The sequence below is a fragment of the Mycobacterium sp. 1274756.6 genome (assembly GCF_001668625.1).
Lineage (GTDB): Bacteria > Actinomycetota > Actinomycetes > Mycobacteriales > Mycobacteriaceae > Mycobacterium.
Map to the genome: position 1 here is coordinate 1 of NZ_LZLJ01000092.1, position 52655 is coordinate 52655.

45 protein-coding genes and 3 tRNA genes are annotated in these 52655 nt (G+C 69.6%); 25 read left to right on the forward strand and 23 right to left on the reverse strand.

Annotated elements, in window-relative coordinates:
* On the forward strand, positions 1 to 716 hold a 716-nt coding region (locus A5643_RS14460; RefSeq protein WP_066856934.1), incomplete at its 5' end, for a TIGR03084 family metal-binding protein.
* Between the two features lie 13 nt (positions 717 to 729).
* Here A5643_RS14460 and A5643_RS14465 read toward each other — a convergent pair.
* Both A5643_RS14465 and A5643_RS14470 read right to left on the reverse strand, forming a co-directional pair.
* A complete protein-coding gene (locus A5643_RS14465) occupies positions 730 to 1239 on the reverse strand; it encodes a pullulanase (protein ID WP_066856937.1) in 510 nt (169 codons plus the stop codon).
* A gap of 24 nt (positions 1240 to 1263) precedes the next feature.
* Positions 1264 to 2703 (reverse strand): CCA tRNA nucleotidyltransferase, encoded by a 1440-nt coding sequence (locus A5643_RS14470; RefSeq protein WP_066856940.1) that lies wholly within the window; start codon positions 2701 to 2703, stop codon positions 1264 to 1266.
* Between the two features lies 1 nt (position 2704).
* On the opposite strand from A5643_RS14470, the gene A5643_RS14475 reads away from it, so the two are divergent.
* From A5643_RS14475 to A5643_RS14505, 7 genes are all read left to right on the forward strand, one after another.
* Positions 2705 to 3550 carry an NUDIX hydrolase gene (locus A5643_RS14475; protein ID WP_502686242.1) on the forward strand — a complete coding sequence of 282 codons (846 nt, stop codon included), beginning with the start codon at positions 2705 to 2707 and terminating at the stop codon, positions 3548 to 3550.
* A 14-nt stretch (positions 3551 to 3564) separates the two neighbouring features.
* Positions 3565 to 5898 carry a DUF6049 family protein gene (locus A5643_RS14480; RefSeq protein ID WP_066856947.1) on the forward strand — a complete coding sequence of 778 codons (2334 nt, stop codon included), beginning with the start codon at positions 3565 to 3567 and terminating at the stop codon, positions 5896 to 5898.
* Between the two features lie 65 nt (positions 5899 to 5963).
* Positions 5964 to 9323: a murein biosynthesis integral membrane protein MurJ gene (gene murJ / locus A5643_RS14485; protein ID WP_156628824.1), complete on the forward strand. Its 3360-nt coding sequence runs from the start codon at positions 5964 to 5966 to the stop codon at positions 9321 to 9323.
* A 62-nt stretch (positions 9324 to 9385) separates the two neighbouring features.
* Entirely contained in the window at positions 9386 to 9967 is a 582-nt protein-coding gene (gene sigM / locus A5643_RS14490) for an RNA polymerase sigma factor SigM (RefSeq protein ID WP_066856953.1), read from the forward strand.
* Between the two features lie 52 nt (positions 9968 to 10019).
* Positions 10020 to 11003 (forward strand): thioredoxin-disulfide reductase, encoded by a 984-nt coding sequence (gene trxB / locus A5643_RS14495; RefSeq protein WP_066856956.1) that lies wholly within the window; start codon positions 10020 to 10022, stop codon positions 11001 to 11003.
* Positions 11000 to 11341, forward strand: coding sequence for a thioredoxin (gene trxA, locus A5643_RS14500; RefSeq protein ID WP_066856961.1), 342 nt, complete (start codon positions 11000 to 11002; stop codon positions 11339 to 11341). Before trxB ends, trxA begins: the two co-directional genes overlap by 4 nt.
* A 140-nt stretch (positions 11342 to 11481) precedes the next feature.
* Positions 11482 to 12696 carry an N-acetylmuramoyl-L-alanine amidase gene (locus tag A5643_RS14505; protein ID WP_066856964.1) on the forward strand — a complete coding sequence of 405 codons (1215 nt, stop codon included), beginning with the start codon at positions 11482 to 11484 and terminating at the stop codon, positions 12694 to 12696.
* Between the two features lie 7 nt (positions 12697 to 12703).
* On the opposite strand, the gene A5643_RS14510 is transcribed toward A5643_RS14505, so the two are convergent.
* The 9 genes from A5643_RS14510 to rpmH all read right to left on the reverse strand — a co-directional run bounded on the left by A5643_RS14510 (position 12704) and on the right by rpmH (position 18811).
* Positions 12704 to 13414 (reverse strand): acetyltransferase, encoded by a 711-nt coding sequence (locus tag A5643_RS14510; RefSeq protein ID WP_066856967.1) that lies wholly within the window; start codon positions 13412 to 13414, stop codon positions 12704 to 12706.
* Between the two features lie 219 nt (positions 13415 to 13633).
* The gene (locus A5643_RS14515) at positions 13634 to 14632 is read right to left on the reverse strand and encodes a ParB/RepB/Spo0J family partition protein (protein ID WP_066856971.1); all 999 of its coding nucleotides are present in this window, start codon (positions 14630 to 14632) and stop codon (positions 13634 to 13636) included.
* Positions 14629 to 15624, reverse strand: a complete 996-nt coding sequence (locus A5643_RS14520; protein WP_082948972.1) for a ParA family protein — start codon at positions 15622 to 15624, stop codon at positions 14629 to 14631. Before A5643_RS14520 ends, A5643_RS14515 begins: the two co-directional genes overlap by 4 nt.
* Positions 15621 to 16316, reverse strand: a complete 696-nt coding sequence (rsmG, locus tag A5643_RS14525; protein WP_066856978.1) for a 16S rRNA (guanine(527)-N(7))-methyltransferase RsmG — start codon at positions 16314 to 16316, stop codon at positions 15621 to 15623. Before rsmG ends, A5643_RS14520 begins: the two co-directional genes overlap by 4 nt.
* A gap of 43 nt (positions 16317 to 16359) precedes the next feature.
* Complete coding sequence (locus tag A5643_RS14530; RefSeq protein WP_066857065.1) at positions 16360 to 16887, reverse strand: Jag family protein; 528 nt, start codon at positions 16885 to 16887, stop codon at positions 16360 to 16362.
* 49 nt (positions 16888 to 16936) lie between these two features.
* Positions 16937 to 18043 carry a membrane protein insertase YidC gene (gene yidC / locus A5643_RS14535; RefSeq protein WP_066856981.1) on the reverse strand — a complete coding sequence of 369 codons (1107 nt, stop codon included), beginning with the start codon at positions 18041 to 18043 and terminating at the stop codon, positions 16937 to 16939.
* Entirely contained in the window at positions 17979 to 18245 is a 267-nt protein-coding gene (gene yidD, locus A5643_RS14540) for a membrane protein insertion efficiency factor YidD (RefSeq protein WP_231995590.1), read from the reverse strand. Before yidD ends, yidC begins: the two co-directional genes overlap by 65 nt.
* A 65-nt stretch (positions 18246 to 18310) precedes the next feature.
* On the reverse strand, positions 18311 to 18664 hold the full coding sequence (gene rnpA, locus A5643_RS14545; protein WP_066857000.1) for a ribonuclease P protein component: 354 nt from the start codon (positions 18662 to 18664) through the stop codon (positions 18311 to 18313).
* A 3-nt stretch (positions 18665 to 18667) separates the two neighbouring features.
* Positions 18668 to 18811 (reverse strand): 50S ribosomal protein L34, encoded by a 144-nt coding sequence (gene rpmH / locus A5643_RS17880; RefSeq protein WP_068111553.1) that lies wholly within the window; start codon positions 18809 to 18811, stop codon positions 18668 to 18670.
* Between the two features lie 562 nt (positions 18812 to 19373).
* Between rpmH and dnaA the strand changes: the two genes are divergently transcribed.
* The 9 genes from dnaA (at position 19374) to A5643_RS14590 (ending at position 31503) form a co-directional block, all read left to right on the forward strand.
* A complete protein-coding gene (dnaA, locus tag A5643_RS14550) occupies positions 19374 to 20837 on the forward strand; it encodes a chromosomal replication initiator protein DnaA (protein WP_066857068.1) in 1464 nt (487 codons plus the stop codon).
* A gap of 469 nt (positions 20838 to 21306) precedes the next feature.
* The gene (dnaN, locus tag A5643_RS14555; protein WP_066857003.1) at positions 21307 to 22506 is read left to right on the forward strand and encodes a DNA polymerase III subunit beta; all 1200 of its coding nucleotides are present in this window, start codon (positions 21307 to 21309) and stop codon (positions 22504 to 22506) included.
* A gap of 15 nt (positions 22507 to 22521) precedes the next feature.
* Complete coding sequence (recF, locus tag A5643_RS14560) at positions 22522 to 23682, forward strand: DNA replication/repair protein RecF (RefSeq protein ID WP_066857006.1); 1161 nt, start codon at positions 22522 to 22524, stop codon at positions 23680 to 23682.
* On the forward strand, positions 23679 to 24230 hold the full coding sequence (locus A5643_RS14565; protein WP_066857009.1) for a DUF721 family protein: 552 nt from the start codon (positions 23679 to 23681) through the stop codon (positions 24228 to 24230). Before recF ends, A5643_RS14565 begins: the two co-directional genes overlap by 4 nt.
* 227 nt (positions 24231 to 24457) lie before the next feature.
* Entirely contained in the window at positions 24458 to 26485 is a 2028-nt protein-coding gene (gene gyrB / locus A5643_RS14570; RefSeq protein WP_066857012.1) for a DNA topoisomerase (ATP-hydrolyzing) subunit B, read from the forward strand.
* 46 nt (positions 26486 to 26531) lie between these two features.
* Positions 26532 to 30278, forward strand: coding sequence for an intein-containing DNA gyrase subunit A (gyrA, locus tag A5643_RS14575; RefSeq protein ID WP_066857015.1), 3747 nt, complete (start codon positions 26532 to 26534; stop codon positions 30276 to 30278).
* Positions 30279 to 30301: 23 nt separating this feature from the next.
* Complete coding sequence (locus tag A5643_RS14580) at positions 30302 to 31126, forward strand: DUF3566 domain-containing protein (protein ID WP_066857018.1); 825 nt, start codon at positions 30302 to 30304, stop codon at positions 31124 to 31126.
* A 74-nt stretch (positions 31127 to 31200) separates the two neighbouring features.
* A tRNA-Ile gene (locus tag A5643_RS14585) sits at positions 31201 to 31274 on the forward strand.
* A 156-nt stretch (positions 31275 to 31430) separates the two neighbouring features.
* A tRNA-Ala gene (locus tag A5643_RS14590) sits at positions 31431 to 31503 on the forward strand.
* A 27-nt stretch (positions 31504 to 31530) separates the two neighbouring features.
* Here the strand turns inward: A5643_RS14590 and cwsA are convergent.
* Positions 31531 to 31959, reverse strand: a complete 429-nt coding sequence (gene cwsA / locus A5643_RS14595) for a cell wall synthesis protein CwsA (protein WP_066857020.1) — start codon at positions 31957 to 31959, stop codon at positions 31531 to 31533.
* A gap of 143 nt (positions 31960 to 32102) precedes the next feature.
* Here cwsA and A5643_RS14600 point away from each other — a divergent pair, with 143 nt between their 5' ends.
* Positions 32103 to 32633, forward strand: a complete 531-nt coding sequence (locus A5643_RS14600) for a peptidylprolyl isomerase (protein ID WP_066857023.1) — start codon at positions 32103 to 32105, stop codon at positions 32631 to 32633.
* 29 nt (positions 32634 to 32662) lie between these two features.
* Here the strand turns inward: A5643_RS14600 and A5643_RS14605 are convergent, their stop codons facing one another.
* Both A5643_RS14605 and crgA read right to left on the reverse strand, forming a co-directional pair.
* A complete protein-coding gene (locus tag A5643_RS14605) occupies positions 32663 to 33088 on the reverse strand; it encodes a PH domain-containing protein (protein WP_066857026.1) in 426 nt (141 codons plus the stop codon).
* A gap of 118 nt (positions 33089 to 33206) precedes the next feature.
* Complete coding sequence (gene crgA, locus A5643_RS14610; RefSeq protein ID WP_066857028.1) at positions 33207 to 33488, reverse strand: cell division protein CrgA; 282 nt, start codon at positions 33486 to 33488, stop codon at positions 33207 to 33209.
* A gap of 93 nt (positions 33489 to 33581) precedes the next feature.
* On the opposite strand from crgA, the gene A5643_RS14615 reads away from it, so the two are divergent.
* Positions 33582 to 34334 carry a DUF881 domain-containing protein gene (locus A5643_RS14615; RefSeq protein WP_066857031.1) on the forward strand — a complete coding sequence of 251 codons (753 nt, stop codon included), beginning with the start codon at positions 33582 to 33584 and terminating at the stop codon, positions 34332 to 34334.
* A 43-nt stretch (positions 34335 to 34377) separates the two neighbouring features.
* Positions 34378 to 35031, forward strand: a complete 654-nt coding sequence (locus tag A5643_RS14620) for an aminodeoxychorismate/anthranilate synthase component II (RefSeq protein WP_066857034.1) — start codon at positions 34378 to 34380, stop codon at positions 35029 to 35031.
* 16 nt (positions 35032 to 35047) lie between these two features.
* On the opposite strand, the gene pknB is transcribed toward A5643_RS14620, so the two are convergent.
* The 7 genes from pknB to A5643_RS14655 all read right to left on the reverse strand — a co-directional run bounded on the left by pknB (position 35048) and on the right by A5643_RS14655 (position 44799).
* Positions 35048 to 36928, reverse strand: a complete 1881-nt coding sequence (pknB, locus tag A5643_RS14625) for a Stk1 family PASTA domain-containing Ser/Thr kinase (RefSeq protein WP_066857036.1) — start codon at positions 36926 to 36928, stop codon at positions 35048 to 35050.
* A complete protein-coding gene (locus tag A5643_RS14630; protein WP_082948973.1) occupies positions 36925 to 38223 on the reverse strand; it encodes a protein kinase domain-containing protein in 1299 nt (432 codons plus the stop codon). The genes pknB and A5643_RS14630 overlap by 4 nt, the downstream gene beginning before the upstream one ends.
* Positions 38220 to 39695 (reverse strand): D,D-transpeptidase PbpA, encoded by a 1476-nt coding sequence (gene pbpA / locus A5643_RS14635; RefSeq protein ID WP_066857039.1) that lies wholly within the window; start codon positions 39693 to 39695, stop codon positions 38220 to 38222. Before pbpA ends, A5643_RS14630 begins: the two co-directional genes overlap by 4 nt.
* Positions 39692 to 41101 (reverse strand): FtsW/RodA/SpoVE family cell cycle protein, encoded by a 1410-nt coding sequence (locus tag A5643_RS14640; RefSeq protein WP_066857042.1) that lies wholly within the window; start codon positions 41099 to 41101, stop codon positions 39692 to 39694. Before A5643_RS14640 ends, pbpA begins: the two co-directional genes overlap by 4 nt.
* Positions 41098 to 42588, reverse strand: a complete 1491-nt coding sequence (locus A5643_RS14645) for a PP2C family protein-serine/threonine phosphatase (protein WP_066857045.1) — start codon at positions 42586 to 42588, stop codon at positions 41098 to 41100. The genes A5643_RS14640 and A5643_RS14645 overlap by 4 nt, the downstream gene beginning before the upstream one ends.
* Positions 42585 to 43052 (reverse strand): FHA domain-containing protein FhaB/FipA, encoded by a 468-nt coding sequence (locus A5643_RS14650; protein WP_066857048.1) that lies wholly within the window; start codon positions 43050 to 43052, stop codon positions 42585 to 42587. The genes A5643_RS14645 and A5643_RS14650 overlap by 4 nt, the downstream gene beginning before the upstream one ends.
* A 124-nt stretch (positions 43053 to 43176) precedes the next feature.
* Positions 43177 to 44799 (reverse strand): FhaA domain-containing protein, encoded by a 1623-nt coding sequence (locus A5643_RS14655; protein WP_066857051.1) that lies wholly within the window; start codon positions 44797 to 44799, stop codon positions 43177 to 43179.
* Between the two features lie 236 nt (positions 44800 to 45035).
* Here A5643_RS14655 and A5643_RS14660 point away from each other — a divergent pair.
* The 3 genes from A5643_RS14660 (at position 45036) to A5643_RS18295 (ending at position 47386) form a co-directional block, all read left to right on the forward strand.
* Positions 45036 to 45121, forward strand: a tRNA-Leu gene (locus tag A5643_RS14660).
* Positions 45122 to 45230: 109 nt separating this feature from the next.
* Positions 45231 to 46283, forward strand: a complete 1053-nt coding sequence (locus tag A5643_RS17885; RefSeq protein ID WP_082948974.1) for a restriction endonuclease — start codon at positions 45231 to 45233, stop codon at positions 46281 to 46283.
* A gap of 404 nt (positions 46284 to 46687) precedes the next feature.
* Complete coding sequence (locus tag A5643_RS18295) at positions 46688 to 47386, forward strand: hypothetical protein (protein ID WP_156628822.1); 699 nt, start codon at positions 46688 to 46690, stop codon at positions 47384 to 47386.
* A 247-nt stretch (positions 47387 to 47633) separates the two neighbouring features.
* Here the strand turns inward: A5643_RS18295 and A5643_RS14670 are convergent, their stop codons facing one another.
* On the reverse strand, positions 47634 to 48818 hold the full coding sequence (locus A5643_RS14670) for a serine hydrolase domain-containing protein (protein WP_066857056.1): 1185 nt from the start codon (positions 48816 to 48818) through the stop codon (positions 47634 to 47636).
* A 46-nt stretch (positions 48819 to 48864) separates the two neighbouring features.
* Positions 48865 to 50349: a biotin carboxylase gene (locus A5643_RS14675; RefSeq protein WP_066857059.1), complete on the reverse strand. Its 1485-nt coding sequence runs from the start codon at positions 50347 to 50349 to the stop codon at positions 48865 to 48867.
* A 519-nt stretch (positions 50350 to 50868) separates the two neighbouring features.
* Between A5643_RS14675 and kasB the strand changes: the two genes are divergently transcribed.
* A complete protein-coding gene (gene kasB / locus A5643_RS14680) occupies positions 50869 to 52122 on the forward strand; it encodes a 3-oxoacyl-ACP synthase KasB (RefSeq protein WP_066857062.1) in 1254 nt (417 codons plus the stop codon).
* 177 nt (positions 52123 to 52299) lie between these two features.
* On the forward strand, positions 52300 to 52655 hold a 356-nt coding region (locus A5643_RS14685), incomplete at its 3' end, for a DUF222 domain-containing protein (RefSeq protein WP_156628823.1).

Here is a 52655-nt window from a genome sequence, read left to right on the forward strand (position 1 = left end):
GTGTCGAAGAGCCGGTCGTCGAGAGCAGGGGGGCGACCCCCCCCCCCGCCCCGGGCTGGAGCATCGCCCACCAGATCGCCCACCTGCTCTGGACCGACCGGCTCTCGCTGCTGTCGATCACCGACGAGGACGCCTTCGGCGCCGCCCTGCGCGTCGCCGCCGCCAACCCCACCGGCTTCGTCGACGACGGCGCCGAGGAACTGGCGGCGTTGGCGGTCCCGGACCTGCTCGCCGACTGGCGGCGTACCCGCGGCCGGCTGCACGAGGCGCTGGCGGCGGTCCCCGAACACCGGAAACTGCCCTGGTTCGGGCCGCCGATGAGCGCCGCGTCGATGGCGACCGCGCGGTTGATGGAGACCTGGGCGCACGGGTTGGATGTCGCCGACACGCTCGGGGTGACCCGCCCGGCCACCGCGCGGCTGCGCTCGATCGCCCACCTCGGGGTGCGCACCCGCGACTACGCGTTCGGCGTCAACGGCCTCACCGCGCCGGCCGAGCCGTTCCGCGTCGAGCTGCGCGCCCCCGACGGCGAGCAGTGGGCGTGGGGTCCGGCCGACGCCGCCCAGCGGGTCACCGGGTCGGCGGAGGACTTCTGCTGCCTGGTCACCCAGCGCCGCGCGCTGGCTGACCTCGACCTCACCGCCGACGGCGCGGATGCGCAGCGCTGGCTGCAGATCGCCCAGGCCTTCGCCGGGCCGCCCGGCGCGGGCCGCTGACCGGACCGGCCGGTCAGCCCAGCCCGCTGGCGGTGTCCGCGCGGCCGTCGCCGTCGCTGTCGGTGAGCCTGGTGTCCCACCGGCCGTCCCCGTCGGTGTCGAGGTAGGCCTCGGCGTAGCCGCCGGCGCCGTCGCCGAGCAGCACCCGGTCGGCCAGCCCGTCCCCGTCGGTGTCGAAGAGCCGGTCGTCGGTCTCGCCGTCCCCGTCGAAATCGACCAGCGCCGGTCCGCTGTGCTCGACGCCGTCGAGGTCCTGCCAGCGCAGCCCGCCGGCCGGCACCGCCCAGATCCCCGCCCCGTCGTCGGTGAACGAGCTCTCCGCCACCCCGTCGTTGTCGAGGTCGAGCAGCGCGTGGTCGACGATGCCGTCGGCATCGAGGTCCACCAGCGCGTCGTCGGGCAGCCCGTCCCCGTCGAGATCCAGCGCGATGCCGTCGGGTTCGCCGTCGCCGTCGAGATCGACATCGGGGGCCGCCGCCCAGATCGAGGCCGTGCCGTCACCGTCACCCAAACAGAACTCCATGCCGGTGAGACGGCGTGCGGGCCGTTACCGGTTCCCGGTCGCCGCCCACCAGGCGCGCAGCTCGGCGATCGCCTCCTCGCGGGACAGCGGGCCGCGCTCCAGCCGCAGCTCCTTGAGGTGCCGCCAGGCCTGCCCGACCACCGGCCCGGCCGGGATGTCGAGGATCTGCATGATCTCGTTGCCGTCCAGGTCGGGGCGGACCCGCTGCAGGTCCTCGCGGGCCGCCAGCTCGGCGATCCGGGCCTCCAGGTCGTCGTAGTTGGCCTGCAGCCGCGCCGCCCGGCGCTTGTTGCGGGTGGTGCAGTCGGCGCGCACCAGCTTGTGCAGCCGGGGCAGCAGCGGCCCGGCGTCGGTGACATAGCGGCGCACCGCCGAGTCGGTCCACTTGCCGCCGCCGTAGCCGTGGAACCGCAGGTGCAGGTAGACCAGCTGGGAGACGTCGTCGACCATCTGCTTGGAGTACTTCAGCGCCCGCATCCGCTTGCGCGTCATCTTGGCGCCGACCACCTCGTGGTGGTGGAAGCTGACCCCGCCGTCGGGCTCGTGGCGGCGGGTGGCGGGTTTGCCGATGTCGTGCAGCAGCGCCGCCCACCGCAACACCAGGTCGGGTCCGTCGTCCTCCAGCGCGATGGCCTGCCGCAGCACCGTCAGCGAATGCTGGTAGACGTCCTTGTGCTGGTGGTGCTCGTCGATGGCCATCTGCATCCCGCCGATCTCGGGCAGCACCACCTCGCCCATCCCGGTCTGCACCATCAGGTCGATCCCGGCGACCGGATCCGCGCCGATCATGAGTTTGTCCAACTCCGCGGCCACCCGCTCGGCGGTGATCCGGGCGAGTTGCGGCGCCATCTCGACGATCGCGGCGTGCACCCGGGGGGCGACCCGCAGACCCAGCTGGGAGACGAACCGCGCCGCGCGCAGCATCCGCAGCGGGTCGTCGCCGAAGGAGACCTCCGGTTCCGCCGGGGTGTCGAGCACCCCGGCGCGCAACGCGGTGAAACCGTCCAGCGGGTCGAGGAACTCCCCCGGCCCGTCGGCGGTGATGCGCACCGCCATCGCGTTGACGGTGAAATCCCGGCGCACCAGATCCCCGTCCAGCGCGTCGCCGAAGCGCACCTCCGGGTTGCGGGACACCTGGTCGTAGCTGTCGGCGCGGAACGTGGTGATCTCCAGCCGGTGCTCGCCCTTGCCGACGCCGACGGTGCCGAACTCGATCCCGGTGTCCCACAGCGCGTCCGCCCAGCCCCGCAGCAGCTGCTGCACCTGCTCGGGCCGGGCGTCGGTGGTGAAATCCAGGTCCGGGCTGAGCCGGCCCAGCACCGCGTCGCGCACCGACCCGCCCACCAGGTACAGCTGATGGCCGCGGTCGCTGAACCGGGCACCCAGCTCCCGCAACAGGCCGGCGTGCCGGTTGAGCGCGACGGCGGCAGCCAGCAGCGCGCTGTCCTGAGTAGCGTCGGGCACGCTGACCGAGCCTAGTCATCGCGGCGCGGCGGTGACGAGGCGCACAGCCCGGCGGCACCGGGGCCGCGCGTCCCCGGGGGCCGCCACCTCGACAGCTAATATCGCTGGGGTGTCGGAGGGCGAACAGGCGAAGCCACGGCGGCGCCGTAATCGGCGGCGCCGTCGACGCGCCGCCGACCCCACCGACACCCCCGCCGGCGCCAACCCGGGCGGCGGTGCCCGGGACGCCGCCGGCAGCAAGCCGCGCCCGCGCCGTCGCCCCGACCGGCTGCGCACCGTGCACGAGACCTCGGCGGGCGGTCTGGTCGTCGACGGCCTCGACGGGCCGCGGGAGGCCCAGCAGGCCGCGCTGATCGGACGGCTCGACCGGCGCGGCCGGATGTTGTGGTCGCTGCCCAAGGGTCACATCGAGGTCGGCGAGACCGCCGAGCAGACCGCCATCCGGGAGGTGGCCGAGGAGACCGGCATCCACGGGCGGGTGCTGGCCTCCCTCGGGCGCATCGACTACTGGTTCGTCACCGAGGGCCGCCGGGTGCACAAGACCGTGCACCACTACTTGCTGCGCTTCTCCGGCGGGGAGCTCTGCGACGCCGACGTCGAGGTCGCCGAGGTCGCCTGGGTGCCGCTGCCGGAGCTGCGGGCCCGGCTGGCCTACGCCGACGAACGCCGGCTGGCCGACGTCGCCGACGAGCTGATCGTGACGCTGCAGACCGACGGGCCCGACGCGCTGCCGCCGCTGCCGCCGTCGGCCCCGCGCCGGCGCCCCCAGACCCACTCCCACGCCCGCAGCCACCGCCCCGACAACCGCACCCCGGGCCGGAAGAACGGTCGCGGTCGCGGCCCGTGAGGTGGCCCACTCGGGTGCGCCGCCTCGTCGCCGCCGCCCTCGCGTCCGGACTCGCCGCCCTGCTTGTCGCGCCGGGCGCCGTACCGCCCGCCGCCGCCGACGCCCCCGACGCCGCGCCGTTCATCCGGGTGAGCATCGACTCGGTGACCCCCGCGGTGCTCACCGGCGCCAGCGACCCGCAGCTGACGGTGACCGGCCGCATCAAGAACATCGGCGACCGGCCGGTGCGCGACGTGACGATCCGCCTCGAGCAGGCCGCCGCGGTCGACACCGCCACCGAACTGCGCACCCCGCTGCGCGGCCAACACGACCAGTTCCAGCCGATCGGCGAGTTCCGTGACGTGGCCGCGACCCTGCCCCGCCGCGCCGAGGTCGGCTTCACGCTGTCCGCGCCGCTGGACTCCGAGTCCGCCTCGGCGCTGCAGATCGCCGAGCCCGGCGTCTACCCGGTGCTGGTCAACGTCAACGCCACCCCCGACTACGGCGTCCCGGCCCGCCTCGACGACGCCCGGTTCCTGCTGCCCGTGCTGGAGTTGCCGGCCGATGCGGCCGGCTCACGCCCCGGCGACGGCCCCGCCGCCACCACCGGGGAGGCCGCGCCGATGCCGGTGACCATGCTGTGGCCGCTGGCCGACCGGCCGCGGCTGGCCCCCGGCTTCCCCGGCGGCACCACCCCGATCCGGCTGACCGACGACGACCTGGCCGCCTCGCTGGCCGCCGGCGGGCGCCTCGATGTCCTGCTGTCGACCGTCGAGTTCGCCACCAGCCCCGGCGCCGACCCCGACGGGCTGCTCGGCCGGTCCCTGTGCCTGGCCGTCGACCCCGATCTGCTGGTCACGGTCAACGCCATGACCCGCGACTATCTGGTGACCGAGACTGCCGATCCCGGCGGGCCCGCCCACCCGGGGCTCGGGCAGGCCGCCGCCGCGGGCTGGCTGAGCCGGCTGCGCAGCCTCGCCGCCCGGCTGTGCGTGACCGCGCTGCCCTACGCGCAGGCCGATCTCACCGCGCTGCAGCGGGTCGGCGACACCGGGATGGCCACCATCGCCACCAGTGGCGCCAGCCAAGTCGTCGACCAGATGCTGGGCGTCTCCTCGGTGCGCGGAGCCACCCCGCTCGGCGACGGCCCGCTGACCCAGCGCGCCGTGGACCTGCTCTCCGGGCAGGCCGACACGGTGGCGATCACCCCCGCCCCGGCCGTCCCCGGCGACGACGGCGCCGACGGCGCCGCCGACCTCACCCCGCGGCGGCTGTCCCCGCGGGTGGTGACCGCCCCGTTCGACCCGGCGGTCGGCGCCGCTCTGGCCGCGGTCGGCACCCGGCCGACCTCACCGCTGTACCTCGACAGCCGGGCCCTGCGGAAGCTCAAGCAGAACCTGCAGCACGATTCGGCGGTCGCCCGCCGCCAGGACGCGCTGGGCGCGATCCTGTGGCGCGCCCTGCAGCCCGACGCCGAACCGCGCGGCGAGATCCTGCTGCCGCCGGCCACCTGGGCGCTGGAACCCGACGACGCCCACGCGCTGCTGTCCACCCTGGGCACGGCGCTGCGCGCGGGCGTCGCGGTGCCCCGCCCGCTGTCCGAGCTGATCGCCCACAACCACGACACCGCGGCGCTGCCCGAGCCGGGCTACCCGCCGCGCGCCGACCGCGCCGACCGCGGCCGCATCGACGACACCGTCACCACCGAGATCGCCGACCAGACCCGGCCACTGTGGGGCCTGACCGCCGCGCTGACCACCGATCCGCGCACCGGGCTGACCGGCGCCGCCTACACCGCGCCGCTGCGCGAGGACATGCTGCGCGCGCTCAGCCAGGCCGAGCCGCCCGCCGAACGCAACAACCTGGCCCGCGACCGGCTGGCGGCGGTCGGCGTCACCGTCGCCAACCTGCTCGGCGGGGTCACCGTGGTCAACCCGGGCGGCTCCTACACGCTGGCCACCGAGCACAGCCCGCTGCCGCTGGCGCTGCGCAACGACCTGGCGGTGCCGATCCGGGTGCGGCTGCACCTAGAGACCCCGCCCGGCATGACGGTCACCGACCCCGGCGAGATCGAGCTGCCGCCCGGCTACCTGCCGCTGCGGGTGCCCATCGAGGTGCGGCTCAACCAGCGGGTGGCGGTCGATGCGGCGCTGAGCACCCCCGACGGCATGCCGCTCGGGGCGACGGTCCGGCTGTCGGTGCACGCCAACGCCTACGGCAAGGTGCTGTTCGCGATCACCCTGTCGGCCGCCGCGGTGCTGATCGTGCTGGCCGGGCGCCGACTGTGGCACCGGTTCCGCGGCCAACCCGACCCGGCGGATCTGCCCGAGCCGCGCTCGGGCGAGGAGCTCCCGGGACGGGACCCGTGAGCAGCCCCAAACCGGCGCCGCGGCCCGAACTCTCCGACGCCGCGGTGGTGTCCCGGTCCTGGGGGATGGCGCTGGCGACCCTGGTCAGCCGGATCACCGGGTTCATCCGCATCGTGCTGCTGGCGGCGATCCTCGGCGCGGCGCTCTCCAGCGCGTTCTCGGTGGCCAACCAGCTGCCCAACCTGATCGCGGCGCTGGTGCTGGAGGCGACGTTCACCGCGATCTTCGTGCCGGTGCTGGCCCGCGCCGAACGCGACGACCCCGACGGCGGGGCCGCCTTCGTGCGGCGGCTGGTCACCCTGGCCACCAGCCTGCTGCTGGTGACCACCGTGGTGTCGGTCGCGGCGGCCCCGCTGCTGGTGCGGCTGATGCTGGGCGGCGACCCGCAGGTCAACGAGCCGTTGACCACCGCGTTCGCCTACCTGCTGCTGCCGCAGGTGATCTTCTACGGCCTGTCGTCGGTGTTCATGGCGATCCTGAACAACCGCAACATCTTCGGCCCGCCGGCGTGGGCGCCGGTGGTCAACAACGTGATCGCCATCGCCACGCTGGTCCTGTACCTGCTGATGCCCGGCGAACTGTCGGTGGACCCGGTGCGGATGGGCAACGCCAAACTGCTGGTGCTGGGCGTCGGCACCACGCTGGGGGTGGTGGCGCAGGCGGCGGTGCTGCTGGTGGCGATCGGGCGCGAGCGGATCAGCCTGCGCCCGCTGTGGGGCATCGACGACCGGCTCAAACGGTTCGGCGCGATGGCCGCGGCGATGGTGCTCTACGTGCTGATCAGCCAGATCGGGCTCGTCGTGGGCAACCAGATCGCGTCGACCGCGGCGGCGTCCGGGCCGGCCATCTACACCTACACCTGGCTGGTGCTGATGCTGCCGTTCGGGATGATCGGGGTGACGGTGCTGACCGTGGTGATGCCCCGGCTGAGCCGCAACGCCGCCGCCGACGACACCCCCGCGGTGCTCGACGACCTGTCGCTGGCCACCCGGCTGACCATGCTCACCCTGATTCCGATCGTGGCGGTGATGACCGTCGGCGGCCCGGCGATCGGCAGCGCCCTGTTCGCCTACGGCAACTTCGGTTCCGTCGACGCCGGGTACCTGGGCGCGGCGATCTCGCTGTCGGCGTTCACCCTGATCCCCTACGCCCTGGTGCTGCTGCAGCTGCGGGTGTTCTACGCCCGCGAGCAGCCGTGGACACCGATCGCCATCATCGTCATCATCACCACGGTCAAGATCATCGGCTCGCTGATCGCCCCGCACGTCACCGACAACCCCGACATGGTGGCCGGGTTCCTGGGCCTGGCCAACGGGCTGGGCTTCCTCGCCGGCGCCGTCGCCGGGCACATCCTGCTGCGCCGGCGGCTGCGGCCGCCCGACGGGCACCTCGTCGCGCTGCCGGTGGTTCGCACGGTGCTGGTGACGATCGCGGCGTCGCTGCTGGCCGGCACCCTCGCCCACGCGGTCGACCGGCTGGCCGGCCTGCAGCGCTGGACCGAGCACGGCGGCCTGGGCTCGCTGGCGCGGCTGGTCGTGTTGACCATGATCGTGCTGCCGCTGGTCGCCCTGATCCTGGTGCAGGCGCGGGTTCCCGACGCACTGGCCGCCGTCGACGCCGTGCGACGCCGATTCGGCCGCCCCGCTCCGGCCCCGGCGGGCGCCGCGTTTCGGCCCGACCGGTCCGCCCGACAGCCCGCGTTCGCGTACCCTGAACACACCAATTCGCCAACGCCGGGCATTCGACGGGTGCCTCCCGGCGAGCGCGCCGGGGCCGGAACACCGAAAGGACCGGAGGTGACCGAGAGTTCCTCGACGGCATCGGGCGGCGCTACGGAGGCCGGCGGCGGTTCCACCGCCGACTCCTTCCAGCCCGACGTGGCCGCACAGCGCCGCACCGGCAGCGGCGACGCCCCGAGCTTCGACCGGTCCGCCCGCCCGGCAACCGACCCGGACGACGACCAGCAGCTGGTTCCCGGCACCAGCGTGATCGGCGGCCGCTACCGGCTGCTGGTGTTCCACGGCGGCCCGCCCGGGCTGCAGTTCTGGCAGGCGCTGGACACCGCCCTGGACCGGCAGGTGGCGTTGACCTTCGTCGACCCGGAGAACACCCTCACCGACGAGCAGCGCGAGACGATCCTGTCCCGCACGCTGCGGTTGAGCCGCATCGAGCATCCCGGCATCGCGCGCATCCTCGATGTCGCCCACACCAGTGTCGGCGGGCTGGTGGTCGCCGAATGGATCCGCGGCGGATCGCTGCGCGAGGTCGCCGAGACCGCCCCCTCCCCCATCGGCGCCACCCGGGCGGTGCAGTCGCTGGCCGGCGCGGCGGAGGCCGCCCACCGGGCCGGCGTGGCCCTGTCGATCGACCATCCCAGCCGGGTGCGGGTCAGCATCGACGGCCAGGTGGCGCTGGCCTTCCCGGCGACCATGCCCGACGCCTCCCCCGATTCCGACATCGGCGGCATCGGTGCGGTGCTCTACGCCCTGCTCGTCAACCGGTGGCCGCTGACCGAATCCGGCACCGCGAGCGGGCTGCCCCCCGCCGAGCGGGACCGCTCGGGTCAGCCGCTCGAGCCGGCCTCGGTCAACCCCGACATCCCGTTCCAGATCTCGACGGCCGCCTTGCACTCGGTACGCCAAACCGGCCGGATCCGCAGCGCCGCCACCCTGCTCAACCTGTTGAAGCAGGCCGCGGTGGTCGCCGATCACACCGACCTGCTGGCCCCGGTCGACGTGGAACCGCCGGCCCCGGCCCCCGACGAGGACGCCCTCGCCCAGCGACGCCGGATGGTCATGATCGGCGCCGGGGTCGGGGTCGCGATCATCGCGGTCTTCCTGCTGGTGCTGGCCTCAGTGCTCAACCGGATGTTCGGCGACGTCAGCGGCGGGCTGGACAAGGACCGGCTGGGGCTGAACACCCCCTCGGCGGCCTCGGAGTCCGGCGCCGAGGACCGGCCCACCGCGCCGGCGGGCAGCGTCGTCAAACCGGTCAGCGCGACGGTCTTCTCCCCCGACGGCGGTGCCGATAATCCCGGCGACGCCGGCCTGGCCATCGACGGTGATCGCACGACGGCGTGGAAGACCGACATCTACACCGACCCGACCCCGTTCCCCGGTTTCAAGAGCGGGGTGGGGCTGCTGCTGCAGCTGCCCGAGGCCACCGAGATCGGTTCGGTGACGATCGCGGTGTCGAGCACCGGCACCGAGATCGAGTTGCGGTCGGCCTCCTCGTCGTCGCCGGCCAAGCTCGACGACACCACCGAGCTGACCCCGGCGAAGAAGATGAAGCCCGGCGAGAACACCATCGAGGTCGACTCTTCGGAGACGACTTCCACACTGCTGGTGTGGATTTCGAAGCTGGGCACCACCAACGGCGAGAGCCGGGCCGACATCTCCGAGATCACCGTCCGGGCCGCCTCCTGACCCCTGTGGGTAACCGCCCGAGGTGAAGTGCCCGGCTGGCAGCGGCTGGATACTGTCCGCGCGTGGACTCTGGGGAAGACGGTCGGTACGACCGCAGCGACGCCGAACTGCTGGCCGATCATGTGGGTGGGGACCGGGAGGCCTTCGCCGAGTTGGTGCGGCGCCATCACGGCCGGCTGCACCGGCTGGCGCGGCGCTGCAGCCGCTCCCCCGAGGACGCCGCCGACGCCCTGCAGGATGCGCTGCTGGCGGTGCACCGGGCGGCCGGGTCGTTCCGCTCCGACGCCGCGGTGAGCAGCTGGTTGTACCGCATCGTGGTCAACGCCTGCCGCGACCGGCTGCGCAACACCTGCGCCCACGAGACCCGGCCCCTCGAGGACACCGCGGTGGTGGCCGACCGCACCGCGCAGGTGGCCACCGCGATCACGGTGCACCGGGCGCTGCGGCGGCTGCCGACCGATCAGCGGGCGGCGGTGATCGCGGTGCACCTGCAGGACCGGTCGGTGGCCGAGACCGCCCGCGCGCTCGGGGTCGCCGAGGGCACCGTGAAGAGCCGCTGCGCGCGGGCCCGGGTGCGGCTGGCGGCGCTGCTGACCGACCCGGTGGGGCCCGCCCGTACCGTGGGCGGGAACAGCCGGGATTAGGCTGGCGTTGGTAGCTCCTGTGGCAGCCCACGGCTCTAGCGGAAAGGCGCGTATGACCCCGTCCACCCCCGAGAACAGCCCGGTCCACGACGTCATCGTCGTCGGCTCGGGTCCCGCCGGCTACACCGCGGCGCTCTACACCGCCCGGGCCCAGCTGAACCCGCTGGTGTTCGAGGGCACCTCGTTCGGCGGCGCCCTGATGACCACCACCGATGTGGAGAACTTCCCGGGCTTCCGCGACGGCATCCTCGGCCCCGAGCTGATGGACCAGATGCGCGAGCAGGCGTTGCGGTTCGGCGCGGATCTGCGGATGACCGATGTCGAACAGATCACCCTGACCGGGCCGGTGAAGTCGGTGGTGACCGCCGACGGCGAGACCCACCGGGCCCGGGCGCTCATCCTGGCCATGGGCGCCGCCGCCCGCTACCTGCACATCCCCGGTGAGCAGGAGCTGCTCGGCCGGGGCGTCAGTTCCTGCGCCACCTGCGACGGGTTCTTCTTCCGCGACCAGGACGTGGCCGTCATCGGCGGCGGCGACTCGGCGATGGAGGAGGCCACCTTCTTGACCCGGTTCGCGCGCAGCGTCACGATCGTGCACCGTCGCGACGAGTTCCGCGCGTCGGCGATCATGCTGGAGCGCGCCCGCGCCAACGAGAAGATCCGGTTCGTCACCAACACCGTCCCGGTGGCCGTGGAAGGCTCCGACACCGTCACCGGCCTGCGGGTCCGCAACACCGTCAGTGGTGAGGAATCCACCCTGGCGGTCACCGGTGTGTTCGTCGCCATCGGCCACGACCCGCGTTCGGAGCTGGTGCGCGACGCGCTCGACGTCGACGCCGACGGCTACGTGCAGGTGCGGACCCCGACCACCCAGACCTCGGTGGAGGGCGTGTTCGCGGCCGGCGACCTGGTGGACCGGACCTACCGGCAGGCGGTGACCGCTGCCGGTACCGGCTGTGCCGCGGCGATCGACGCCGAGCGCTGGCTGGCCGAATCCTCCGCCGCCAGCCCCGACCTGATTGGAGCCCCGCAGTGACCGAGAACGCCCGTGGCACAACGGTAGTCACCGACGACTCGTTCGCCGCCGACGTCGTGTCCAGCAGCACCCCGGTGCTGGTGGACTTCTGGGCCACCTGGTGCGGGCCGTGCCGCATGGTCGCGCCGGTGCTCGAGGAGATCGCCGCGGAGAAGGCCGGCGAGCTCACCGTGGCCAAACTCGACGTCGACGCCAACCCCGAAACCGCGCGGCAGTACCAGGTGGTCTCCATCCCCACCTTGATCCTGTTCGTCGACGGTGAGCCGGTGAAGCGGGTCGTCGGCGCGAAGGGCAAGGCCGCGCTGCTCCGCGAACTCGCCGAGGTCCTCCCCGGCTGAGCCGCGTCGGCGCGTTTCGTCGCTCACACGCGGGCCGGGAATTTTCCGCATCGGGGCCCGGTCTGAGACAATATTGCCCAGCCTGACCAGCAATCGTCGGCGCGGGGTGTGCTGCTGACATGGAATCGGAGGGTCCTGGTATGTCGAGTTCGCGCCGCGGTGCCGCGCTGCGTCTCGGCGACCGCAGCGCCGCGGTGACCGAGATCCGGGCCACCCTGCTCAACCTGGGTTTCGTGGAGAGCCCGGACGCCGACCTGAGCACCGGTCAGCGGGTGGCGCTCGACATGTTCGACGCCGAACTCGACCATGCGGTGCGGGCGTTCCAGCAGCGCCGCGGCCTGCTGGTCGACGGCGTAGTCGGCGAGGCCACCTACCGCGCGCTCAAGGAGGCCTCCTACCGGCTCGGTGAGCGCATCCTGCATCACCAGTTCGGGGCGCCCATGTACGGCGACGACGTCGTCACCCTGCAGGCCCGCCTGCAAGATCTGGGGTTCTACACCGAGTTGGTCGACGGGCACTTCGGTTTGCAGACCCACCAGGCGCTGATGTCCTACCAGCGCGAGTACGGGCTGCGCTCCGACGGGATCTGCGGGCCGGAGACGCTGCGCTCGCTGTATTTCCTGGGCTCGCGGGTGACCGGTGGTTCCCCGCATGCGATCCGCGAGGAGGAGTTGGTCCGCAGCTCCGGACCCAAGCTCTCCGGGCGTCGGATCGTGTTGGACCCGGGCGGGGGCACCGCCGACCCGGGGTTGTTGCCCCAGACCCCGAACGGGCCGGTGAGCGAAGCGGATCTGTTGTGGGACTTGGCGCGTCGGCTCGAGGGCCGGATGACCGCGATCGGGATGGAGACTTTCCTGTCCCGCCCCGCCGAGGCCAACCCGACCGATGCCGAGCGGGCGGCCACCGCCAACAACATCGGCGCCGACCTGATGATCAGCCTGCGCTGCGCGACCCACACCAGCCCCGCGGCCACCGGCATCGCCTCGTTCTACTTCGGCAACTCCCACGGCTCGTTCTCACCGCTGGGCCGGGGGCTGGCGGACCTGATCCAGCGGGAGTTGGTGGCGCGCACCCGGTTACCGAACTGTCGCAGCCACAGCCGCACCTGGGATCTGCTGCGCCTGACCCGGATGCCCACCGTGCAGGTGGACATCGGTTACCTCACCAATCCGCGGGATCGGGCGATGCTGGTGAACCCCTCGGCGCGGGACGCGCTGGCCGAAGGCATTCTCGCCGCGGTCAAACGGCTCTACCTGCTCGGCAAGAACGACCGTCCCACCGGCACATTGACTTTCGCCGAACTGCTGGCCCACGAACTCGCCGTCGAGCAGGCCGGCCGCGCCGGCGGCTCCTGATCACCGGTCAGGCCGGCGCACCCACCGTCTGACGCAGCGGCGCCACCTCCAGGAGCCGTTCCAGGGCGGCCTCCACCTCGGCCTTCCAGCCCAGCCCCTTGTCCAGTTCCAGCCGCAGCCGCGGGAAGTAGCGGTGCGGGGCCACCACGACGAACCCGGCGCTCTCCAACAACTCCGCTTCGATGATGCAGTGCCCCGGCGGGCAGTCACCGACCGCCTCGAGCACCGTCGCGGTCTCCGCGTCCCGGTCGTCCGACGCCTCCGGCACCGCAGCGGTCCGGCCGAAGGCCTCCAGTGCGCGGACCCCGCGCCGGACCAGGTCGTCGACCACCCGGGCGATCAGCTGCTGCGGCAGGCCGTCGTCCTCGTGGCCGGGCTCGGCGCCCAGCGAGGTCAGCAGCACGGCGTCGGCGGAGACCGGCGCCGTGGGAAACCGTCGGGCCCGCGGCACGGCGCGCGGCGGTGCGTAGAACGCGTACCCCAGACAGCGGGTCTCGCCGGACCCGGCGCGCCGCGGCGCCGCGGTGGCCACCTGCCCGCACGATCCCCACTCGAGCATGACCATGGACAGCCAGGCTTCCTTCTCGAACTCGGGATCGCTGAGGTGCTCGTCCCCGCGGAGGGTCGCCGGGTCGACCTCCCAGAACACGCACCGGCGCGCGGACTTGGGCAGCAATTCGAATGCGTCCAGCCGCAGCGGTGTGATCTGAGTGGACACTAGCTTTTCGGGCCTCCGCGCGTCGTTACCACCGGATTGCGGCCCTTCCAGAATAGGAGAGATCGCCGCGAACCGCCCGCGCTCGGGTTCGGCGCCCCGTCACAGCCGGTCTTTTGCCGAATCGCATTGCCGGACAAGCGAAACCGGCCTCGTTCGGTTTATCGAACGTGGGCTTTCGGACCGATATGTCACAGTGACGGAACGCCAGTGGGTGGCTGGTCAGGCCTTCGCCGCGATCATCAAGCCCGCAATACGCTGCAGATCGTCCACCGAGGCGAACTCGACGACGATCTTCCCCTTGCGCTTACCCAAGCTCACCGTGACCCGGGTGTCGAACGCGTCGGAGAGCTGTTCGGCGACGTCCTGCAGCCCGGGCATCTGGATCGGCTTCCGCTTCGGCGGCGTCGGGGTCGGCGCGCCGGACCGGTTGGCCAGCGTCACCGCCTCCTCGGTCGCCCGTACCGACAGGCCCTCGGCGACGATGCGTGCCGCCAGCTCCTCCTGGGCGTCCGCGCCGGCTTCCAGGGACAGCAGGGCGCGGGCGTGGCCGGCGGAGAGCACCCCGGCGGCGACCCGGCGCTGGACCGGGATCGGCAGCCGCAGCAGCCGGATCATGTTCGAGATGAGCGGGCGCGACCGGCCCAGCCGGGCGGCCAGCTCGTCGTGGGTGACGCCGAACTCGTCGAGCAGCTGCTGGTAGGCGGCCGCCTCCTCCAGCGGGTTCAGCTGGACGCGGTGGATGTTCTCCAGCAGCGCGTCGCGCAGCAGGTGGCCGTCACCGGTGTCCCGCACGATCGCCGGGATCGCGGTGAGCCCGGCCTCCTGCGCGGCGCGCCAGCGCCGCTCCCCCATCACCAGTTGGTACGGCGGGGTCTCCCCGGGCGCCTCGCGGACGACGATCGGCTGCATCAGCCCGAATTCGCGGATCGAGTGCACCAGCTCGGCCAGGGCCTCCTCGTCGAAGACCTGGCGGGGCTGGCGCGGGTTGGGACCGATCTGCGCCGGGTCGAGTTCGCGATAGACCGCGCCGACGTCGTCCGCGGGCTGGGGCGCGGCCTCCGGCGCCGCCCCGCTGCGTCCCAGCACGATGTCGGCGGCGCTGTCGCCCATCCGCGGCCCGAGGCTGTCCGCGTCGGTCTCCCCGGGCGCCGGCCCGGTGGGAATCAACGACGCCAGGCCCCGGCCGAGTCCGCCCCGTTTACGTGCCTGCTGATTCATCGCTGTCCCTTCTGCGGCATGACCCGCTGCGCGAGCTCCCGACTGGCGTCCAGGTAACTCATCGCTCCCCGTGAACCCGGATCGTAATCGATGATCGTCATGCTGTACCCGGGCGCTTCGGAGACCTTGACGCTGCGCGGCACCACGGTGCGCAGCACCTTGTCACCGAAGTAGTGCCGCACTTCCTCGGCCACCTGGTCGGCGAGTTTGGTGCGCCCGTCGTACATGGTCAGCACCACGGTGGTCACCTCGAGCCGGGGGTTGAGGTGCGCCTTGACCATCTCGATGTTGCGCATCAGCTGCGACACCCCTTCCAGGGCGTAGTACTCACACTGGATCGGGATCAACACCTCGGCGGCGGCCACCAACGCGTTGATGGTCAGCAGCCCCAGCGACGGCGGGCAGTCGATGAACACGTAGTCGAAATCGAGGTCGTCGAGGTCGGCAAGCGCGCGACTCAGCCGGTTCTCCCGCGCCACCATGCTGACCAACTCGATCTCGGCGCCGGCCAGATCGATGGTCGCCGGGATGCAGAACAGCCGCTCACTGTGCGGGCTCTGGCGCAGCGCGGCGCGCGCCGGGATCTCCCCCAGCAGCACCTCGTAGGACGACGGGGTGCCGGACTGGCGATCGCCGATCCCCAGCGCCGTGCTCGCGTTGCCCTGCGGATCGAGGTCGATCACCAGGGTCTTGAGTCCTTGGACGGCCAGCGCCGCCGCGAGGTTCACCGCGGTCGTGGTCTTGCCGACCCCACCCTTCTGGTTGGCGACGGTGAGGACGCGCCGCCGCGGCGGGCGCGGCAGCCGACCGTCTGTGGTGTGCAGCACCCGCATCGCGCGTTCGGCCGCCGCGCCGATCGGGGTGTCGGCCTCGTAGGGGGTTTCACGTGAAACCGGCCCCGGCGTGGTTTCACGTGAAACGGCGCGCGCCGCGGGGCGGCCTGGCCGGTCCGGCGGCGGCGTCGAGGACTCTCGGCCGGTGGGCGCGTTCATCTTGGTCTCCTGCCCGCTGGGCGTCCCGGCCGTCGCCGGGACGGCTTGTCCTGTCCGCGTACCGCCACCACGACGGTCGCGGGAACTGCCAAAAACGCCTCGCCACATTTCCTCACCCTGACATCGACGGCCCCCTGGGCGATCATCCCACGCCGGTGCTCGGCGACCTCGTCCGCCGCCCGCTCCCCCTTCAGCGCGATCATCCGACCGCCGGCCCGGAGCAGCGGCAGACTCCAACGCGTCAGCCGGTCCAGCGCGGCGACCGCACGGGAGACGACGACGTCGGCGCCGCCGACCCGCTCGCGCACCGCCGGCTCCTCGGCGCGGCCGCGCACCACCGCGACGTCCACGCCGAGGTCCTCCACCGCCTCCTGCAGGAACCGGGTGCGGCGCAGCAACGGCTCCACCAAAGTGATGGAGAGATCGGGTCGGGCGATCGCCAGGGCCAGACCCGGGAGACCGGCGCCGCTGCCCACATCGACGACGCGTTCGCCGGGTTCGAGGAGGTCGGCCACCGCCACGCAGTTCAACAGGTGCCGCTCCCACAGCCGGCCGGCTTCGCGGGGCCCGATCAGCCCGCGCTCCACGCCCGGTCCGGCGAGCAGCTCCGCGTACCGCTCGGCGATACCCAGCCGGTCGCCGAACGCCGCGCCGGCCGCCTCGGGCGGCTCCCCCGGTTCGTCATGTTTCACGTGAAACGAACCCTTCCGCGGAACTACATTGCTGTAACTCTGCTCAGTCGGGAAGGACGACGACGCGGCGCGCCGGCTCGACGCCCTCGCTCTCGCTGCGCACGCCGTCCACCGCGGCGACCGCGTCGTGCACGATCTTGCGCTCGAACGGGGTCATCGGGGCGAGCTCCTCGCGCTCCCCACTCTCGGCCACCCGCCGCGCCACCTTGTCGCCCAGCTCGGTCAGCTCCGCGCGGCGGCCCCGCCGCCAACCCGCGACGTCAAGCATCAGCCGGCTGCGCTCGCCGGTCTTCTGGTGCACCGCCAGCCGGGTCAGTTCCTGCAGCGCGTCGAGCACCTCACCCTCGCGGCCGACCAACTTCGTCAGGTCTTTGCCGCCGTCGATGCTCACCACCGCCCGGTTGCCCTCGACGTCGAGATCGATGTCGCCGTCGAAGTCCAACAGGTCCAGCAACTCCTCGAGATAGTCGCCGGCGATCTCGCCCTCGGCGACCAATCGCTCCTCGAGGTCGTCGCTGCCGCCCTCGGACTGGGTCGCTCCCACGTCCTCGGTGGTGTCGGCGTCGGTCATCGTCATCTCTCCTTCTCCACCGGATGCTCAGCCCTGCGGCTGCACCCGTTCAGCTCTTCCGTTTCTTGGGCTTGGCACCCGGACGGGGGGCGGTGCTCCGCTTGCTCGGCTCGGCCGTCGCGGTCTCCACGGTCTCGCTCCCGCGGTCGGTCTCGGCAGGCGCGGCGGCTGCCGCCCCCTTGCCCTTGCGCTTGGGTTTGGCGCCCGGTGCCGGCGCGTTGGCCGCGCGGCGCTCGAGCATCTCCTGCTTCTTGGCTTCCTCTTCCTTCTCGATCATGCCGAACACCACGTGCTGCTGACCGAAGGTCCAGATGTTGTTGGAGAACCAGTAGAAGATGATCGCCAGCGGCAGGAACGGCCCACCGACCACCACGCCGAGCGGGAAGACGTAGAGCGCGAGCTTGTTCATGATCGCGGTCTGCGGGTTGGCCGCGGCCTCCGGGCTCTGCCGCGCCACCGAGGCGCGACTGTTGAAGTAGGTGGCGACCCCGGCCAGGATCATCACCGGGACGCCCACCGCGATCAGCGCGCCGCGGCTGAAGTCATCACCGAAGGCCTCCAGCGTGGGCCCGCGCTGGGTCATCGTCGCCCCCAGCGGCGCACCGAACAGCTTCGCGCTCAAGAAGTTGCCGACGTCGGTGGCGCTGAACACATAGTTACCCAGCGAAGCGTTCTGCTCCACCGACAGCCCCAGCTGCCCGATGCCGGTGCCGGTCCGGTTGAACGAGCGCAGCACGTGGAACAGGCCCAGAAACACCGGGATCTGGGCGAGCATCGGCAGACAGCCCAGCAGCGGGTTGAACCCGTGCTCGCGCTGCAGCTTCTGCATCTCCAGCGCCATCCGCTGGCGGTCCTTGCCGTACTTCTTCTGCAGCGCCTTGATCTGCGGCTGCAACTCCTGCATCTGGCGGGTGGTGCGGATCTGCTTGACGAACGGCTTGTACAGCAGCGCCCGCAGAGTGAACACCAGGAACATCACCGACAGCACCCAGGTGAAGAAACTGGTCGGGCTCAGCAGCAAGCTGAACAGCTTGTACCAGACCCACATGATCGCCGAGACCGGGTAATAGACGTAGTCCAGGCTGACCGGATTAAACGACAAGCCGCTCACTCTCCCCTCGCTCTGCTGGACGCTGCCAGCTGTCGGCGGCTTCATCGGGCCGCGAGCCTTGATCCTCACTGCCGGGCCGGTCCGGAATCGGGTCCCAGCCACCCCGGTGCCACGGCCCGCACTTGGCCAGCCTGGCCACAGCCAACCAGCCGCCCCGAGCCAGCCCGTACTCGGTCAGCGCGTCCACAGCGTATTGGCTACAGGTCGGCGTGAACCGGCAGGTCGCCGGCCGCAGCGGCGAGACCATGTGCCGGTAGAGCTGGATCAGGTAGATCAGTGCCCGCACCGGCGCCGAGCGCACCCATCGCGCGCTCACCGGTGCTCCCCGGCGTCCCGCAGCGTTTGCTTCAGCCCGGCGCGCAGTTGCTGGTCGAAGCTGCGGGATAGCGCGTCGCGGCTACTGGGCCGCGCCCGGATCACCACCCGGTCCGTGGAATCCAACTCGCACAATAGATCCCGGGTCACGTGCCGGAGCCGACGGGCCACCCGGTGGCGTTCCACCGCGGAACCCACTGATTTGCTGACGACGAGGCCGACCCGCGGTCCCCCGGCACAACCCGTCCGGCGGGCATGCACCACCAGGTCCGGTTGGACGCTGCGCGCACCCCGCTTGATGGTGTCAGCGAACTCCGTCGACCGCCGCATACGGTACTGCGCGGGAAGCACGGATCAAGCAGTCAGCGCGCGACGGCCTTTGCGACGCCGGCCGGAGACGATGGCGCGTCCAGCACGGGTCCGCATCCGCAGCCGGAAGCCGTGCACCCGAGCGCGGCGGCGGTTGTTCGGCTGGAAGGTCCGCTTGCCCTTGGCCACGGCTCTATCTCCTCGCTACCTGGCGGCACCATCGTCGTCCATACACAGCGATTGGACTCGATGGCCGTTCGTTAAGGTCTGTGTCGTGCTGCTAACCGGCGCGGTCCCCGAAACGGGTCGCAGCCGTATCGCCGACGTTCGGGCGACTGTTTGAGGGTACTGAGCCGCCCTCGTGGGGTCAAACCTGCCGGGTCAAACCTGGCCGATGCGCTCCGACCGCCGCCCACCGATGGCACCGTCGACCCATCCGTCACAGCCCGCCTGCGTCTTTGCCGGGGCCGGCCCCAATATTTCGCAAACGGTTGGTCGCAACGCCGGAAAACTGTTAGCTTCTGGCCGTGTCGTTTCGGCCTGGAACGGCGCTCGACAACGAAGCGCGGACAGCGAGTCAGTTGCCAACCGGTCCTCCGCAGGGAGCTGGCTTGCGCGCCGATTGCCGGTGACGCAGCCTGGTGCTGTGGCACCGAAGGCTCGCCCTATCCACAGTTGGGGATAACTTCTGTGGAGAGGTCGGCGCGTTTCCGCAGCGCCTCCGGTTCGTCCCACGGGAGGGGGTGCGTTGTTGACTGAGGATCCAGGCCGGGACCCGGGTCGCGCCTTCAGCGCCATCTGGAGCGAGGTCGTCACCGAACTCAACGGCGACGGCCGCAATCCCACTTCCAGCACCTTCGCACCGCTGAGCCCCCAACAACGCGCCTGGTTGAACCTCGTCGAGCCGTTGACGATCACCGAGGGCTTCGCGCTGCTCTCGGTACCCAGCAGCTACGTGCAGAACGAGATCGAACGGCACCTGCGCACCCGCATCACCGACGTGTTGAGCCGCCGGCTCGGCGAGCCCATCGAGTTGGGGGTGCGCATCGCACCGCCGACCACCGAGCCGGCCGGCACCGACGACGGCGCCGACGCCGCCGACGACGACCAGGAGACCCTGGTCAGCGGCGAGAACTGGCCGTCGTATTTCGCCGAGCGGCCGATCGAACCCGACGACGGCGACACCACCACGCTCAACCGTCGGTACACCTTCGAGACCTTCGTCATCGGTTCGTCCAACCGGTTCGCGCACGCCGCGGCCCTGGCCGTCGCCGAGGCCCCGGCCCGCGCCTACAACCCGCTGTTCATCTGGGGGGAATCCGGTCTGGGCAAAACCCACCTGCTGCACGCGATCGGCAACTACGCCCAGCGCCTCTTCCCGGGCATGCGGGTCAAATACGTCTCGACCGAAGAGTTCACCAACGACTTCATCAACTCGCTGCGCGACGACCGCCGGGTGGCGTTCAAGCGCAGCTACCGCGACATCGACGTCCTGCTGGTCGACGACATCCAGTTCATCGAAGGCAAGGAAGGGATCCAGGAGGAGTTCTTCCACACCTTCAACACGCTGCACAACGCCAACAAGCAGATCGTGATCTCCTCCGACCGGCCGCCCAAACAGCTGGCCACCCTCGAGGAGCGGCTGCGCACCCGATTCGAGTGGGGTCTGATCACCGACGTTCAGCCGCCGGAGCTGGAGACCCGCATCGCGATCCTGCGCAAGAAGGCCCAGACCGATCGCCTCGACGTTCCCGGCGACGTGCTCGAGCTCATCGCCAGCAGCATCGAACGCAACATCCGTGAGCTTGAGGGCGCCCTGATCCGGGTGACCGCCTTCGCCTCGCTGAACAAGAGCCCGATCGACACCGCGCTCGCCGAGATCGTGCTGCAGGACCTCATCTCACACCCGAGCACCATGCAGATCAGCGCCGCCACGATCATGGCGGCCACCGCCGAGTACTTCGACACCACCGTCGAGGAGCTGCGCGGCCCGGGCAAGTCGCGGGCCCTGGCCCAGCCGCGCCAGATCGCCATGTACCTGTGCCGCGAGCTCACCGACCTGTCGTTGCCCAAGATCGGGCAGTCCTTCGACCGCGACCACACCACCGTGATGTACGCCCAGCGCAAGATCCTGGCCGAGATGGCCGAGCGCCGCGAGGTCTTCGATCACGTCAAAGAACTGACCACCCGCATCCGGCAGCGTTCCCGGTACTGAACCGGCGCAGTTTTTTCCGTCACTCTCCTACCACCGGTCACAGCCAGGCCCTGTGGACAAGGTGTGGACCGAACACCACCCGCGCGGCACAACCTTGGGACCGTCGTGCACAGACGCGAACCATCCACAGCCGTCCACAATCGATGCCCAAACCATCCACCGTGTCCTCCCCAACCCGATCCACGCCGCCAGCAGCATCGATCTCCGGTTATCCCCAGAGTCCACAGCGCCTACTACTGATACTGATCTATCTCTCCAGGTAAAGTCATTGAACACAGGGCTGGGGAGAACCCTGTTCGGTGCGCTGTGCGAGGCTCGAGCACCCAAGCCGATCGACTTTCAAGAACCCACCGAAACCTCTACGGTTGTGGTTCGACGACGCTACTGTCGTCGTGGCGTTGCACGGCCAGGTGTTCGTCGCCGCGGTAGTCGCCGAGGGAGTTACTCAACAGGGGTGATGAAGGGACCTATGGACGTGGCAGCGACCAACGTTGACCTCACCGATCTGAAGTTTCGTGCGGTTCGTGAGGACTTCGCCGACGCGGTGGCCTGGGTGGCCAAGAACCTGCCGAGCCGTCCCCCCAACCCCGTCCTGGCCGGCGTGCTGCTCACCGGGTCCGACGACGGCCTGACAATCTCCGGATTCGACTACGAGGTCTCCGCAGTCGTCCGCGTTCCAGCCGAAATCGCCACTCCCGGAAGCGTTTTGGTTTCCGGTCGACTGCTGTCCGACATCACCCGGGCGATGCCGGCCAAACCCGTCGACGTCCAGGTCGAGGGCACCCGGGTCGCGCTGTCCTGCGGCAACGCCAAGTTCTCCCTGCCCACGATGGCGGTCGAGGACTACCCCTCACTGCCGGAACTCCCCGACGAGACCGGCAGCTTGTCGGCCGACCTGTTCGCCGAGGCGATCGGACAGGTGGCGGTGGCCGCGGGCAAGGACGACACGCTGCCGATGTTGACCGGAATCCGCATGGAGATCTCCGGTGCCACTGTGGTTTTGGCGGCCACCGACCGGTTCCGGCTGGCGGTGCGCCAACTCACCTGGTCGGCGGGATCGGCCGACCTGGAGGCGGCCGTGCTGGTGCCGGCCAAGACGCTGGCGGAGGCCGCCAAGACCGGCATCCACGGCGCGGACGTCCACCTGTCGCTGGGCGGCGGCAACGAGGTCGGCTCCGAGGGGCTGCTGGGCATCAGCGGTGACGGCAAGCAGAGCACCACCCGTCTGCTCGACGCGGAGTTCCCGAAGTTTCGCCAGCTGCTGCCCACCGAGCACACCGCGGTGGCGGTGGTCGACGTGGCCGAGCTCACCGACGCGATCAAGCGCGTGGCGCTGGTCGCCGACCGCGGCGCCCAGGTGCGGATGGAGTTCTCCGACGGGGCCCTGCGCCTTTCCGCCGGCGCCGACGACGTCGGCCGCGCCGAAGAGGACCTGTCGGTCGACTTCGTCGGTGACCCGCTGACGATCGCGTTCAACCCGACCTATCTCAGCGACGGTCTGGGATCGGTGCACACCGAGAAGGTGTGGTTGGGGTTCACCACCTCCAACAAGCCGGCGGTGCTGCGGCCCGCCGCCGCCGACGAGGCGGTTCCGGTCGGCACCGGCCCGTTCCCCGCCGCGGACACCGACTACGTCTACCTGTTGATGCCGGTCCGCCTGCCCGGCTGAGGTGGCGCACCCGCGATGTACGTGCGTCAACTGGGCCTGCGGGATTTCCGTTCGTGGGCCGAGATCGATCTGGAACTGGCGCCCGGCCGTACCGTCTTCATCGGGCCGAACGGCTACGGAAAAACGAATCTTCTTGAAGCCCTGTGGTTTTCGGCCACCCTCGGGTCTCATCGGGTCGCCGCCGACGCCCCGCTGATCCGTGCCGGAGCCCAGCGTGCCCTGGTGTCGACCATCGTGGTCAACGACGACCGGGAGCTGGCCGTCGACCTGGAGATCAACGCCGGCCGGGCCAACAAGGCCCGCCTGAACCGGTCACCGGTGCGCAGCGCCCGCGAGGTCATCGGGGTGTTGCGCACCGTGCTGTTTGCCCCCGAAGACCTGGCCCTGGTGCGCGGCGACCCCGGGGACCGTCGCCGATTCCTCGACGACCTGGCCACCCAGCTCCGTCCCCGCATCGCGGCGGTGCGCGCCGACTACGACAAGGTGGTCCGCCAGCGCACCGCGCTGCTCAAAAGTGCGCCGGGCCGCTACCGCGGCGCCGACAGCGGCGTGCTGGAAACCCTCGACGTCTGGGACGGGCATCTGGCCGAACACGGCGCCGCGCTGATGGCGGCGCGGATGGAACTGGTCAACGACCTGGCCCCGCAGGTGGCGGAGGCCTACCGCTCACTGGCCCCGGCGTCGCGGCCGGCGGCGATCGGCTACCGCGCCAGCGTGGAGCTGGCCCCGGAACTGTGGGCCGACCCCGCCGGCAGCCAGCCGCAGCTCCAAGAGGTGCTGCTGGCGCAGATGGCGCAGCGGCGGAACGCCGAGCTCGAACGCGGGGTGTGCCTGGTCGGCCCGCATCGCGACGACCTGGAACTTCGCCTGGGTGACCAGCCGGCGAAGGGCTACGCTAGCCATGGCGAATCATGGTCGATGGCGCTGGCGTTGCGACTCGCCGGCTACGAGTTACTCCGTCTGGACGGAGGGGATCCGGTGTTGCTGCTCGATGACGTGTTCGCCGAACTGGACAAAGCGCGGCGTAACGCGTTGGCGGCGGTGGCCTCCGACGCCGAACAGGTTCTGGTCACCGCGGCGGTGGCCGACGACGTCCCGCCGGATTGGGATGTCCGCCGGATCACCATCGGGCTGGTCGACGGCGCGGACATCCAGACCTCGGTGGTCCAACAGTGACCGAACACGACGACGGCGGCCCGCCCGACGCACTTGCCGGTCTGCCCGGGATGGACCTGGTGCGCCGCACCCTGGAGGAAGCCCGCCAAGCGGCGCGCAGCCAGGGAAAAGACATCGGGCAGCAACGCGGCCCGCGACCACCCCGACGCCCCGGCGGCCGTCGGCGCCGCTGGTCGGGTCCCGGCCCCGATCACCGCGATCCGCAGCCGCTCGGGCTGGCCAGCCGGGATGTGGCACGCAACCGGGGCTGGTCACCACACGTCGCCGAAGGAACCCTGTTCGCGCAGTGGCGCGCGGTGGTCGGTGACCAGATCGCCGATCACGCCAACCCCACCGGGTTGCGGGAGCGGGTGTTGGCGGTGTCGGCGGAGTCCACCGCCTGGGCCACCCAGCTGCGGATGATGCAGACCCAGCTACTGGCCAAGATCGCCGCCGCGGTCGGTGACGGGGTCGTCACCGCGCTGAAGATCACCGGGCCGGTGGCGCCGTCCTGGCGGAAGGGACCGCGGCACGTCCGCGGGCGCGGCCCGCGCGACACCTACGGTTAGGCCGCCTCCGGTGAGCGTCCGCTGACAGCCGCTAGGACCGAACGAAGCGGTCTGTCCAGCGTGCGGACACTCCCGAAATCAAGATATTGAGCACACGACGCAATTAGCTGGGTGGAAACGCACCCAGAAAACCGGTGCCGTCGGTGGTTGACGGTAGACTGAGTCGACGACCTGCTGCGGTGGCTGGACCGCCCCGCACGTGACACCCCGAGGAGACCGTTCCGACCGTGGCTGCCCCGAAGAAGAAAAAAGACGAGTACGGCGCCGAGTCGATCACGATCTTGGAAGGCCTGGAGGCGGTCCGCAAACGCCCCGGCATGTACATCGGCTCCACCGGTGAGCGCGGTCTGCACCACCTGGTGTGGGAGGTCGTCGACAACGCGGTCGACGAGGCGATGGCCGGCTACGCCACCACGATCGACGTGGTCCTGCTCGAGGACGGCGGGGTGGAGGTCAGCGACGACGGCCGGGGTATCCCGGTGGGCATGCACGCCTCGGGGGTTCCGACCGTCGACGTCGTGATGACCCAATTGCACGCCGGCGGCAAGTTCGACTCGGACTCCTACGCGGTCTCCGGCGGCCTGCACGGGGTGGGTGTATCGGTGGTCAACGCGCTGTCCACCAAGCTGGAGGTGGAGATCAGCCGGAACGGCCACGAGTGGTATCAGGTCTACGACTACTCCGTTCCCGGCACCCTCAAGCAGGGCGAGAAGACCAAAAAGACCGGCACCACGGTGCGGTTCTGGGCGGACCCGGACGTCTTCGAAACCACCGAGTACGACTTCGAGACGGTGTCGCGGCGGCTGCAGGAGATGGCGTTCCTCAACAAGGGGCTGGTCATCAACCTCACCGACACCCGGGTCACCAAGGCCGAGGTGGTCGACGAGGTCGTCAGCGAGGTCGCCGACGCGCCGAAGACCGCCGAGGAGCAGGCCGCCGAATCCGCTGCGCCGCAGAAGGTCAAGCAGCGCAAGTTCCACTACCCCGGCGGGCTGGTCGACTACGTCAAGCACATCAACCGCACCAAGACCGCGATCCACAAATCGGTGGTCGACTTCTCCGGCAAGGGCGACGGCCACGAGGTCGAGATCGCCATGCAGTGGAACGACGGCTACAACAAGGATTCTGTACACACCTTCGCCAACACGATCAACACCGCGGAGGGCGGCACCCACGAGGAAGGGTTCCGCAGCGCGCTGACCTCGGTGGTCAACAAATATGCCCGGGACCGGAAACTGCTCAAGGAGAAGGACTCCAACCTCACCGGTGACGACATCCGTGAGGGCCTGGCCGCGGTGATCTCGGTGAAGGTCGCCGAACCCCAGTTCGAGGGGCAGACCAAGACGAAACTGGGCAACACCGAGGTCAAGTCGTTCGTGCAGCGGGTGTGCAACGAACAGCTCGGCCACTGGTTCGAAGCGAACCCGGCGGAAGCCAAACTGATCATCAACAAGGCGCTGTCCTCGGCGCAAGCGCGCATCGCGGCGCGCAAGGCGCGGGACCTGGTGCGGCGCAAGAGCGCAACCGATCTCGGCGGGCTGCCGGGCAAGCTGGCCGACTGCCGCTCCACCGACCCGACGAAATCCGAACTCTATGTCGTGGAGGGTGATTCGGCCGGCGGCTCGGCCAAGAGCGGGCGCGACTCCATGTACCAGGCGATCCTGCCGTTGCGCGGCAAGATCATCAACGTCGAGAAGGCCCGCATCGACCGGGTGCTGAAGAACACCGAGGTCCAGGCGATCATCACCGCGCTGGGCACCGGGATCCACGACGAGTTCGACCTGGAGAAGCTCCGCTACCACAAGATCGTGCTGATGGCCGACGCCGACGTCGACGGCCAGCACATCGCCACCCTGCTGTTGACCCTGCTGTTCCGGTTCATGCGCCCGCTGATCGAGAACGGACACGTCTACCTGGCGCAACCGCCGCTGTACAAGCTCAAGTGGCAGCGCAGCGAACCGGAGTTCGCCTACTCCGACCGGGAACGCGACGGTCTGCTCAAGCGCGGGCTGGAAGCAGGCAAGAAGATCAACAAGGACGACGGCATCCAGCGCTACAAGGGTCTGGGTGAGATGGACGCCAAGGAGCTGTGGGAGACCACGATGGATCCCTCGGTGCGCGTGCTACGCCAGGTGACCCTCGACGACGCCGCCGCCGCCGACGAGCTGTTCTCCATCCTCATGGGCGAGGACGTCGGAGCACGCCGCAGCTTCATCACCCGCAACGCCAAAGACGTTCGCTTCCTTGATGTCTGACGCTGTGCGCCGGAATCGACCTTCCTGACCGACGAACGGGGACCACATGACCGACACCACCCTGCCGCCTGACGACGAAACCGACCGCATCGAACCGGTCGACATCCAGCAGGAGATGCAGCGCAGCTACATCGACTACGCGATGAGCGTGATCGTCGGCCGTGCGCTGCCGGAAGTGCGCGACGGCCTCAAGCCGGTGCACCGCCGGGTGCTCTACGCGATGTTCGACTCCGGGTTCCGCCCCGACCGCAGTCACGCCAAGTCGGCGCGGTCGGTCGCGGAGACCATGGGTAACTACCACCCGCACGGCGACTCGTCGATCTACGACACCCTGGTCCGGATGGCGCAGTCGTGGTCGATGCGCTACCCGCTGGTCGACGGGCAGGGCAACTTCGGTTCGCCGGGCAACGACCCGCCGGCCGCGATGCGCTACTGCGTCACCGGTGATGCTTTGGTGCGGCTGCCCTTCGGGCAATCCGTGCGGATCGGGGACGTCGTCGGAACGGCCCAACCGAACTCCGACAACGTCGTCGAATTGAAGGTGCTGGACCGACACGGCAACCCGGTCGTCGCCGACCGGCTGTTCCACTCCGGCGAGCACCAGACCTACACGGTGCGGACCGCAGAGGGTTACGAAGTCACCGGCACGGCCAACCACCCGTTGCTGTGCCTGGTCGACGTCGCCGGTGTACCGACGCTGTTATGGAAGCTGGTCGAGGAGATCCGCCCGGGGGATCGCGTTGCGCTGCAACGCACGCCGCCGGCCGAGTTCGAGCCCGCCGAGTGGCAGACGACGATGGAGGCGCTGCTGGCCGGTGCCTTCATCAGCGAAGGCTTCGTCTCCGAGAACCGGGCCGGATTCAACAACCTCGATGCCGATTACTTCCGCATGGTCGTGGCCGCATACGACGCAGTAGTGGGCGGCGCCCGGTATGTATCGCAGCGCGTCATCAAGTCGGGCTCCCTGCTGTACGAACTCGATGTCCATAATCTGACGGAACTGAGGCGGACCCGCCTGGCGGAACTCCTCGGCCAGCGCTCGGCGCAGAAAACGGTCCCGGAATGGCTCTGGCAGTCGCCGGCGGCCGTCAAACGGGTTTTCCTTCAGGCGCTGTTCGAGGGTGACGGCTCCTGCTCGTCGCTGCCTCGCAACACGATTCAGGTCTCGTACTCGACCCGCAGCGAACGGCTCGCCAGACAAGTTCAGCAGATGTTGCTGGAGTTCGGGGTGATCTCGAAGCGATACCGGCATGCCACCGGCGAACACAAGGTCGTCATCACCAACCGCGGCCAGGCCGAACTGTTCGCGAGCCAGGTCGGCTTCGGCGGCGCCAAGCAGGAGAAGCTGAACAGCATCCTGTCGTCGTTGCCGCCGTGCGCCGGGATGGACGACGATCACGTTCCGGGTCTGGGTGCGTTCATCCGCAAGCACAGCGGTAGTCGCTGGGTCGACAAGGAATGGCTGCGTAAACACAACATCGACCGACTGTCGCGCTGGCGGCGCGATGGCGACGAGATCCTGTCGCGCATCGCCGATCCCGACGTCCGGGCGATCGCCACCGACCTCACCGACGGCCGGTTCTACTACGCCGAGGTCGCCTCGGTCACCGACGCCGGTGTTCAGCCGGTCTACAGCCTGCGGGTCGACACCGAGGACCACGCCTTCATCACGAACGGGTTCGTCAGCCACAACACCGAGGCGCGACTGACCCCGCTCGCGATGGAGATGCTGCGTGAAATCGACGAGGAGACAGTCGATTTCATCCCCAACTACGACGGCCGGGTCCAGGAACCCACCGTGCTGCCCAGCAGGTTCCCCAACCTGCTGGCCAACGGTTCCGGCGGCATCGCGGTCGGCATGGCCACCAACATCCCGCCGCACAACCTGCGGGAGCTCGCCGAAGCGGTGTACTGGGCGTTGGACAACTTCGACGCCGACGAGGAAGCCACCCTCGCCGCGGTGATGGAGCGGGTGAAAGGCCCCGATTTCCCCACCGCCGGTCTCATCGTCGGCAGCCAGGGCATCCACGACGCCTACACCACCGGGCGCGGTTCGATCCGGATGCGCGGCGTGGTGGAGATCGAGGAGGACGCCCGCGGGCGCAACTCGCTGGTGATCACCGAGCTGCCCTACCAGGTCAACCACGACAACTTCATCACCTCGATCGCCGAGCAGGTCCGCGACGGCAAGCTGGCCGGCATCGCCCACATCGAGGACCAGAGCAGTGACCGGGTGGGCCTGCGCATCGTCATCGACATCAAGCGCGACGCGGTGGCGAAGGTCGTGCTGAACAACCTCTACAAGCACACCCAGCTGCAGACCAGCTTCGGGGCCAACATGCTGGCCATCGTCGACGGGGTGCCGCGCACCCTGCGGCTGGACCAGATGATCCGCCACTACGTTGACCACCAGCTCGATGTCATCGTCCGGCGCACCACCTACCGGCTGCGCAAGGCCAACGAGCGGGCCCACATCCTGCGCGGCCTGGTCAAGGCGCTCGACGCCCTCGATGAGGTCATCGCGCTGATCCGGGCCTCGCAGACCGTCGACATCGCCCGGCAGGGCCTGATCGACCTGCTCGACATCGACGACATCCAGGCCCAGGCCATCCTGGACATGCAGCTGCGCCGGCTGGCCGCCCTGGAGCGCCAGCGCATCATCGACGACCTGGCGAAGATCGAAGCCGAGATCGCCGACCTCGAGGACATCCTGGCCAAGCCGGGACGGCAACGCGCGATCGTGCGCGACGAGCTGGCCGAGATCGTCGAGAAGTACGGCGACGACCGGCGGTCCAAGCTGGTCCCGGCCGACGGCGACGTCAGCGACGAGGATCTGATCGCCCGCGAGGACGTCGTGGTCACGATCACCGAGACCGGCTACGCCAAACGCACCCGCACCGACCTGTACCGCAGCCAGAAGCGCGGCGGCAAGGGCGTGCAGGGCGCCGGGCTGAAGCAGGACGACATCGTCAAGCACTTCTTCGTCTGCTCCACCCACGACTGGATCCTGTTCTTCACCACCCAGGGTCGGGTGTACCGGGCGAAGGCCTACGACCTGCCGGAGGCGTCGCGCACCGCCCGCGGCCAGCACGTCGCGAACCTGCTGGCGTTCCAGCCCGAGGAGCGCATCGCCCAGGTCATCCAGATCCAGGGGTATGAGGACGCGCCGTACCTGGTGCTGGCCACCCGCAATGGCTTGGTGAAGAAGTCCCGGCTCACCGACTTCGACTCCAACCGCTCCGGCGGCATCGTGGCGATCAACCTGCGCGAGGGCGACGAACTGGTCGGGGCGGTGCTGTGCTCGGCCGAGGACGACCTGCTGCTGGTCTCGGCCAACGGCCAGTCGATCCGGTTCTCGGCCACCGACGAGGCGCTGCGGCCGATGGGCCGGGCCACCTCCGGCGTGCAGGGCATGCGGTTCAACGAGGACGACCGGCTGTTGTCGCTCAACGTGGTTCGCGACGACACTTTCCTGTTGGTGGCGACCTCCGGCGGCTACGCCAAGCGCACCGCGATCGAGGAGTACACCGCGCAGGGCCGCGGCGGCAAGGGCATCTTGACCATCCAGTACGACCGGCGCCGGGGCCGGCTGGTGGGCGCCTTGATCGTCGACAACGACAGCGAGGTCTACGCCATCACCTCCTCCGGCGGGGTGATCCGCACCAAGGCGCGGCAGGTCCGCAAGGCCGGCCGGCAGACCAAGGGTGTTCGGTTGATGAACTTGGGCGAGGGCGACACACTGATAGCCATCGCGCGCAATGCCGACATAGTTGACGACGAGTCGGGCAGCTAACCCGACGGCTAAGGAGCCCACCGGTGACATCGCCACACGAGCCGGAGAAGACCGGGCCGGGCGCCGAGGCGCCGGACCCCGCGACGGCCCGCCGGACCGGCCCGGAACCCGCCCGCGGCGGGACCGCCGGCGAGGCTGCGCCGCCCTGGCAGCGCGGGACCGCCCGCCGGCCCGCGACCGGCCCGGCCGCGGAGTCGGCCAAGCCCGGCCCCGCCCCGGCACCCGCCAAGACCGGTGACGGCCGGCCCGGCGACCGGGTGCTGTCCGGAACCGCCGTGCGCCCGCAGCGGGACACGGCGGACCCGACGGCGACCCGGGTGGAAGCGCCGCGCCCGGACAGCGACTCCTACGGCAGCGAGCTGCCCGACCTGTCCGGACCGGCTCGCACCGCTCCGCGCAAGGCGCCCGCCCCGGCGGCCCCGGCGAAGCGCCCGGCGCCCGCGAGCGGATCCCGCGCGATCCAGGTGGGTCGGCGCAGCAGCGGGCCGGTGCGCGCCAGCATGCAGATCCGGCGCATCGACCCGTGGACGACGCTGAAGGCGTCGCTGATCCTGTCGGTGGCGCTGTTCTTCGCCTGGATGATCGCCGTCGCATTCCTCTACCTGATCCTCGGCGCGATGGGGGTGTGGAGCAAACTCAACGACACCGTCGGTGACCTGCTGCAACAGACCAACGTCAGCACCGGCGGCGACATGATCTCGGCGAGTTCGATCTTCGGCGGCGCCACCCTCATCGGCCTGGTGAACATCGTGCTGCTCACCGCGATGGCCGCCCTGGGCGCGTTCGTCTACAACCTCGCCGCCGATCTGGTGGGCGGGGTGGAAGTCACCCTGGCCGACCGCGAGTAGCCGGCGGGCGATCGGGTATTTTGGGGCCGGCAGCCGGGTGCGGTAATCTCGTCGCTCGGTCGCCCACAATTTCCGGGCCTATAGCTCAGGCGGTTAGAGCGCTTCGCTGATAACGAAGAGGTCGGAGGTTCGAGTCCTCCTAGGCCCACCGAGCCGGCCGGATCCGGCCCACCGAGAAAGGTGCATCGCGTGCGGTGGTTGGTGCTGGCGCTGGCGGTGGCGGTAGCCGCCCTGGCGGTGCGCTCCCGACGGGGCGCCGAGGTCTGGCACACCCTTCCCGACCACACCGGCTGACCGGCAGCCAGGGGCCTTAGCTCAGTTGGTAGAGCACTGCCTTTGCAAGGCAGGTGTCAGGGGTTCGACTCCCCTAGGCTCCACAAGACCCGAAATCCGGCCGCGTCGGCTTACGGCCGCGGCTGAACCTCGACACTGGGCGGGCGCGGCGAGGGCTCCTCGGCGCGGGTGGTGCGCCGCACGATCACCACGGCGGCGACACCGCCGGCCACCACGGCGGTCGCCGCGACACCGATCACCCACGGCCGCGGCGTGCGCCGGCGGGACCGGCGCGCCTTGCGCAACGCCTCCGGCAGCCCGGCCACCACGTCCTGGGCGGCGGCGAGTTCGTCGGCCACCGCCTCCTGGGCGGCGCTGACCTCCTGGGCGAGCCGGCCTTCCCGATAGCGTCGCCGCAGGCTGCTCATCCCGGCCTGCGCGGTGTGCATCCCCAGCCCGACGACACCGCGGGTGACGTCGACCGGGCCCACCGCGGAGTAGGTCAGGCCGCGGCTCAACCGCTGACGTGGGGTCAACGCCGTCTCGGTCTTCGCCCTCATCTGCCACCTCTCCGCCCGCGGGATTCCGACTCCGCTAAGCCTGCCATCTTTGCCCGATTCGCGGGGCGGTTGAGGCGACAGAACTCCCGTCGAGGGCACCCGGGCGCACGGACCCAACCGGTCATCGGGCAGACTGTCATGCCGTGACCAACAGCCCTCAGCAGACCGCGAGCGCGACGCTGCACACCAACCGCGGCAACATCGAGATCGCGCTCTTCGGCAACCACGCCCCCAAGACCGTCGACAACTTCGTCGGGCTCGCCCAGGGGACCAAGGAGTACTCCACCACCAACGCCTCCGGTGGGTCGACCGGCCCGTTCTACGACGGCGCGGTGTTCCACCGGGTGATCAGCGGGTTCATGATCCAGGGCGGCGACCCCACCGGCACCGGCCGCGGCGGGCCGGGCTACCAGTTCCGCGACGAGTTCCACCCCGAGCTGCAGTTCGACCGGCCCTACCTGCTGGCGATGGCCAACGCCGGCCCGGACACCAACGGGTCCCAGTTCTTCATCACCGTCGGGCTCACCCCGCACCTCAACCGCCGGCACACCATCTTCGGCGAGGTGCGCGACGCCGAGTCGAAGAAGGTCGTCGACGAGATCGCCAACACCGTCACCGACAGCGGCGACCGGCCGACCGAGCCGGTCGTGATCGAGTCCATCACCATCGCCTGACACCCGGCGCCGACCCGGCGCGGTGACGATCAGCGCCCGGCGAAGCCGGCGGCGGTCAGGTCGTCGAGTACCGCCGCCGGGTCGGTGCCCAGGTCCCAGCGGGAGAAAACCACCACATCGTCGTCGACGGTCTCGATCTCCAGCAGCCGTGTCTTGCGGCCGATGCGCTGGAACTCGGTGATCCGGATCAGCACGATGGATGCCCGCCCCAGCCGCCGGGTCCGGAACCAGCCCCGCACCACCAGCTCCTCCCCCGCCACCGCCAGGGTGGGCCGGGCGTGCCAGGACAGCGCGGCGAAACCCAGCAGCCCCGCGCCGGCCAGGCCGATCAGCACCTGCCCGGGCGTGTCGGTGACGACGAGCAGACCCAGCGTCAGCAGCAGCCCGCCCGCGATCGCCGCGCCGATGATGCCCGCGGTCGGCGGCGCCCACGCGGTGTTTCCCGGGACGGTCATCCCCACTCCCCAAAGTTATCCACAGGCGTTTTCCACAGTGGGGATAAATCACACGCGTGTGATTGGGTCACGATTCGGTCGCGGCGCGGATAACGGATCGTTACCGAACCGTGGCTTTTCAGCGCCACCGCATGGTCAGCAGCAGCCCGCTGATCATGAACGCGAACGCGATCGCGTAGTTCCACGGCCCCAGGTCGGCCATCCAGATCAGGGCGGACGGCACGTCGTAGCCGGTGGCGGCCAGCTGGAAGACCATCAGCCAGACCAGCCCGAACAGCATCAGACCGATGAACAGCGCCACGAACCACACGCTGGACGGTCCGGCCTTCACCTTCACCGGGGTGCGGCTCACCGAGCTGGCGGCGAAGGTGTTCTTCTTACGGACCTTGGACTTGGGCATCAGAACCTCGGATACTGAGCGGGCGGGGTACACCTGCGAACATTCGTCACCACCGAGCCTAACGCAGGGCTACAGGCAGAGAACGGAGAGCCGATGTCCACAACCGTCGCCCGGCGCCGCTCCCGGTGGTCGGTCGGCGTCCCGGTGGTCTGCCTGGCGGCCGGGCTGTTGCTGGCGGCCACCCACGGGGTCTCCGGCGGCGACGAGATCCGGGGCAGCGACGCGCCCCGCCTGGTCGACATGGTCCACGACGAGCAGGCGGTGGTCGACGAGCTCACCGACCGCCGCGACTCCCTGGCCGCGGCGACCGAGTCGGTGCACGGCGGCTCCCCGGACGCCGCCCTGGCCGCGATGCGCGAACGGGACCGGCAGCTGTCGACGATCGCCGGGCTCGGCGAGGTCCACGGCGCCGGACTGGTGGTGACGCTGACCGACGCCCAGCGTGACGCGCAAGGCCGGTTCCCGCGCGACGCCTCCCCCGACGACCTCGTCGTGCACCAGCAGGACATCCAAGCGGTGCTCAACGCGATGTGGAGCGCCGGGGCCGAAGCGGTGCAGGTGCAGGACCAGCGGGTGATCGCGACGTCGGCGGTGCGCTGCGTGGGCAACACCCTGCTGCTCAACGGCCGCACCTACAGCCCGCCCTACACCATCACCGCGATCGGCGACGCCGAGGCGATGAGCACCGCGCTGGCCGAGGCGCCGCTGGTGATCCTCTACCGCCAGTACGTGGTGCGCTTCGGACTCGGCTACAGCGAGCAGGCCTCCTCGGATCTGTCGGTGGCCGCCTACAGCGATCCGCTGCGGATGCGGTTCGCCCAGCCGGCCGGACCGCTCGGCTACTGACCGCCGCTATCGACCGCCCGACCGGCCCCGGTAACCTGGCACGATGCGGGTTCTCGTCGTCGACAACTACGACAGCTTCGTGTTCAACCTGGTGCAGTACCTGGGCCAGTTGGGCGTCGAGGCGACGGTGTGGCGCAACGACGACCCGCACCTGGCCGACCCGGACGCCGTGGCCGCCGACGTCGACGGCGTACTGCTCAGCCCCGGGCCGGGCACGCCCGACCGGGCCGGCGCCTCCATCCCGCTGGTGCACGCCTGCGCCAAGGCCGGCACCCCGCTGCTGGGGGTCTGCCTGGGGCATCAGGCCATCGGGGTGGCCTACGGTGCCACCGTGGACCGGGCGCCGGAACTGTTGCACGGCAAGACCAGCAGCGTCCACCACGAGGACATCGGGGTGCTGCGTGGCCTGCCCGACCCCTTCACCGCCACCCGCTACCACTCCCTGACGATCCTGCCCGAGACGCTGCCGGCGGAGCTGCGGGTCACCGCCCGCACCCGCGGCGGGGTGATCATGGGCGTCCAGCACCGCGAGCTGCCGATCCACGGGGTGCAGTTCCATCCCGAATCGATCCTCACCGAGGGCGGGCACCGGCTGCTGGCCAACTGGCTGACCGACTGCGGCCTACCCCGCGACGATGCGCTGCTGGGCCGCCTCGAGCAGGAGCTGCGGCAGCGGCTCAGCGCCGCCGCCGGCTAGCCGCCCGCGCGGCGCGCTACTGGCCGAACTTCAAGGTGATGTTGCCGTCGCGGTTGACGCCCTTGCCCGCGGCCGGGCTCTGGTAGACCACCCGGTTGTGCGAGTCGCCGCCAGCGTCGATGTCGGCGCCCTTGACCAGCATGCCGGTCCAGCCCAGGGCCCGCAGCTGCGGCTCGGCGTCGGTCCAGAACATCCCGGACAGGTCCGGCATGATGAACTGGTTGCCGCGCGAGACCTGCAACTCGATGACGGTGTCGACCGCGGTGCTGGTGCCCGCCGCCGGGTTGGTGCCGACCACCTCGCCGGCCGGGCGCGGGCTGTCCACGCTGACCTCGGTGACCTTGGTGAACCCGTGAACGTCGAGGTTCTTCTGCGCCGACTCGACGGTCTGGCCGCTGACATCGGGCACGTCCTTCATCTCCGGCCCGGTGCCGATGATGACCTCGATCTCGTTGGTGATCGCCGAGGTGGAGTTGACCGGCGGATTGGTGCCGACGACACGGTCTTTCAGCTCCGGCGTCGAGGGCGCCTCGACGCGTTTGAACTTACTGAACCCGCGGTCCTTCAGCTTCTTCACCGCGCCTTCGTAGCTCAGTGAGGCCACGTCAGGCAGTTGCCGCTGCTCGGGACCGTAGGACACCTTGACGATGATCACGTCGCCCTTGTGCGCCATGGCGTTCGCGTTGGGCTCGGTGCTGATCACGTGGTCGGGCGGCACCTCCGAGTCGGCCTTCTGCTCGGTGCGCACCTCGAAGCCCTTCTTCTGCAGCTCGGCGACCGCGTCGGCGGAGACCATGCCGCGCACGTCGGGCACCTGCAGTTCGTGTGGGCGTTTGCCGCCGAAGACCTGGATCGCCACGGTCACCGCGATGGTGAGCACCGCCAGCACGGCTACCGCGACCAGCCACCGGGCCACCGACCCGCCGGCGCGATCGCCGCTGAAGTCCAGTTGCTGACGCGGCAGCGGATCGGTCTGCGGCCCACCGGCGGCCGACCCGCCCGAACTCTTCAGCAGCGACGCCCGGTCGGCGTCGGTGAGCACCTTGGGGGCTTCGGGCTGCTCGCCGTTGTAGACGCGGATCAGGTCGGCGTGCATGTCGGCGGCAGTCTGGTACCGGTTGTCTGGGTTCTTCGCCAGCGCTTTGAGGACGACGGCGTCCAGTCCGGCGGGAATGGCGTTGTGCCGCTGGGACGGCGGAATCGGGTCTTCCCGAACATGTTGGTAGGCAACGGCAACCGGTGAGTCACCGACGAAAGGCGGCTCCCCGGTGATGATCTCGTACAGAACGCAGCCAAGGGAGTACACATCCGAGCGAGCGTCCACCGGCTCGCCGCGCGCCTGCTCGGGTGAGAGGTACTGCGCGGTGCCGATGACGGCCGCGGTCTGGGTGACGTTGTGGCTGTCGGCCAGAGCGCGCGCGATGCCGAAGTCCATCACCTTCACGGCGTTGCTCTTGCTGACCATGATGTTGGCCGGCTTGACATCCCGGTGGATGATGCCGTGCTGATGGGAGAAGTTCAGCGCCTGGCAGGCGTCGGCGATGATCTCGATGGCGCGCTGCACCGGCATCGGTCCGTCGTTCTGCACCATGTCGCGCAGCGTGACACCGTCGACGTACTCCATCACGATGTACGGCAATGGGCCGGCGGGGGTTTCGGCCTCGCCGGTGTCGTAGACGGCGACGATCGCCGGATGGTTCAACGCCGCGGCGTTCTGGGCCTCGCGGCGGAACCGCAGATAGAAACTGGGGTCGCGGGCGAGGTCGGCCCGCAGCACCTTGATCGCGACATCGCGGTGCAGGCGCTTGTCACGAGCCAGATGGACCTCGGACATCCCGCCGAAGCCGAGGATGTCCCCGAGCTCATAACGGTCGGAGAGGTGTTGCGGAGTCGTCATCGGGGCGCCTCGAGGGGGTAATGGGATGTCAGGGTGACAACCCGGATCAGCGCGACGGGATCGGCGGGGCCGGTCCAGGCGGCGGGTCCGGCCGGGGGCGGCTCCGCCGGTTCGGTGGGTTCGCCCGGAGCGCCCGGCTCATTCGTCGGGGTGGCCGGGGTGTCGGTGAACGTCGAGGGCGTCGACGAGCTGTTGTTGTGGGCGTTGAGCACGATGAGCACGGCGCTGATCACCGCCAGGGTGACCAGCACGCCCGCGGCCCACAGCAGCGCCCGCTGCCCGGAGGTGAAGGCGCGCCGCGGCGGCGGCGGGGTGCGGTGGCTGCCGGTGCGGGCGGGGCGCGACCGCGCCGGTGCGGGCCGCGACGCCTGGGCGGGCGCCGCGCGGGTCAGCCCGGTCGAGGGGATCGCGGTGGGCGCGGCCCGGCCCGCCGACGGCAGCCGGCTGGGGCGCGGCGGGCGATGCCCGGAGCGCACGGCGGCCACCGCGTCGGCGAACGGGCCGCCGCTTTGGTAGCGCATGCCGGGGTTTTTCACCAGCGTGATCTCGATCAGTTCCCGCACATTGGCCGGCAGTTCGGCGGGCAGCGGCGGCGGGGGCTCCTTGATGTGCTTCATCGCCACGGTCAGTGCGCCGTCGCCGATGAAGGGCCGTTTGCCCGAGACTGCCTCGTAGCCCACCACGCCCAGCGAGTAGACGTCGCTGGCCGCGGTCGCGTCGTGGCCGAGGGCCTGTTCGGGGGCGATGTACTGGGCGGTGCCCATCACCATGCCGGTCTGGGTGACCGGGGCGGCGTCGACGGCCTTGGCGATGCCGAAGTCGGTGATCTTGACCTGCCCGGTCGGGGTGATCATGATGTTGCCCGGCTTGACGTCGCGGTGCACCAGCCCGGCGGTGTGGGCGACCTGCAGCGCCCGCCCGGTCTGTTCGAGCATGTCCAGGGCGTGCCGCAGCGAGAGTTTGCCGGTGCGTTTGAGCACCGAGCTGAGCGGTTCGCCGTTGACCAGCTCCATCACCAGGTAGGCGGTGCGGCCCTGGTCGTCCATCTCGGTCTCGCCGTAGTCGTGCACGCTGGCGATGCCGGGGTGGTTGAGCATCGCGGTGGTGCGGGCCTCGGTGCGGAACCGTTCGATGAACTCCGGGTCGGTGGAGAACTCCGCTTTGAGCACCTTGATGGCCACCCGCCGGCCCAGGCGGTTGTCCACCGCCTCCCACACCTGGCCCATGCCGCCGGTGGCGATGAGCCGCTGCAGCCGGTACCGGCCGGACAGCGTGGCGCCTACTTTCGGGCTCATGATCCTCCCTGCAGCGCGGCCTCGATCACGGCGCGTCCGATCGGGGCGGCAAGCGCACCCCCGGTCGCCGAGAGTCGGTTGCCGCCGTCCTCCACCAGCACCGCGACCGCCACCCGCGGGGTGTCGGCGGGCGCGAAGGCGATGTACCACGCGTGCGGCGGGGTGTTACGCGGGTCGGTCCCGTGCTCGGCGGTCCCGGTCTTGGATGCGATCTGCACGCCGGGAATGGCTCCTTCCTGCTGGGTCGAGGACTCGGCGCCGATCATTAGTTCCGTTAGCTTAGCGGCGACCTGCGGGGAGACCGCACGGCGTTGCGTCTGGGGCGCGGTCGCGGCGATGTTCGCCAGATCCGGGCCCTGCAGGCTGTCGACCAGGTAGGGCCGCATCGTCACCCCTTGATTGGCGATGGTGGCAGCGACCAGCGCGTTCTGCAACGGGGTCAGCGCCACGTCCTTCTGCCCGATGCTGGAGATGCCCAGCGCCGCCTGGTCGGGGATCGGGCCGATCGTGGACTGGGCGACCTGCAGCGGGATCGCCGCGGGCGTCTCGTCGAGGCCGAACGACTCGGCGGCGGTGCGCAGCGCGGACTCGCCGGTGTCGAGGCCGAGCTCGACGAACGCGGTGTTGCAGGAGCGGGCGAAGGCTTCCCGCAGCGACACCGTCTCGCCGTCGCCGCAGCGGGCGTCGCCGAAGTTGGCGACGGTGGCGCTGCTGTCGGGCAGCTCGATGCGGGCGGCGGCGGTGAGCTGGTCGTTCTCGTCGGCCCCGGCGGTCAGCGCGGCCGCGGTGGTGATCACCTTGAAGGTCGAGCCCGGCGGGTAGGTCTCGGCCAGCGCGCGGTTGGTCAGCGGGGAATCGGCGTCGTCGCGCAGTTGCTGCCAGGCGCGGACCTGCTCGTCGGTGTCGTGGGCGGCCAGCAGGTTCGGGTCGTAGGACGGCGAGGACACCAGCGCCAGGATGCGGCCGGTCGCCGGTTCCAGCGCGACCACCGCGCCCTTGCACACGGGGTCGCAGCCGCGCTGCATCGCCTCCCAGGCGGCCTGCTGCACCCGGGGTTTGATCGTGGTGTTGACGTTGCCGCCGCGCGGGTCGCGGGCGGTGAAGAAGTCGGCCAGCCGGCGGGCGAACAGCCGTTCGTCGGAGCCGTTGAGCACCGAGTCCTCGGCGCGTTCGAGTCCGCTGCTGGAGTAGCGCAGCGAGTAGAACCCGGTGATCGGCGCGGCCGCCTCCGGGTTGGGGTAAACGCGCTGGAAGCGGAAGCGGCCGTCGGCGGCCTCGGAGTAGGCCAGCAGCTGGCCGTCGGCGGTGATCTGGCCGCGCTGGCGGGAGTACTCGTCGAGCAGGATCCGCTGGTTGCGCGGGTCGGCGCGCAAGCTGTCGGCGGAGAACACCTGGGTGATGGTGGCGTTGATCAACAACAGCACCACCAGGGCCAGCACGGCGATCGAGACGCGTCGCAGGGAGGTGTTCATACCCGCTCGATCACCTCGGTGCCGGCGTTGGCGATGGGCGTGGTCTGCTGCGGCGGATCCACCAGCGGGCGGCGCGCGGCGTGGGAGATCCGCACCAGCAGGGCCAGCAGGATGTAGTTGGCCACCAGCGACGAGCCGCCGTAGGACAGCCACGGGGTGGTCAGCCCGGTCAGCGGGATCAGCCGGGTGACGCCGCCGACCACGATGAACAGTTGGATAGCCAGCGTGGCGGCCAGGCCGGCGGCCAGCAGCTTGCCGAAGCTGTCGCGCACGGCCAGCGCGGTGCGCAGCCCGCGCATGATGACGATCGTGTAGAGCATCAGCAGCGCGGCGAAGCCGACCAAGCCGAGCTCCTCCCCGAAGGCGGCGATGATGAAGTCGGTGGAGGCGGCCGGCACGTAGTCGGGTTGGCCGTTGCCCCACCCGGCGCCGAAGATGCCGCCGGTGGCGAAGCTGAACAGCGACTGCACCATCTGGTAGCCGGTGCCCTCGGGGTCGGCGAACGGATCCAGCCACGCCTGCACCCGGACCCGCACGTGCGCGAACACGAAGTAGGCCACGGTGCTGCCCGCGACGAACAGCGCCAGCCCGATCAGCACCCAGCTGAACCGGTGGGTGGCGATGTAGACGATCACCAGGAACGACGTGTACAACAGCAGCGAGGTGCCGAGGTCCTTCTCGAACACCATCACCCCCACCGAGACCACCCAGGCGGCCAGCAGCGGGGCCAGGTCGCGCGGCCGCGGCAGGTTGACGCCGAAGACGTGTTTGCCCGCGCTGGTGAACAGGTCGCGTTTGGCGACCAGCACCGCGGCGAAGAAGATCAGCAGCAGGATCTTGGAGAACTCCGCCGGCTGGATGGAGAAGCCGGGGAAGCGGATCCAGATCTTGGCGCCGCCCTCTTCGGAGAACCGGGCCGGCAGCAGCGCCGGGATCACCAGCAGGATCAGGCCGGCCAGCCCGCAGAGGTAGCCGTTGCGGGCCAGTTCGCGGTGATCGCGCAGGGCCAGCAGGACCAGCGCGAAGGCGATCACCCCGACCAGCGTCCACAGCACCTGCTGGCTGGCGCCGGGCTGGGCGCTGTCGTCGGGCCCGGCCAGGTCGAGGCGGTGGATCATCACCAGGCCCAGCCCGTTGAGCAGGGCCACCACCGGCAGCAGCAGCGGGTCGGCGTAGGCGGCGTAGCGGCGGATTGCCAGGTGGGCGCCGCCGAACAGCAGCAGGTAGGCGACGGCGTAGCCGACGATCTCCCAGCCGAGGTCGCGGTGCTGGTCGACCTCCACGATCAGCAGCGCCACGGTGGTGATGGCCGCGGCCAAGCACAGCAGCCCCAGTTCGGCGTTGCGCCGGTTCGGCAGGGGCGGTGCGGGGGCTGGGGGGACGGCCGGCTGCGGCTGGGTCGTCATGCCGCGTCCCGGCAGTCAATCCCCGGTGTCGATGGAGCGGAGGTCCGGGTGGTCACCGGGGCTGCGGAGGTGATCGTCGTGGTGGGCGCGGTGGTGACGGACGTGTCGGCGGGTTCGCGGGTAGGGCGCGGCGTGGTGGTGGTCGGCCGGGAGCGTTCGGTGTCGGTCGGGGAGGACTGGCGCGGGGAATGGGTGGGCGCCGGCGTGGGCGCGGTCGCCGTCGGGCACGGCGGCAGCAGCGAGTCCGGGCCGGCCAGCTTGTGCAGCTGGGTCACCGCGTCGTCGAAGCTGCCCGCGGGTAGCCCCTCGATGACCTGTTGGCGTTCGGAGCGGCGCAGGTCGTCGACGGTCATCGGGTGGCAGCGGGAGCCCTCGACGGGCAGGCCCCACTCCACCAGCGACAGTTCGCTGCCGCCGCCCAGGCAGACCCGCCGGTAGGGCTCCTGCAGCTTGCGGCCCAAAAACGTGCCGGGGACGCCGCGCATGATCGCCACATTGCCGTCGTGAGCGGTGACGAAGTAGTTGCGGTCGACCACGATCTTGCCCACGGCCAGCGCGGCGAGCGCGACCAGGATCACCAGCACGACGGCCAGGATGATGCGGGTGCGGGAGCGCGGCTGGTGGACGAACGCGTCGACCTGCGGCAACCGGCGTTTGACGACGTTGGGGCGCGGGTTGATCGCCGAGGCGCGCCCGGCGGCGGTGTTGGGGCGAGGCCGGTCGCTGTCATCGGAGACGGCGCCGGCCAAAATAGGGCGTGTTTGGCCGTAATCGGTATCGACGACGTCGGCGACGACGACGGTGACGTTGTCGGGTCCCCCGCCGCGAAGCGCCAGTTCGATGAGCCGGTCGGCGCATTCTTCGACGTCGGCGATCTGCAGCGCCTCGAGGATGGTTTCGGTGCTGACCGGGTCGGAGAGCCCGTCGGAGCAGAGCAGGTAGCGGTCGCCGACCCGCGCTTCGCGCATCACCAGGGTCGGGTCGACCTCGTGGCCGGTCAGCGCCCGCATGATCAGGGACCGTTGCGGATGGCTGTGGGCGTCTTCGGCGCTGATTCGCCCCTCGTCGACCAGGGTCTGCACGAAGGTGTCGTCCTTGGTGATCTGGCCGAGTTCGCCGTCGCGCAGCAGATAGCCGCGCGAGTCGCCGATGTGGACCAGCCCGATGCGGTCACCGGCGAACAGGATGGCGGTCAAGGTGGTGCCCATGCCGTCGAGTTCGGGTTCGGCTTCCACGTGTTCGGCGATGGCGTCGTTGCCCTGGCGCACCGCGGCGTCGAGCTTGCCCAGCAGGTCACCGCCGGGTTCGTCGTCGTCGAGCGGGGCGAGCGCGGCGATCACCAGCTGGGAGGCGACCTCGCCGGCGGCGTGGCCGCCCATGCCGTCGGCCAGCGCGAGCAGCCGGGCCCCGGCGTAGACCGAGTCCTCGTTGTTGGAGCGCACCAGCCCGACGTCGCTGCGGGCGGCGTAGCGCAGCACCAGGGTCACGGGCGCAGCTCGATTACCGTCTTGCCGATTCGAATCGGCGTCCCCAGGGGAACTCGTACCGCCGTGGTCACCTTCGCCTTATCCAGATAAGTACCGTTGGTCGATCCTAAATCCTCGACGTACCATTCCGTGCCGCGCTGGGATAGTCGGGCATGGCGGGTGGAGGCGTAGTCGTCGGTGAGGACCAGGGTGGAGTCGTCGGCGCGGCCGAGCAGCACCGGTTGCCCGCTGAGGGTGATGCGCGCCCCGGCCAGCGCTCCCTCGGTGACGATGAGCCGACGGGCGATGCTGCGCTGCTGGCGGGACGGCAGCAGGGTGCCGCGGATGGTGAGGCCCCGCCGCAGCATGACCGCGCCGGTGGGGGCGTAGATGTCGGCGCGCAGCACCCGCAGCACCGACCAGATGAACACCCACAGCAACATCAGGAAGCCGGCGCGCGTCAGCTGCAGCATCAATCCCTGCATCTGGCGTCCTCTCCGTCCTTGCACCGACCATCGCGCCCGCGGTGCGGAGCCCGCTAGCAACGTCACGATACTTGGACGGTGATCGTGGCGGGGCCAAGCCACACGGCGTGACCCTCGCGTGATCTCAGTGAATCCGGACGATGATCTCGGAGTGACCCAACCGGATGACGTCACCGTCGGCCAACTGCCATTCCTGGACGGGGGCGTTGTTCACCGTGGTGCCGTTGGTCGAGTTGAGGTCCGAGAGCAGGGCGACCTGCCCGTCCCAGCGGATCTCCAGGTGCCGGCGGGAGACCCCGGTGTCGGGCAGCCGGAACTGGGCGTCCTGGCCGCGGCCGACGACGTTCGCGCCCTCGCGCAGCTGGTAGGTGCGGCCGCTGCCGTCGTCGAGCTGCAGGGTGACGGTCGTGCCCGCACCCGGGTAACCGCCGCCTTGGCCGTAATCGCCGTAGCCGCCCTGCTGGCCGTAGTCGCCGTAGTCGTACCCGCTGCCGGCCTGCTGGTCGGCGTAGTCGTAGCCGGGCGGGCTGTCGTACGGCGCGGCGGGCGGCGCGTCGAAGCGACCGTAGTCCGGCTGCGCGTAGTTCTGCTGGCCGTAATCCTGCTGGCCGTAGTCGGGTTGGCCGTAGTTCTGCTGGCCGTAGTCCTGTTGCCCGTAATCGGGTTGGCCATAGTCCTGTTGCCCGTAGTCAGGTTGGTTGTAGTCCGGCTGGCCGTAGTCCTGTTGGCCGTAGTCGGGCTGGCCGTACGACGGGCCGCCCGGGCCCGGGTAGCTCTGGCCGTAGCCGCCGCCCTGGTCGGGGTAAGCGGGCCGCTGCTGCTCTGGCGGCTGGCCGTAACCGGGCCCCTGGTCGGGATAGCCGGGCCGCTGCGGTTCGGGCGGTGCACCGTAGCCGCCCTCGTCGTGGCGGGCCGGGCCGCGCCCGTAGTCGCTGTAGCCGGGCTGTCCGCCCGGACCGGCGGGGGCACCGGGACCGCCGGGTCCGTAGCCCTGCTGGTCGAAGCCGGGGCCACCCGGGCCGGCGGGTCCGCCGGGGCCACCCGGAGCGCCGGGGCCACCGGGGCCGTACGGGGTGGGCGGTCGCTGCTCATACGACGGTGGGTAGCCACCCTGCGGCGGGTAGCCGGGCTCGCCCTGCGGCGGGCCGGAGTAGCCACCCTGGTCGGGGGGATAGGGAGCGCGTGGATCCTGACCGGCCCGCGGGTCGTCCTGCGGCCGGCCGTAGTAGTCGTCGGGGTGCCCCTGCCCGGGGCCGCCGCGGTAGCTCGGGTTGTCGCTCATTGGTGGCACTCCTGATTCTGCGGGAATCGCGTGGTCCGATTGTGGTGGGGCATCGTCGCGAGTGGTCGGCTGGCTGGCGGCATCCGGGTTGACCGCACCGCGTGCGCGGAATTGCCCGGTGTGCAGGTTCGAGGCCTGCTCGAACCGCACAACCACCTCACCATACGTTTGCCACCCCTGTTCAGCGATGTGCTCGGCCAGGTGCCGGGCGAACGAATCTGACGTGAGGTCCGAATCCGCGCTCACCTTGGCGTAATCGTTCTCACTGAGGGTAATGATGTACTCGTTGGGCGCCAAAAGGTGGTTGCCCTGCAGCGCGCGCACCCCGTCGGCGGCTTCGCGGCGCAGCATCGCCTCGATTTCCTGCGGAACGATCGACCCGCCGAACACCCGGGCGAATACGTCATCCACGGTTGCCTCGAGCTTCCGCTCGAGACGCTGAACGAGCCCCTTCTGGCTGCTCATGCACCGTCCGCCTCACTGATTCGTTACTAACCCGGCCGTCACACAGTGGTCCGCGGCGTGTCGGGTTGCGCACGCCGCCTTTGTGCATGGTATCGGGATTTAGCGGGTCCCCGGCACCAAAATATCTCTGAGAATGACATCGACGCAGTTCAGTACGGGTACCGGCGGGTAGCGAGGCAGCGGCCGGTACGGTTGGGGACGACGGAGGCGGGCGTGATAGTCTCCTCCGGTCGCGAGGGCGAGTGGCGGAATGGCAGACGCGCTGGCTTCAGGTGCCAGTGTCCTTCGGGACGTGGGGGTTCAAGTCCCCCTTCGCCCACCACGAGCGGTTCTACAAACTGCGACGCACAAGGTCACGAACTCATTTTGAGTGCGTGACCTTTGTGTTTTAGAGAGCCTCAGGGTGAAGAGCGGATCGCGATAGGAGAACGATGGCGAAGGCGTGGGTGGTTCGTGCCGGCCGGTACGGGGAGCGTGAGGCGTGGGCTCTCCAGAACGGTTACTCCGGGGGCGGTTGGAAAGCTGTCCCAGATCTGACTACTTGCGCCACACGCGAGGATGTTGCCGCCGTGGTCGCGGACGCGTTCAAAGGCGAATCGGACAATGCACAGGCCAACTTCACCGGTCAGTTGTGGGCGCTACGCGGGCGGATCAAGCCAGGCGACTTGATGGTTATGCCGATGAAAACGACCAAGCAGATCGCATTTGGACGAGTCGCTGGCCCATACCAATACCGGGCAACGGAGGACGATCCCACCAAGCGGCACGTCATACCGGTCGATTGGCACCGTGAGGATCTCCCGCGCTCCCTAGTCAAGCAGGACTTGCTGTTCATCTTAGGAAGTGCGCTCACAGTTTTTAGCCCGAGTAAGAACGATGCGCTGACACGACTGGAGCATCTACTCGAACACGGGACCGATCCTGGCCAAGTGGCCACACCACTATTCGCCTCTACGCCAACAGTTGCTCCAGTAGCGCAAGGCGACGACGTAGATGAACCCGAAATGGTGACCGATATCGAACAGGCCGCCTACGACCAGATCGAGAAGAAGATCGCTGAGGAGTTCGCGGGACACGGACTCGCCACATTGGTGTCAGCTCTATTGTCGGCCGCGGGTTGGTCATGCAGACAGTCCCCGCCGGGACCCGATGGCGGGGTCGACATCGTTGCCGGACGGGGCCTGCTTGGACTCGATGATCCCTTACTCGTGCAAGTCAAATCAGGAGCGCAGATCGGCGCCCCTATCGTGTCGCAACTGCACGGTGTGATGAGTACACACGGGGCTACCCAGGGACTCCTCGTCGCGTGGGGAGGGCTATCGAAGCCTGCGCAAGACGCGCTGAAAAATCAGCTGCGCGTGCGAGTTTGGGAAGCGGCCGATGTTGTTGATCAGGTGCAAGCTAGTTACGACCTTCTCGACGCTGATATTAGGAGCCGAATTCCGCTCAAAAGAGTATGGATGTTGTCGAATACAGAGGGTTAGCTGGTCTTGCGCTCCCAGGGAGTATCTAGCCCTTCGAAGAGGCCGTCAGGTGCAGTATCCCGATGCACCCGAATCGCGGCCCGCGGACCATTTTCAGGCACGAACTTATGTCGTTGGGGTCAGTACGACGCGCGAACCCGATGCTTTTACGCGTTGCGGTAGGAGTCGCCCATGAATGAAATCGAGCGTAGCCGAGCCGCCCAGGCGGCGATTCCTGCGCCAGCGGAGTTCGAGTGTTGATTACCGGTGGCTCACCTAGCGCGTCGCGCGAGTTGGTGATGAGCCTTTCAGTCGAAGGGTTTGACAAGGATACCTTGACGGGACGACATCACACGGGGGCCGTTCTCTAGACGAATTTCCGGCAGTCTCGCGTACCGTTCGAAGATTTCAGGCAATATCGAGACGTGCCTACCCAGGAGCAGAAGATCCTCGCATGCGTATCGCACTACAAAAAATTGGTTCATGATTTACCGGAGCCGCCCCAATCGATGTCGCAGGCGCCCAACGCTCGTCTAGATGTCGTCTTAAGGCGCGTAGGCGCCAAGCGTCGGTCCAAAGCGCTTCTTGCCCGATTGGACCGAGCATTCAGAGACGAGGGAATCGCCACATTCCCGCCTCTAACCGATGAACAGCTCGAGTATCGGGACCGCGTGTACATGTTCGATGCAAACCACTCAGTCGTTGGCTTGGCGTCGCGGCACGAGCTTGTCAGTGACGAGAAAAAACTCCAATACCTCGTGACGGCTTTCCGCGAGCGCCTAACCCAGTTGCGCGGACTCACCGACTGGGACAGTCAATTTCGGTTTAGCAGCAAACGCAAGATCGACGTTCTGGCATTACGGCCCAGGCGCAAGCAGTTAGTAGGGATCGAACTGAAGACCTCTGCGCTCGACCATCGCGCCGGAGGACAACTGCTTGATTATGTGGACGATTTAGCGAAGCTGGCGAAGGCGCGCGGGCTGAACTCCGCCCACCTGATCGTCGTCTCCGGCCAGCCCGATCCGGTCGTCCGCAGCCGGGTCGAGGCCCACGCCAAGACCCGGAAAGTTACTGTTGAATTCCTGCTCTACCGCGTGGAAATGAAACTGATCCCGCACCCCTGATGGGCGAGTTGCCCCGCGCGACAACCGATCCCCATTTGGTCGGCCGCAACATGACACGCTTGTGGAGTTTGAACTCGAACATGACTCTCGCGTCGCCCCACGTGAATGACCACGGCGCGCCAACTGCTGGCAACCAGGCTTGCAAGCCGTCGACCGCAGAAATAGCGTCATCGAGTGACTGCCGCCAGGGAACGAGTACCCGAACCCGCCAAGCATTAGCGATGCCATAGCCGCCGCCCACACCGATTCACCCCAACGCCCGCGCCACCGCATCGAACGCACGCAACGTATCCGACAGCATCCACGGGTCCTCGTTGTGCGGCTGGGTGGACAACTTGGCGGCGACGATCTCCGCGGCGCGGTTGATGTAGATCAGCTGGCCGCGCATGCCCAGGGCCAGCAGAACATCGTTGCCGGGGTAGAAAAACCACATCTGGTTGCGGTACATCCCGCCGGGCATTCGGGGGTCACCTTCACCGGCGGCGAACGCGTGCCGCGAGTCGGGTCCGCCGGCGAGCGTGTCCGCGATCCACGCCGCCGGCAACACTTGCCGCCCGGTCAAGGAGACCCCATCGCGCAGAAACAGGGAGCCGAACCGGACCAAGTCGGTTAGACACGCGCTGATGCCGCCGTCGAAGAACCCGGTGCCGACCGAATCCACGCCGATGATGGCGTCGCACTGGGCGCCGATGCGGCTCCACAACAGCTCCGACATCAGTTCGGGCATCCGTTGGCCGCCGGCGACCTCGCAGATCCAGCCGAGTACATCGGTTTCACACGAGCGGTATTCGAACGGGCCGCCGTGCGCCGACTTCGCCCGCAGGGTCAGCAGGAAGTCGTACAGCGTGGCCGGGCCGTCGGGTCTGCTCCTGGTCGCCCAGCCGATCGCCTCATCGAGGAGATGCATCTGCGCGGCCGGGTCCTCATGGTCTTCGGAGAACGCGATGCCCGACCTCATGTCCAGCAGGTGGCGCACCGTCGCGCCGTTGTAGCCGCAGTTCGCCAACGCCGGAACGAACGCGGTGACCGGCGCGTCAAGCTCGATGGCGCCGGCCCCGTGCAACGCCCCGGCGACCGCCCCCACCAGCGACTTGCTCACCGAGAACAGCAGGTGTCGAGCCTGGGACGTGAAGTCACCCAGGTAGTGCTCGGCCACCAGCGCGCCGCGGTGGGCCACCGCCCACCCGTCGGTGGCGGTAGCAGCCATCACCGCGCCGACGGTGGTGGTCGTCCCGCCCGCACCGATCACCCGGATCTCGGCTACCGGTGCGGGCGCTTCGGGCAACGCTGCGACCGGCCCCGTTCCGCGGGCGATCACCGCGGTCGGCACCACGTCTTCGACGTGCTGGAACGACCACCGCGCATACGGCGCCGTCAACCAGTTCTCCCGCGAGATGCCGGCCGGGACACGACCCTCGTCGCCGCCGTTCATGCAGGCAGCCCCGACCGATCTCCGGTTGAGTGCGCGACGCGGCGGTTCACGCGCGCGCGACGAGCCGCGAGACGATCGGCGTCGCGGGCGTCAAGGGCGTTGAGGCGAACTTCGCCTTCATGCCGCTGATCCAGCGCCGGCAGCGTTCGGTGAGCTGGTAGTCGTCGGTCTGCAAATGCCCGCGGGTGACGAGCACGCCGAGTTGGGCGCCCTCGCTCCGGAGGTCGCCCGGTGCCGCCACCCGCATGTAGAAGGCCTCGGACTCATCGATCAGCGACGCGCAGTCGTTGGCCGGGCGGGCAAAGGAGACATGCCCGTCGTCGCAGAGGCGCCACACACCCGTGCGTGGCGTCGCGGTGAACAACTCGACCGCCGGCGAAGTCTCCGCGATGATCATCTGACCCCAGACCTCGTCCTGGCCGTAGCCGCGCTCCCAGCGCGCGTTGATCCCCTCGATGTCGAGCACGTACTCCACGTCCAGGTACTCCAAGAGGTGGAACAAGAACAGCGGCATGTCGGCATAGGCCTCGGTGGTCAAGTTCGTCATCGGGCTTGCCCCGCTCAGCCGCGGGTTCACCTCGCCGAGGTAGAGCTCGCCGGAATCCAGATCGTGCAACAGGTCGACCTCTAAGTAGCCGCAGTAGCCCTCGCGGCTCAGCACGTCGCCGAGCTTGCGCACCATCTCGCGCGCCGCCCGGGTCTGCGCGGGCGGCAGCACTTCGCGCCAGATGTCGTTGCCGCACCATCCACCTTTGCGCGGAGTCAACTCGGGGTAGCCCACCAGGCTCGTCATCGCGGGCCCGATCACGGTGCCGTGGCGGGTGACAGCACCCTCGATGCACACCTCGACGTTGCGGATGCGCTTCATCACTTTGACTTCCGGCTGACCCGTCAGGTCGGCGGCACAGTGGTTCCAGTCGCGTTCGCCGCGCACGAAGAACGTCGCACTGCCCGCATCGCCGTAGGCGGCCTCGACCACCAGGTCGTCGCCCAAACCGGCGCTATGCGCGAGGGCCCTCAGCTCCGGGTAGGAGCGGGCCGGCCCGATCACGTGCGGCACGCTCGGCACCCCGGCGTCGTCGGCGAGCCGGGTCATGACGATCTTGGAGCCCAGCCGCTGGCGCAGCTCTACCGACGGATGCATGACGTCAAGGCCGGCCTGGCGGGCGAGGGCTTGGGTCTGCTCCTCAAGCATGACGAAGCACGCTTTGCCGCCGGGGCCGCGTCCGGCGATGAATTCCAGGGTCTCGGGATCGCGTAAGAGGTGGTTGCACACATCGCCCATCGAGTCGAAATCGATGCGGTCGCGCCGGCGGGGGATGTGCACGCGGGGATGTTCTCCTTCGAACGAGTCGAAGTAGTTCAGGTAGTAGAAGTTCCGTATCCAGCGATCGATACCCAACAGGTTGAACGGGGTCGGCGAGACGAAGTACAGCGGCACGGTGTTGGTGTGAAAGAACGCGCGGACGTCCGACAGGCCGTTCAGCGGCCGACGCGATCCGGGTTCACTGGCGCGGGCAGGCACGGTCACACGGGCTGGCGGTCGGCGTCCAGGTTTTGCGCGGTGCTCGGGGTGAACCGGCCGCGCCGCGACGAAATCGTGGCGAATCTACCAACATGGCGACCTGGGGAGTTGCCACATAAGCCAGCCTAACGCACCGCGACGCGCCCGGACACGATCGGCGCAACCGCCGACTATCCGCAGGACAGGCGCTGTACGAGGATCGTTCCGGGGCGACGTCAACGCCAACGCCACGGGGCTATTCGCTGAAAGCGGCGCGGCGGGCTTGCAGGATCGGAATAGTCAGTGCGCCAGTGCTACCCACGGTATTGTGCTCACGACAGCGGCTACGGGCGCGCGGGTCTGGAAGCTGATACAGACGCACCGGTGGGTGTCGGGCGTTCAGGAGGAACATCAACGTGGCGAAGAGGCGTTGCAGTGCGGTGCCAGCCGACTCAAGGACACCGCACGGTGCAGACGCCACGTCTCGTGGTGTGACGCCGTAGCCGCGGTCGGCCGGTGAGCAACAGCCGTACTCAGGGAGCGTTTGTGACTTCATTGGCCACCGGGAACGGCCTGCCGAATGTCGTCGTCACCGGAATGGCGTTGACCACAGCGGTGGGGACCGACGCCGAAGGCACCTGGCAGGCGTTGCTGGCCGGGCGCAGCGGTATCCGCACGCTCAAGGACCCCTTCGTCGACCAGTACAAGCTTCCGGTGCGCATCGGCGGGCATCTACTGGAGACCTTCGATGAAGAGCTGACGGGCGCGGAGGCGCAGCGGCTGACCTACCTGCAGAGGATGGCCACCGTGCTGAGCAGGCGGGCCTGGGCAGACGCGGGCTCGCCGGACGTCGACACCAGGCGGTTGTCGGTGTCGATCGGCACCGGGCTCGGCTCGGCGGAGGAGCTGGTCTGGAGCTACGACATCTTGCGCGAGCGCGGCGCTCAAGCGGTGCCACCGCTGAGCGTGGCCAAGTACGTTCCCAGTGCGGCCGCAGCGGCCATCGGCCTGGACCGCCACGCGAAAGCCGGTGTGTGTACGACGGCCTCGGCGTGCGCGTCGGGCTCGGAGGGCATTGCGCACGCCTGGCAGCAGATCGTCCTGGGCGACGCCGACATCGCGATCTGCGGCGGAGTGGAAACCCGGATCGAAGCGGTCCCGATCGCGCTCTTCGCCCAGATGCGCATCGTGTTATCCACCACCAACGACGACCCGCCGGGAGCATGCCGTCCCTTCGACAAGGACCGCAACGGTTTCGTCTTCGGTGAAGGCGGCGCCATCCTGGTTTTGGAGCGGGAGGAGCACGCCAAGGCGCGCGGAGCCACGCCGATCGCTCGGCTGATGGGCGCGTCGATCACCTCCGACGGGTACCACATGGTGGCGCCGGACCCGTCCGGCGAGCGTGCCGGTGACGCGATGACCCGGGCCATCCAGCTCGCGGGTCTGCAACCGACCGACATCGGTCATGTCAATGCGCACGCCACCGGCACGCAGATCGGCGATGTGGCCGAGGGCAAAGCCATCAACAACGCGATGGGTCGGCATCGACCGGCCGTCTATGCCCCGAAGTCGGCGCTGGGGCATTCGGTGGGCGCGGTCGGGGCGGTGGAGGCGATCTTGACCGTTCTCGCACTGCGCGACGGTGTTATCCCGCCGACCTTGAACCTGGCCAACCTCGACCCGGAGATCGACCTCGATGTGGTGGCCGGCGGGCCGCGCCGCGGTGATTACCGCTATGCGGTGAACAACTCGTTCGGCTTCGGCGGTCATAACGTCGCCACGGTGTTCGGCCGGTATTGAGCCGGACGTCATCCAGTTTCCGCTGTGGATGGCCTCGACGAGCGATAAGGGCTAACGGTCAACGCTCCCCGGTTTCCCCGTCCCGGTTTATCCACAGTTGGGGGTTTGTCCACAGATGTGTCGGGCGGGTCGGTGGGGGCGGGGGTTGTGTCGGTCGGCGTTTTTAGCGTCGGGGGTATGGCGACAGCGATGACTCCGCAGGCGGCGCAGGACCAGATCCGCGCCGCCCTGGACGCCATCGACGCCGCCCACCAAGTGCTGCGCCAGACCTCCTCGGCGCTGGCAGACACCGCGTTTCGCCTCGACGTCGCCGAACGGCTGGAGACTCAGGAGCGGGTCAACCGGGGTCTGATGTATCGCTACTTCGACGAGCTGGCCGAACCCAGCCCCGAACGCGGCGCGGCCGACGCCATCCGCGCCGCCCTGTGGGAACGCCTCCACATCTCCCCGCGGGAAATCACCCGCCGCTTCCGCCAAGGTGCCCGCATCCGGCCTCGGCGCTGCCTGACCGGACCGAAACTGCCCCCCGAACT

Coding starts and splice junctions, on each gene's coding strand:
- A5643_RS14670 (WP_066857056.1), bottom strand. CDS start 48,818: ATGAACGGCGGCGACGAGGGTCGTGTCCCGGCCGGCATCTCGCGGGAG.
- murJ (WP_156628824.1), top strand. CDS start 5,964: ATGGCGCTGGCGACCCTGGTCAGCCGGATCACCGGGTTCATCCGCATC.
- pknB (WP_066857036.1), bottom strand. CDS start 36,928: ATGACGACTCCGCAACACCTCTCCGACCGTTATGAGCTCGGGGACATC.
- A5643_RS17885 (WP_082948974.1), top strand. CDS start 45,231: ATGGCGAAGGCGTGGGTGGTTCGTGCCGGCCGGTACGGGGAGCGTGAG.
- A5643_RS14655 (WP_066857051.1), bottom strand. CDS start 44,799: ATGAGCAGCCAGAAGGGGCTCGTTCAGCGTCTCGAGCGGAAGCTCGAG.
- A5643_RS14530 (WP_066857065.1), bottom strand. CDS start 16,887: ATGACCGACGCCGACACCACCGAGGACGTGGGAGCGACCCAGTCCGAG.
- yidD (WP_231995590.1), bottom strand. CDS start 18,245: ATGGTCTCGCCGCTGCGGCCGGCGACCTGCCGGTTCACGCCGACCTGT.
- A5643_RS14605 (WP_066857026.1), bottom strand. CDS start 33,088: ATGACCGTCCCGGGAAACACCGCGTGGGCGCCGCCGACCGCGGGCATC.
- A5643_RS14650 (WP_066857048.1), bottom strand. CDS start 43,052: ATGCAGGGATTGATGCTGCAGCTGACGCGCGCCGGCTTCCTGATGTTG.
- cwsA (WP_066857020.1), bottom strand. CDS start 31,959: ATGAGGGCGAAGACCGAGACGGCGTTGACCCCACGTCAGCGGTTGAGC.
- crgA (WP_066857028.1), bottom strand. CDS start 33,488: ATGCCCAAGTCCAAGGTCCGTAAGAAGAACACCTTCGCCGCCAGCTCG.
- trxB (WP_066856956.1), top strand. CDS start 10,020: ATGACCCCGTCCACCCCCGAGAACAGCCCGGTCCACGACGTCATCGTC.
- A5643_RS14630 (WP_082948973.1), bottom strand. CDS start 38,223: ATGAGCCCGAAAGTAGGCGCCACGCTGTCCGGCCGGTACCGGCTGCAG.
- A5643_RS14520 (WP_082948972.1), bottom strand. CDS start 15,624: ATGAACGCGCCCACCGGCCGAGAGTCCTCGACGCCGCCGCCGGACCGG.
- gyrA (WP_066857015.1), top strand. CDS start 26,532: ATGACCGACACCACCCTGCCGCCTGACGACGAAACCGACCGCATCGAA.
- A5643_RS14620 (WP_066857034.1), top strand. CDS start 34,378: ATGCGGGTTCTCGTCGTCGACAACTACGACAGCTTCGTGTTCAACCTG.
- A5643_RS14505 (WP_066856964.1), top strand. CDS start 11,482: ATGTCGAGTTCGCGCCGCGGTGCCGCGCTGCGTCTCGGCGACCGCAGC.
- A5643_RS14515 (WP_066856971.1), bottom strand. CDS start 14,632: ATGAATCAGCAGGCACGTAAACGGGGCGGACTCGGCCGGGGCCTGGCG.
- dnaN (WP_066857003.1), top strand. CDS start 21,307: ATGGACGTGGCAGCGACCAACGTTGACCTCACCGATCTGAAGTTTCGT.
- A5643_RS14465 (WP_066856937.1), bottom strand. CDS start 1,239: ATGGAGTTCTGTTTGGGTGACGGTGACGGCACGGCCTCGATCTGGGCG.
- A5643_RS14640 (WP_066857042.1), bottom strand. CDS start 41,101: ATGACGACCCAGCCGCAGCCGGCCGTCCCCCCAGCCCCCGCACCGCCC.
- yidC (WP_066856981.1), bottom strand. CDS start 18,043: ATGAAGCCGCCGACAGCTGGCAGCGTCCAGCAGAGCGAGGGGAGAGTG.
- A5643_RS14615 (WP_066857031.1), top strand. CDS start 33,582: ATGTCCACAACCGTCGCCCGGCGCCGCTCCCGGTGGTCGGTCGGCGTC.
- recF (WP_066857006.1), top strand. CDS start 22,522: ATGTACGTGCGTCAACTGGGCCTGCGGGATTTCCGTTCGTGGGCCGAG.
- pbpA (WP_066857039.1), bottom strand. CDS start 39,695: ATGAACACCTCCCTGCGACGCGTCTCGATCGCCGTGCTGGCCCTGGTG.